Consider the following 54,675-nt stretch of genomic DNA (forward strand, 5'->3'; position numbering starts at 1 on the left):
AGCAGCACCGGACGGGACGGGCCGGCCTCGGCGAGGCTGTTGCCGTTCTCGTCCAGCATCGCGCGGACGCGGCCGTAGGGTCCGGCGTCGGCGCTGGGCGGGCTGGTGTCAGCCCGTCGCGCAGGAGACTGTCGGCCAGGTGGTGCTGCCGTTGGTCATGACGGTCATGCCCCAGTTGTTGCCCGCGCCGTTGGGGGTGGCGACCAGGGTCTGGGCGTCGGGGTAGCTGGCGTTGATGTTCCAGGTCGAGCTGATCTTCTCCGGGGAGGGGACCTTCACGGTCACCTTCCAGGAGTTCGAGCCGGTGACCGAGACGTTCAGGTTGTAGCGGTCGCTCCACGAACTGCCCGCGGAGAGCGTCGCCGTGCAGCCGCCACCGCCACCGCCTCCACCCCCGCCGGAGGAGGAGCCGATCGTCAGGTTGGAGCTGCCGCTGCTCTGGTAGCCCTCGGTGGCCAGGATCTCGTAGTTCATGGTGCCGAGGTTCATGCCGTGGCTCGCCCACGCGTCGAAGTGGTTCGCGACGGTGATGGTGCCGCCGGTCCGCTTGCTCTGCCGGACGCTCCAGTACTGGTTGAAGGTCTTGGTGCCCTCGATGGAGGGAGCGTTGACGCGCGTGGTCTGGTAGATGTCGTAGGTGCCGCCGTCGCTGGTGACGGTGCCCTTGTAGGTGCCGGTGGGCTTGTACGAGCCGTAGTTCTCGACGATGTAGTACTCGATCAGCGGGTTGGTGCTCCAGCCGTACAGCGCCAGGTACGCGTTGCCGCTGGTGCTCCAACTGCCGGAGTAGGTCACCGGGTTGCGCGAGCCGGTGCTCCAGCCCTTGCCGGCCACGAAGTTGCCGGCGTTGGTCCACGAGGTGCTGTAGTTGCCACCGCCGTTCAGGGACATCGAGGCCGCGCCGCTGCCCTCGGTCCAGAACGAGTAGAAGTATCCGCCGTCGTTGCCGGTCTGGTTGGTGGTGACGGTCGCCGCGTCGGCCGTGCCCGGGAGCAGCAGGACGGCGGCGAAGGCGAGAGCCAGCACGCGCATCCTGCCGAGCAGCCGCCGCGGGCGGCCGACCGAACAGTGCTTCGGGTGGGGAAAGTTCACGGAGGTGATCCGTCCTGCCGATGGGTCGGATGGGTGGGGTGCGGCGCTGCGGACGCCGAGGGCCGCGAAGGGGTGGGGGCGTCGCGCAGCACGGCACGTGACCGACGTTCTGTCGACGTCGCCGGCGCCGCTGCCCGTGCGGGGGCGCGATCTCGGAGCCGGTCGGACGTGTCGACGGCGACAGTGTTGAGCCGGGCCCGACGGCCCGTCAACGATTTCGTTCGCAGCACCGACACATTCGAGCATCGCGCAGGCCGGTCGGCGCGGCGAAGAGCGCAGGCCAGTGCCCAGAAGGCCGATCCGCCGGCCGCGACGGGGGCTGCCTCCACCGCTGTGAAAGGTTCGCGGGCGCGCGTCGACACAGCGGGACGCCGAAAGTTTCGAAGAGCCTCGGCCGGGTGCGGTCAGCCGCCGGAGGCCAGCCGGACCGCCGCCAGCGGGACGAAGCCGCCGCCGGTGCCGGCCGTGTCCGGTTCGCCGAGGCGGCGGAGCATGGCGACGGCGATGCGCTGGGCCTGGGCCTTGGCGCGTTCGGTGACGGGGCCGGCGTGGCGGCCGTCGAGGGTGGCACGCCAGAGCTGGACCCAGCGGCCGAAGTGCTCGGCGTCCAGCGGGCTGATCGCGTGCAGCGCGGCGTGCGGGGCGAGCGCGTTGCCCCGGTAGGAGGCGGTGCGCAGCAGGGCGCTCTCCCAGAAGTCGGTGATCCGCGGCAGGTGCGCTTCGAGGTCGAGGCGGGCGATGTCGGTGAAGACCGGGCCGATCAGCGGGTCGGCGAACGCGGCGCGGTAGAACCGGCGCAGGGCGGACTCCAGGTCGGCCCGACTGGTGATGTCCGGCAGTGCCACGGTCTCCTCCTGGTGCCTCGCGCGCCCGGTCGCCGCTGGGTCGCGCGCTCGGCCGGGCTGTGTCGCGCCCGGCAAGGGTATGTCGCACCGGGGCCCGGAGGGGAGGGCCGTTGGTCCCCTTCACGGCGCTCACCTGGCAGGATGCCGGTATGACCTACCTCGCCGCGGACGACCGCTACGCCTCGATGACCTTCCGCCGCGCCGGGCGCAGCGGCGTGCAGCTGCCCGCCGTCTCGCTCGGGCTGTGGCACAACTTCGGTGACTCCCAGCCGTTGGAGGTGCAGCGCGCGGTGCTGCGCCGGGCGTTCGACCGGGGGGTGACGCACTTCGACCTGGCGAACAACTACGGCCCGCCGTACGGCAGCGCGGAGCGCAACTTCGGCTACCTGTTCGCGCAGGACTTCCGCCCGTACCGGGACGAGCTGTTCATCGCGTCGAAGGCGGGCTGGGACATGTGGCCGGGCCCGTACGGCGACGGCGGCAGCCGGAAGTACCTGCTGGCGAGCCTGGACCAGTCGCTGGGCCGGATGGGCCTGGACTACGTGGACGTCTTCTACTCGCACCGGTGGGATCCGACGACCCCGCTGGAGGAGACCATGGGGGCGTTGGACACGGCGGTGCGTTCGGGTCGGGCGCTGTACGCGGCGATCTCCAACTACCCGGCGGAGCAGCACCGGCAGGCGGTGGCGATCCTGAAGGAGCTGGGCACGCCGTGCCTGCTGAACCAGGCGAGCTACTCGATCCTGAACCGGGAGCCGGAGCAGGGCCTGCTGGACGCGGTGGGTGAGACGCAGACCTCGCTGATCGCCTACTCGCCGCTCGCCCAGGGCCTGTTGACGGACCGCTACCTGAGCGGCGAGGTCCCGGCGGGTTCGCGGATGTCGGTGGGCCACTTCCTGAAGGAGGAGGCGCTGACGGGCGGGAAGCTGGCGCAGCTGCGGGCGCTGGCGAAGCTCGCGGAGGGCCGGGGGCAGAGCCTGGCGCAGCTGGCGCTGTCCTGGGTGCTGCGGGACGAGCGGGTGGTGTCGGTGATCATCGGCGCGTCCGGCGTCCGGCAGTTGGACCAGAACCTGGACGCGCTGGCGGCCGGCCCGCTGACCGCCCAGGAGCTGGCGGAGATCGACCGGCTGAGCGCGTGACCTCCCACCGCGCGAGCGCCTGACCGCCGACGGGCGGGCGGCCGGGGCGAGTTCGGCCCGCGCTTGACCCTCAACGGGCGGGCGGCCGAGGAGAGTTCGGCCGCCCGTGCGCGTCAGGCCAGCTGCGGGAGCACCGTCTCGGCGACCCGGTAGGCCTCCTCCAGCAGCGGGTTGCCGGACAGGATGAAGGTGTCCACGCCCAACTCCTGGTATTCCCGGAGCCGTTCGACGACCTGCTCGGTGGAGCCGACGACGGCGGTGCCGGGGCCGGGGCGGAACAGGCTCATGCCGGGCCACAGGTTGGGGTGGGTCTCCAGTTCGCGGGCGCGGGCGGGCACCCGCCCGCCGTGCTGGCGGAACTGCCGCTGCCAGCCGACGCCGTCCTCGCCCGCCTGGCCGCCGAGTTGGCGGGTGTAGGTGGCCTGGCTGGTGACGTCGAGCAGGCGGTCGGCGGCGGCCCAGGCCTGTTCCTCGGTGTCGCGGACGATCAGGTGCAGGCGCAGGCCGAGCCGCAGGGTGCGGCCGTGCGCGGCGGCGCGTTCGCGGACCTTCTCCAGCTTCTCCCGCAGCAGGTGCGGCGGTTCGCCCCAGGTGAGGTACACGTCGACGTGTTCGGCGGCGACCTCGATGCCGGCCGGGGAGGAGCCGCCGAACCAGAGCGGGATGTGTCCCTCGCGCAGCGGCGGCAGGTCGCGCAGCGAGGCGCCGGCGTTCTTCAGCTGGTAGAACTCGCCGTCGTGGTCGAAGACTTCGCCGCTGGTGAGGCGCTTGACCAGGCTCCAGTACTCGGCGGACAGCCGGTAGCGGTCGTCGTGGTCGACGTGCAGGCCGTACTCGCGCAGCTGGTTGGTGGAGCCGTTGACCACGTTGAAGCGGAGCCGGCCGGCGCCGTGCAGGTGCTCGAAGGACAGCGCCATCTTGGCGAGCAGGGTGGGCGAGATCAGCCCGGGGTGGACGGCGAGCAGCGGCTGGAAGCCGGGGCCGGTGGCGGCGGCGAGCGCGGAGCCGAGCGTCCACACGTCGTACTGGTCGGTGGCGAGCAGCGCGCCGGTGTAGCCGAGGCGTTCGACGGTGGCGGCGAGGTGCTGGAGGTAGCCGAGGTCGACGGGGCGGCGGCCTTCGGGCTCCCACGGGTAGTGGCCCTCGCGGGGGATCAGGTACCACAGGACTTCGGTGGCCATGGTGCTCAGTTTTCCTTCGTGGCGCGGGAGATGGCGTCGGCGACCGGCTGTTCCAGGGCCGGCAGGTGGATGTCGGCGACGGTGACGGGCCGGTCGATGAAGCCGACGCGGTGGAAGATGTCGGCGGCTTCCTGCTGTTCGGCGACGAACTCGGCGGTGGCGGGCTCCAGTTGCCAGGGCAGGGCGGTCAGCGCGGTGTGCCAGTCGGCGGCCTCGCCGCCCTGGTCGGCGGCGGCGAGCGCGGCGGCCTCGTCGGGGTGGGCGGCGGCCCAGTGGTCGGCGCGCTGCAGGGCGGTGACGATCGCGGCGACCACCTCGGGCCGCTGTTCGGCGAGTTCGCGGCGGGCGAAGAACACCGAGCGGTCGGTGATGACGTCGGTGGTGCGCAGCGGTTCGCGGAACTCGCCGGTGCGGCGGGCGGCGGCGAGTTCCGCGCCCTGGGTGATCCAGCCGGCGATGGCGCCGCTGCGCAGCCGCTCGGCCTCGTCGCCGGCGGGGCGTTCGGCGGTGATGTCGTCGCGGTAGGAAAGTCCGTGCTGGTGCAGGGACTTGGCGAGCAGGTGGGTCTGCCAGGAGCCGACGGCGAGGACCACGGTGGTGCCCTTGAGGTCGGCGACCGAGCGGATCGGCCCGTCGGCGGCGACCAGCAGCGAGCCGTGGTCGGGCCGGGGTGCGGAGACGGCGGTGTACACGATGTCGTGCCCGGCGGCCTGCGCGGTGATCGGCGGGGTGGAGCCCGTCCCGCCGAAGTCGATGGTGCCGGCGGCCAGCAGCTCGCCGGTCCTGGTGCCGTCGGCGTAGTGGTGGAACTCGACGGTCTCGCCGAGCGGGGCCAACTCCTGCTGGAGGTAGTCGAGTCGGGCCAGGTGGTAGAGGGACGGGTTGGAGCGGTGCACACCGACGGTGACGGTCATGGCGGTCTCTTTCGTTCGGGAGAGGTCGGGGGAGGTCAGGGAGGTCAGTTGGCGTGGGTCTTGGCGTCCTGGTGCACGCCGAGGTCGGCGAGCAGGTCGCGGCGCAGCGCCGCGAAGGCGGGGTCGGCGGGGTCGCGGGGGTGGTCGACGGTGACGGTCTGGTCCCGGACGAGTGCGCCGTCGCGCAGCACGGCGACCCGGTCGGCGAGGCGGATGGCCTCGTCCACGTCGTGGGTGACCAGCAGCACGGCGGGGCGGTGGCGGCGGCACAGGTCGCCGACCAAGTCCTGCATGCGCAGCCGGGTGAGGGCGTCGAGCGCGGCGAACGGCTCGTCCAGCAGGAGGAGTTGGGGTTCGCGGACCAGGGCGCGGGCGAGGGCGGCGCGCTGGGCCTCGCCGCCGGAGAGGGTGCTGGGCCAGGCGTCGGCGTGCTCGGCGAGGCCGACCTCGGCGAGGGCCCGCCGGCCGGTCTCCCGGGTGGCGGCGCCGCGCGGCAGGCCGATGGTGACGTTGGCGAGGACGCGCTTGGACGGGATCAGCCGGGGCTCCTGGAAGACCACCGTCCGGGCGGGGGGCACCAGCACGGTGCCGGCGTCGGCGCGGTCGAGGGCGCCGAGGATCCGCAGCAGGGTGGTCTTGCCGGTGCCGGACGCGCCGAGCAGGGCGAGGAATTCGCCCCGGGCGATGTCGAGGTCGATGCCGTCCAGGACGGCCCGCGTCCCGAACACCCGTCGCAGGCCCCGGACATGGACGGCGGGGGTGCTCATCGTCCCACCACCGCCCGGCCGTTGAGCGGGCGCCAGGGCATCAGCAGCCGCTCCAGCACGCGTACCGCGCCGTCGGCGGCCAGGCCCAGCAGGCCGTAGATCAGGATGCACACGGCGAGCACGTCGGTGCGCGAGAAGTTCTGCGCCTGGGCCATCAAGTAGCCGATCCCCTCGGTGGAGTTGATCTCTTCGGCGGCGATCAGCGCGATCACGCTGAGCGTCATCGACAGGCGCAGCCCGGACAGCAGCGCGGGCAGCGCCCCGGGCAGCACGACCTCGCGGACCACCGCCCAGCGGGACAGGCCGAAGCTGCGCATCGCCTCGACGAGTTTGCGGTCGGTGTTGCGCACGCCGCCGGAGGTGGAGACGTACATCGGGAAGGAGGTGGCGACGCCGATCAGGGCGATCTTCGCGGTCTCGGTGATGCCGAACCACACCATGAACAGCGGCACCAGCGCCAGGAACGGGACGGTGCGCAGCACTTGGACGGCGGAGTCGAGCAGTTCCTCGCCGAGCCGGAAGAATCCGGTGACCACGCCGAGCACCAGTCCGGTGCCGGCGCCGAACAGCAGGCCGAGCGCGGCCCGGGTCAGCGAGGTGGACAGGGCGGCGGTCAGCTGTCCGTTGCCCCACAGCTCGCCGATCGCCTGCACGACCTGGCCGGGCGAGGCGAGCACGTCGGGGGTCAACAGCCCGGTGGCGGAGGACAGTTGCCAGCCGGCCAGCAGGGCGAGCGGGCCCAGCGTGCGCAGGGCGGGCGAGAGGCCGCGCGGGCGGGCGGCGGCGGTCCGGGCGCGCGGGGCGACCAGCCCGGCGGCCCTGGCCTGTTCGGTGGTGACGGTCACTGTGCTTCTCCCCCGAGGGAGATGACGTACGGCTTGACGTCGATCTTCGTCTTGGTGACGCCCTGGTCGGCATAGAACGCGGCGACCACGGCGAACCGGGCCAGGTCGGCGTCGGTGATCGGCGAGTCGACGGCGCGCTGCTTGCCGAACTCGACGGCGACCTGCTGTTCGGCGGGGCTGACGGCGGTCGGGCCGGCGTCGGTGAAGACGTTGAGGTAGGCGGCGGGGTCGGCCTTCTCCTTGGCGCCGTTCTCGTGCAGGTAGCCGTAGAACGCCTTCAACACCTCGGGGTGCTGCTCGGCAAAGGCCGAACGCACCGCCCACACCGCGTAGTTGTCGCTGCCGACGGCCTTTCCGTCGACCAGGAAGTGCGCGCCGGTGTTGGCGATCGCGGGAATGGCGTACACCGACCAGGTCGCCCAGGCGTCCACCTGGCCGGAGTTGAACACCCCGGAGGTCTGGTCGGCCCGCAGGTAGACCCGCTGGACCTGGTCGGCGGGGATGCTGTTCTTCTCCAGCGCCTTCAGCAGCAGGTATTCGGCGGTGCCGCCCTGGGCGACCGCGACCTTCTTGCCGACCAGGTCCTTGACCTCCTTGATCGGCGAGCCGTTCTTCACCAGGATGCCTTCGCCGGCCTGGTCGGGCGCGATCTGCGCGAACAGCTTGAAGCCGGGCTTCTGGGCGAGCGCGGTGGTGGCGGAGGTGATCGAGCCCTGGGCGACGTCGAGCTGGTCGGCGTTCAGGGCCTGCGCGGCCGGGGCGAACGGGCCGGCGCTGCCCGTCCACACCACCTTGGCGTGCACGGCCGCCAGCGCGCGGTCCAGCGAGCCGTCCTTCTTGCCCTTGGCCAGGAATCCGGAGTTCCCGGGGTCGGGCACCCGGAGCACCACCTCGCCGCCCTTGCCGCCCGCCCCGTCGGCGCCGACGGCGCCCGGCCCGGACGAGCCGCAGGCGGTCAGGGCCAGGGCGGCGGCTGCGGCGAGAAAGGTCGTGGCGGTGCGCTTCACGGTGCTGCGCATGGGTCTTCTCCTCAGGGACGAGCGGGGGGAGTTCAGGGGCGGGCGGCGAGCAGGGCGCGGGCGGCGGCCAGCGGGGCGGGGTCGGCCCAGGCGTGCACGTCCACCCGGTCGGCGAGGAAGCCGTGGGCGTGCAGGAAGCGCTCCTGCTGGGCGAGCAGGTCGAGGCGGTCGGCGGACAGGTCCGGGTGCAGGGTCCGGTGGCCGCCCGCGGCGTACGCCCCGGCGACGCCCTCCGGCCCGGCGCCGGTCTCCGCGCCGAGGATCCGCGCCACCTCCTGCGGCTGCTCGGCCGCCCAGTCGGCGGCGCGCAGCAGCACGGCGACGAACCGGGCCACCAACTCGGGCCGCTCGTCGAGCAGTTGCTGGTGGACGGTGATCGGTCGCGGGGTGCCGTTGTTGACCCGGTGGCGGCGGTCGGCGAGCGCGTCCAGCTCCACGGCGGGCACCGCGCCGTACCTGCGGGCGGCCTCCACCGCCAGCGCGCCCTTCACGTACACCGCGTCCACCCGGCCGTCCCGCAGCGCCGCCAGTTCGGCCTCCCACTGCGGGCCGTCCGGCTCGGCCGCCACCTCGGTCAACTCGACGTCACCGAAGCCCAGTTGGGCCGAGGCGAGGGCGCCGTGGTGGCCGGACAGGGCCATCGCCCGCCAGAAGTCGATGCCGATCGGGTGCCGGGGCACCGCGAGCCTGGCGCCGCGCAGCTGCTCGGCGGAGCGGATGCCGCTGCCCTCCCGGACCAGGATGGTCTGCCGCTCCTCGATCCAGGTCAGGCCGATCAGCCGGGTCCGCTCACCACGCGAACGCGCCCACAGCGCGGGCACGTTGCCGCCCTCGCGGAACAGCGCGGTCAGCGCGTGCGTGAAGTGGTGGTCGGCCGCGACCTCCGGCGGCGCGTCCTGCAGGGAGCGCACCGTGATGCCGTCGGCCGCGAACTCCTCGGCCAGCCAGCCCCGGTCGGCGGCGATACCGGTGGCGGTGGGCACCGGGCAGCGGGTGAACCACAGGGTGTCGGGGGACGGGGACGTGCCGGGCACGGGACGGACGGGGCTCATGGTGGGGGCTCCGGAAATCTGGGAAAGCGCACAGGTGTCCCACTCAGTGGGAAATATGCGACGAGGAAGGGAAGTTCGGGAGGGCGCTCAACGACAACAGCAGGGGCGGAGCCGGTAGGTCGTCACGGCGCGCTCCCTCCTGTCGGACCGGCCGAGTTGGCCGATGGCTGCTGATGTCTGCCGATGGACCGAGCGTTCCACGAGACCGGGGCCCGGATCAAGCGTTGCCAGATGATGGGATCTTCCGTTCACACAGCGGCGCGTTGCTGCAACACCGCCGACATGCTCCGTTGGTGATCAGACCCATATCCTGGAAATCCCAACGCAGTTGACCCCATATGAGCCACTCCCGAAGAGGTGCGATGCCCGCCAGCCCCGGAACCCTGCAGTCACCGCCGGCCGGCGCCCAGGCAGTGCACCGCGCGCTCGGCCTGCTGCACTGCTTCCACGACAACGGCCCCGACCTCAGCGCCTCCGAACTCGCCCGCCGCATGGGCCTGTCCGTCTCCACCGCGCACCGCCTGGCCCGTACCCTGGTCGCCACCGGCTTCCTCGACCAGGACGACCGCACCGCCCGCTACCGGCTCGGCCCCGCCGTCGCCGAACTCGGCCAACTCACCTTCCACCAGCGCGGGTTGCACCTCGCCGGCCCCGAACTCGACCAGCTCGCCCGCCGCACCGGCACCACCGCCGACCTCGCCATCCGCTCCGGCCCGCACGCCGTCATCCTGGTCGGCGGCTCCGTCCTGCCCTCCACCGGCCTCGGCCTGCGCCGCCCCCTGCACTCCACCGCCCTCGGCAAGGTCCTGCTCGCCTGGCCCTCCCCCAGCGAGCCGCCGCTGCCCGGCCCGCTGCCCGCCTACACCGACCGCACCCTCACCGACCCCGCCGCGCTCGACGCCGAACTCGCCCTCACCCGCGAGCGCGGCTACGCGCTCAACGACGGCGAGTCCGCCCCCGGCGTCCGCACCCTCGCCGTCCCCGTCCTCGACGCCACCCCCACCGCCCGCTTCGCCCTCGCGCTGCGCTCCACCCCCGCGCACCTCACCCCCGACACCCTCCCCCACACCCTCGCCCAGGCCCGTACCTGCGCCCACGCCCTCGCCGTCCTGCTGCTGCCGCCGGACGAACGCTGACCGCCGCGCGACTGCGCTCGTGGCCTGTACGGGACGGTGGGGGGCTGCGGCCTCGTCCGGCTCCGAGCCGGCGACCTCGCCGGGCGGCACACCCGGGGTCCCACGAGCCGATGACACACCCATCATGACAGGTCAGCAGGCATTTTCGTAGGGCCGATCGCACACTCCGCAGGCCTTGTTCGGGCCTCGCCGGCACGCCCAGAATCCCCGCTATGCCTTCCTCATCACCGGTCGACCCCGACGACGTCCTGCGGGCCCGCACCAAGCTGCTCGCCAGCGGACGCCTCTCCTACCGCGACCAGGTCGACGCCCACCGGGTGCTCGCACGGGTCAGCCCGGCCGCCCACCTGCCCCGCCTGGTCAACGCCCTGATGCTGCTGGCCGGCAATTCCTACCCGCCGCAGAGCTCGGCCGCCGGCCTCGCGCTGTGCGAGGAGGCGGTCACCGCCGCGCGGGCCGTCGATCCGGCCGACCCCGCCCGTACGCGGCTGCTGTTCTGGGCGCTCCACTCCTGCCAGCGCCACCTGTACGAACTCGACCGCCGCACCGAGGCGCTCGCCATCCGCGCCGAGCTGGCCGACATCGAACGCGCCCGGACGACCTGCTCCCCTGACGGGATCGCCAACGGCCTGCACCTGTGGGCCTGCGGCCTCGCCGAGGACGGCCGCCACACCGAGGCCGCCGACGCGCTGGGCGAGTGGGCGGCCGGGTTCCCGGCCGACCACCCCTACACGGAGGGTGTCGCCACCTCGCTCGTCCAGCGGGCCGCCACCCTCGCCGCCGCCGGACGCTCCGACGAGGCGCTCGCCGTCTTCGGGACCTTCGTCGGCCTCGAAGCGGAGCAGGCCGCCGACGACCGGGGCGCGATGCCCTCCCACTTCCAGGCGCTGGCCCTGCACGCCGAACTGCTCGACCGCCACGGCCACCGCGAACGGGCCGCTGCGGAACGCCAGTCGGCGCTGGCCGTACTGGCGGGGGCGAGCCCGGAGTGGGAGCCCCCGAGGAGCAGTCGGACACCCCTCTGGCCGGTGCTGCTCTCCTGCTCCGCCGACCGCGAACGGCCGGCCGCCGACCTCCCGCACCCGCCGCCGGGGGCGCACTCCCGGCACTGGTCCCCCGCCGTCCGGCAGCGCTGCTTCGACGGCGTCGCCACCCTGCGACAGCAGGCCGACGCCCTCGCCGAACGGGCGGCCGAGGACCCGGGCCGCCACCTGCCCGAGCTGGTCCGGCTGCACCGCACCCTCACCGCCCGCTCCGCCGTGCGCGACGCACGCAGCAGCGACCCCGTCCCGGCGTCCGTACGCCCCCTGCTCGACGAGGGCGTGGAGCTGGCCCGCCGACTGCTGCGGCACGACCCCACCGCGGGACGCCGGGCACTCGCCGCGGCCCTGGTCGACCGGTCGACCTTCCGCGCCTTCACCCGCGAACGCCCCGCCGCCCTCGACGACTTCCGCGAGGCCCTCGACCACCTGGCGGCCCCCGACCGGCGCTACTGACCGACCGGCACCGTCGCGATCCCCTCGCGCAGCACCCGCTGCGTCCCCCACGCGCCGAGCGGGCGCAGCGCCTCGTTGAGCGTGCGCCCGGGTTCGGTCAGCGAGTACTCGACGCGGGGCGGCACCTCGGCGTAGACCTCGCGGTGGAGGAGTCCGTCCTGTTCCAGCTCGCGCAGGTGCTGCGTCAGCATCTTCTCGCTCACTCCCGGCAGGGCGCGCCGGAGTTCGGCGAAGCGGCGCACGCCGTGGGTGGCGAGCTCCCAGAGGATCAGGCCCTTCCACTTGCCGCTCACCACGTCGAGCGCGGCGTCGAGGCCGCAGATGTACGGCCCCTGTCGTGGTGCCTTGGCCATTGCCGATTCCCCTAACCAAAAGGTAAGTACCGCAGAAAATAGTGGGTACTTCCGAGACTACTGATGCCCTCCGAGGATGGAGGGGTGAACGAACAGCAGAAGCTCAACCCCGTCACCGTGATCGGCCTCGGCCCGATGGGTCAGGCCATGACCCGCGTCCTGCTCGCCGCCGGCCACCCCGTCACCGTCTGGAACCGCACGCCGTCCCGCGCGGCCGACCTCGTCGCCGCCGGGGCGACGCTCGCCGCGACGCCCGCCGAGGCGGTGCGGGCGAGCGGACTCGTCCTGCTCAGCCTGACCGACTACCGGGCGATGCACGACATCCTCGACCCGGCCACCGCCGCGCTGGCCGGCCGGACCCTGGTCAACCTCTCCTCCGACACCCCGGACCGCTCCCGCACGGCCGCGGCCTGGGCGGCCGGCCACGGCGCGGAGTTCCTCACCGGCGGCGTCATGGTGCCCGCCCCGATGGTCGGCACGCCCGCCTCGTACGTCTACTTCAGCGGCGACCCGCGCCTGATGGAGCGGCACACCGCCGTGCTGGCGCTGCTCGGCACGCCGAAGTACCTCGGGGCGGACACCGGCCTCGCGCAGCTCATGTATCAGGCCCAACTCGCCGTGTTCCTCGGCACGTTGTCCGCCCTGATGCAGGCCACCGCGATGCTCGGCACGGCCGGGGTGAAGGCCGCCGAGGCGATGCCCGAGCTGCTCGCCGCCGCCGACGGCATCGGCGCGATCCTGCGCGCGGCCGAGGGCCACCCCGGCGCCGCCCTCGACGCGGGCGAGCACCCCGGCGACCTCAGCACCGTCACCATGATGGGCGCGACGGCCGACCACATCGTCGAGACCTCCACCGCCCTCGGCCTCGACCTGGCCTTCCCGCTCGCCGTCCAGGCCCACTACCGGCACGCCATCGACAACGGCCACGGCGGTGACAACTGGACCCGCATCATCGACGGCATCCGGCGCGGCTGAGCCGGCCGCCCCGGCTTCACACATACTCAAGCAACCACTTGACTGTCCGCCGAATCGCGCCATAGTTAAGTACATGCCTAACCAAGAGGTGGACCTCGACCGGGTCTTCCAGGCGCTGGCAGACCCGACCCGCCGGGACATGATCCACCGGCTGGTCGGGTCTCCGGCGTCCGTCAGCGACCTGGCCCGGCCCTACGCCATGTCGCTGCCCGCCGTGATGCAGCACCTCCAGGTGCTGGAGGAGTGCGGACTCGTCCGCTCGGAGAAGGTCGGCCGGGTCCGCACCTGCCGGATCGAGCCGAACGCGCTGCGCGCGGCCGAGAGCTGGCTCGCCGCCCAACGCACTTCCTGGGAACGGCACTTGGACCGACTCGGCGACCACCTGGCCGCCGCCCCGACCACGGACGAGGGAGCCACCCGTGACTGACCGCCAGTCCGCCGCCCACGCCACCTTCACCCTCGAACGCCGCTACCCGGCCCCGCCCGCCCGGGTGTTCGCCGCCTGGGCCGACCCGACGGCCAAGGCCGGCTGGTTCTCCGACCCCGACGCCACCCACGAGCTCGACTTCCGCGTCGGCGGCCGGGAGCTCAACCGGGCCCGCCGCGCGGACGGCCCGGAGCTGGTCTTCGAATCCTGGTACCGCGACATCGTCCCGGGCCGGCGGCTCGTCTACACCTCCACCCTGCACGCCGGCGACCGCCTGGCGACGGTCTCGCTCACCACCGTGGAGTTCCACCCCGACGACACCGGCACCCGCCTGGTCCTCACCGAGCAGGGCGCCTACCTCGACGGCGAGGAGCAGCCCGCCTGGCGCGAACAGGGCACCGGCGCCTGGCTCGACGCGCTGGGCGCCTTCCTCCCCGACCGCTGACCCGGAAGGACGGGACATGGCCATCCACCGACTGCTCGCCCAACTCACCGTCCGCGACCCGGCCGCCGCCACCGCCTGGTACACCGCCCTGCTCGACCGGGCACCCGACACCCGCCCGATGCCCGGCCTGTTCGAGTGGCACCTCTCCGACAGCTACGGCCTCCAGGTCTGGGCCGAGCCCGCCCGCGCCGGACACTCCACCGTCGTCCTCGCCGAGACCGACCTCGACGCCCGCGCCGCCCGGCTCACCCGCGCGGGCATCGCCCACGACGGCGTCCGGGACGCCACGACCCTCCGGATCGTGCCCATCACCGACCCGGACGGCAACCGCATCGTCTTCACCGGCCCCCTCGCCGGCGACGACGGCCGATCATGAAGTCGTACAGTCTGCCCAGGCGCGCGGGTGCCCACGCCTCCCGGTGCGCAGGCGGCCACCTTCGTGTGAACGTGCGTGCCCGCAACGCCTGTTGGCGCGGCTCCGCTCCATAAGGTGCCGAACGGGTCGGCCACTCGACCGGCCCACACCCACCTTGACCATGTGCTGGAGCCAACTACCCATGCCTGCAACCGTCGTTGACACTTTCGGCTCGATCTCCCCCGCAGCCCGCACGACTCTTCCCTTCGCGCCGGAGCCGCACGAAGAATGGGCCCTCGACGGCGGAAAGGCCTGGGTCTTCCACAGCCCGCTGAACCGCCGCCAGCTGGTCCGTCCCGTCATCCTCTCCGACGGCTTCTCGCGCGGGCCGAGCAACCTCGACCAGCTGTGGAACGGGCTGGAGGAGAACGGCGAATTCCGCTTCATCTCCGAGCTCCACGCGATCGGCCGCGACGTGATCATCCTCGGCTACGACGACCGCACCGCGTCGATCACCGCCAACGCCGACACCGCCATCAACTGCGCCCGCCGGGCCCTCAGCGAGCGGGTGGGAATGGCGAAGCTGGTCGTGGGCGGATTCAGCATGGGCGGGCTGATCACCCGGTACGCGCTGGCCAAGATGGAGAACGACCCGTCGCTCCCCGACCACGAGACGGCCCTCCACCTCTCCTACGACACCCCGCACCAGGGCGCCTGGTTCCCCGTCTCCGTCCAGGCGTTCACGCACTTCGCCACCGAGAACTTCGGGGACGCGCCCGTCGTGGGCCCGGCGCTGCGCCAACTGTCCGAGCTGCTCAACAGCCCGGCCGCGAAGCAGATGTCGCGCTGGCACCTCGACAAGGTCGACGGCGCCCCCGGCCAGGCGCCCGAGCGGGTGGCCTTCCTCAAGGCGCTCGACGAGCTCGGCGGCTGGCCCCGCAACCTCCGCACGATCGGCGTCGCCAACGGCGAGAACACCGGCGCGGGCAACGGCACCAAGCCCGGCACCACCGCCGTCAGGGGCAACGGCGACACGCTGGCCGACACCTGGCTCAGGACCCAGGCCCGGGGAGAGCACGAGATCGCGCGCCTCCAGAAGACCGGCGGCCAGCCGGTGGCCGTCCGCACCAGCGGCCTCCCCGACATCGACGGCGCCCCCGGCGGCCTGTTCGTCATGCCGAACTCCGACAGCGACATCGGCAGCTTCGGCCTGGCCGGCCTCCTGATGACCCTGCTGGGCAACACCGTGGACCCGGACCTCACCACCACGTCCTGCTTCGTTCCGACGATCAGCGCCCTCGCCGCGGGCGACCTCGCCGACCAGACCGCCCTCTACCGGCCGGTCACCTCGGACGCCAGCGCGCTCGACGCCTTCCACTGCGCCGACCGCAACGAAGGGCACACCGCCGTGACCGAGGAACTCGGCTCCTGGATCGTGAACGAGATCGCGAACACCTGACGCCCCGGGGTGGGCGGGGGCTCCCTCCTTCGCCCACCCCTCCGCCTCACCCGCGCGGGTCGGCGCACAGCGCCCGCCCGCCCAGCAGCTCGTCGAACCGCCCCGCCTTCGCCGCATCGCACAGGTCCGCCCACTCGTCCGGCGGGATCATCAGCACCTGCGACTGGTCGGTCGCCAGCGCCAACGCCACGCCGTCCGCCGTCTCCGCCAGCAGCAGCCCGTCCGGATCCTCGCCGACCGCGTGCCACGGCAGCCCCGGACGGCCCTCCGGGTAGTACTCGACCGGCAGCAGATGCTCGTGCCACCCCTGCGGGAACGGCTCGTCGACCTCGGCCCAAACCCGCTCCCACCGCCCCGAGTTGACGTGCCCGAAGCGGTCCCCCCACCCCAGCACCCGCAACACCTCCGGCTCCCCCGCCGCCCCCTCGGCGTCCCTCACCCGCAACGTCACCCTGATCCCCCCACTGCGCGACTCCGTCGTGACAGCCGGCCGCCCGCCCAACTCCCCCAACGCGGCGGCGATCCGGCACGCCCGCAGCCAGCCGTCGCGCATCTCCTGCTCCGACGGCATCCGACCGGCGTCACCGATCCGGGAGTTGCGGTTCCGCTCCCGCACCCGCTCCGCGAGGTCGGCCTCCTTCGGGGCGGCGGTGTCCGCTCCCGTCGCCATCGATGCCTCTTCCTCGAGTCGAAGTTCAGTCATATTGCAGTCCTCGCGCGTAAGTTGCTGCCACCATGTGGTCACTGTCCGTACGACAAGGATCGACAGAACGGCATAGGCCCGCCAGCCCTTGACCGTTGACCATCCCGGCGAATCAAAGGTGGCCCACCAGTGGAGATCGACGAAGAAGTCAACGCCGTCGCCTCGCCCGCCCTCCGATTCGGCCGAGAACTCAGCAGGTCACGCGAGGCCCGCGGCTGGTCCCAGGTCAACCTGGCCCGCCGCATGGGGTACTCGAACGGCCTGATCTCGTACGTCGAACGAGGGAAGCGACCGATCACCTTTAACTTCGCCGTCAAGGCCGACAACGCCTTCCAGTCCGGGGCACGCTTTCAGGAACTGTGGCGGCAGTACAACAACGCCAGCCTGCTGGAGGGTTTCACGGAGTTCGCGGAGGCCGAGGCACGATGTCGAGCCCTCCGGATCTTCCATCTGGATATCGTCCCAGGTCAGATCCAGACACCTGAGTACGCGACCGCGTTGGCCACAGCGGCGGTCCGACGCGGCGACATCACTCAAGACCAGGCAGACGCCCGAGTTTCCTTCCTCATGGCCCGCCAACACCTCTTGCACGAAAGAGACTTCACGCCGCAGATCCACGCCGTGATGGACGAGGGCTGCCTTCGCCGGCCCGTAGGCGGCCGGGCGGTCATGGCCGCCCAACTTGCGCACCTGGAAGCACTGGCGCAACGCCCGAACATCATCCTTCAGATCGCACCGTTCGACCTTGCCGAGACTGTGCCTTTTCGTATGCCAGTTGTCCTCCTGACCCTCGCTGACCGGTCAAACATCGGGTATGCAGAGTCCGAGGCTCGGGGGCACGTCGAACGCGATCGGACAGTCGTCGCAAGGTGGTCCAGACGCTACGATCTGCTTCAGGTGGAGTGCCTGTCTTCAGCCGCTTCACTGGCCATGATCCGGGCTACTCGGGAGGAACTCGAATGACCGACAACGACCTGAACCGGCAGGCCCGCTGGGTCAAGAGCTCGCACAGCGACAACGGCGGAAACTGCGTCGAGCTCGACATGGCGAACTTTGGCGCGGTCCGCGACAGCAAGGATCCCCACGGCCCCCAACTCCACTTCACCCCCTCCGCGTTGACCGCTTTCATCACCGCAGCCGCCGAAGGTGCCTTCCAATCGGGAGACTTGGGATGACCGACACCAACCTGCCTCGCTGGGTGAAGAGTTCGTACAGCGATGACGGCGGCGAGTGCGTCGAACTCGACATGGCCAACTACGGCACGGTCCGCGACAGCAAGAACCCTGACGGCCCCCAACTCCACTTCACCCCCGCCGCATTGACCGCCTTCCTCACCGCAGCCGCCGAAGGCGCATTCCGAACGGGAGACCTGGGATGACCGACACCAACCAGCCTCGCTGGGTGAAGAGCTCGCACAGCAACAACGGCGGCGAGTGCGTCGAACTCGACATGGCCAACTACGGCACGGTCCGCGACAGCAAAGACCCCAACGGCCCCCAACTCCACCTCTCCCCCGAGGCCTTGACCGCCTTCCTCACCGCCGCCGCCGAAGGCGCATTCCGAACGGGAGACCTGGGATGACCGACACCAACCAGCCGCGCTGGGTGAAGAGCTCGCACAGCGACAACGGCGGCGACTGCGTCGAACTCGACATGGCCAACTACGGCACGGTCCGCGACAGCAAGAACCCCAACGGCCCCCAACTCCGCTTCACCCCCGAGGCCTTGACCGCCTTTGTCGCCGCTGCCGCCGAAGGCGCATTCGTCTCGCGGTGATCCCCGCGCCGACCGGAGCGCTGCCTGCCCGGTCGGCCAGGTACTTCGCCTGCGTCAACTCCCCTGGCTGCGACGACATCAGGCCCGATCCGGGGCTGCGGAACCGGGTCGGCTGGCGGGCGCTACAGAGTGCCGGCGTCGGGCCAGTGCGACCAGTGGGTGTTCGCGGGAAGCGTCGGCCGGTACCGGGTCGGGTCTCCGGAATCCAGCACGTCGGCGAGCATCCGGAAGGTCTCGTGCGCGCTGGGCAGGACCTCCCCGAGGTCGTCCGGCTGGTTCCACTCGTCGAGCCGCAACAGCTCCGGCAGATCGGCGGGAACGCAGGACCGCAGCTCCGTCTCGTCGGCCAGCAGGAGCTCCCTGTTCGTCGGCGCCAGCAGACGGAACACGTCCTGCAGTGGGGTGCCTTCGCGGGCGTCGACCGCAAGCGCGGTACCGCGGACGACGACCGGGACTCCGCCCGTCCAGACCTCCGCACCGTCGAGGTCGATCTCGTCCATGTTGTCCACCCGCGACAGGAAGTCGCCGAGTCCGGGCTCACCACGCGTGAGGCAGTTGCCGAAGCAGTGCAGGACGTCGATGAGATTGCCGCCGCGCGGGCTGTAGCCCAGCAGTTCGGCGACCAGCGCCCACCGCGTCGCGTCGCCGAACAGGTGCATCCGCACATCGACCGGGTAGTAGTAGCCATTGTCCTGATCGGGGAACGTTCCGGTCTCTGCACAGAGATCGAACTGCCCGAGGATCGACGAGGTTGTCATCATCGCCCCAGGCTAGGACGTCCACAGCACGCCGGCTCTCGACCCGGCAGGTGCCAGGAGTCCGAGGAGGAGCAGGCACTCAGCAGTACGTCCGGGCCTTCTTGATCGCGGGATCGGCCTGCTCGGGGTCGGAGGTCACGCTGAACAGCTGCTGCGCCTCCTTCAGCGCGTCGGCGAGCGGCTGGAACTTGCCGTCCGCCAGGGCAGCCGCCCGGGCCAGTTCCCCGGCGCCGGCGAGGCGCGCCAGCGCGATGTCGAAGTCCTGCCCGGCGTCGATGGCCGGCATCCGTTCCGGCAGTCGGCTCACGGCCGCGCAGGCCAACTCGGCGTCGGTGCCCCGGACCTTGCCGGACGCCGCCCCCGACTGGCAGGCCGCCAGGGCCAGCAACAGACCGGCCGCGGCCACAGCAGTTGTCGGACGCCTCATCAGTTCCCCCGCTCGAAGCCTTCCGGCCATCCTCGGGGGCTTCGCCCAGGGGGCATAAGTCCATTCCCGGCCAGCTTGCACGGCTGCCGACCCGCAGCGTCCGAACACCGTCTCGGTCGGGGAAGCCGAGCAGGTCGGGGGCCCATCAACCGATCTCACGCTGTCAGCGGGCCGTGCAAGCGTGTGGATCATGAACGCGAGCGACGACAACCTGCTGGCCGGGCTGGACGACATCGACTGGGCGGCCCTCGGCCACGCCTACGGAAGCGCGGAGGACGTGCCCGCCCTGCTGCGCGCCGCCTGCGGGGCGGACGAGAAGGCCCGGGACAGTGCCTTCCGCAGGCTGTTCGGCAACATCTTCCACCAGGGCACCCGCTACTCGGCCTCCCCGTTCGCCGTCCCCTTCCTCGTGCGGATCGCGGTCGCCGGCCCGCCCGACGCCCGGATCGACGCGCTGTGGCTGCTGACCCGCCTGGCGGTGGACTGGCACGACGAGTACCGGCTCCCGCTCGGCATCGACACCGTCGCCTGGCGTGCCGCGGCCCCCAGCCATGAGGAGACCCTGCGGTCGTTCGACGAAGCCATCGCCGCCGAGACCGACGAAGGCCGACTGCGGCACCTGCACCTCGGACGGGAGCACTGCGCGGCCGGACACCCGATCGACCGCCGCGAAGGCGCACTGCGCTCCTACGACGCCGTCAGCTCCCAACTCTCCTCCCTGATAAAACTGTTCGGAGACCGGGATCCGGCGATCCGCACCCGCACCGCCTACCTGTTCGGATGGTTCCCCGAGGAGGCAGACGTCCTCCTGCCCCCGCTCCTGGCGTGCCTCGACGCCGAAGCGGATCCCGTCACCGCCACCACCCTCCTCGTCGCGATCGGGCTGCTCGCCGACCACGACCCGGCCGACCGGCTGCGCCGCCACCTCGCCGCCGACCACCCGCTCCTCCGCTGGGCCGCCGCCACCGCCCTCGGCCGCCTGCTGATCCTGCGCCGGGGCGACGCGCCAGACCTGCCGCCCACCGAACGCGTCGTCGCCGAACTCGCCGCGTTCGGCGCCCGTCCCGCACCCGAGCCGAGCACCGAGCACAACAACGGCGACCTCCACAGCTACGCCCTCCGCACCCTGCTCGGCCTCCTGGAGAGCGCCGACGACCCGGACCGCGTCCTCGGCGGGATCACCCGCGCCCTGCCCCACCTCCGGGACAGCGACATCGTGCCCCGCCCGCTCCCGTCCGCCGCTGCGAAGATCCTGGCCGCCGCGTTCGAACCCGCCGACGCCATCGTGCCGTTCACCGACCACACCCCGGCCCGGCAGGAACTCCTGCGCACCCTCGCCGAGTTGCTGACCGCCGAGGACTTCCAGGAGTTCCCGTTCGGCTCGGACCTCCACCAGTCGTTCACCTCGCACGGCCTCCCGGGCACCCGCGCCGCCCTGCGCGCCTACGCCGGCCTGCCCACCGAGGGCGAGGACCCGGACGCACCGCTCCCCGACCCCTGGGCGAGGTTCCGGGACAGCTGACCCCCGGCATTGCGGCCGCGGCCCGTCCGCCAAAAACGGTGCGCGGTCGCGGCCCGCCCTCCGGCCGGGCTCCGTCGTGCTCGGAGGAACGGCGAGCGTCCGCACCGCGGAGCCGCTGCGCCGAGGTCCCCATTTATCGACTGTGTAGTGCGGTCCGCCACGCTCGCGCCCGGCAGCTCGACCTGAGGGGACAACCTTGTACTACCACTGCGACCGCTGCGGGTACATCCACCGCCACACCGGCGCCCAGGACCAGGACGGCCAGCTGTGCCGTGCCTGCGGCTCCGGTCACCTGCACCGGGGGCACCCGGACCACGGCTACCTCCTGACGGACACCTTCCACGCCGAGCCGTACAACCTGCCCGTCCCGGCCTACCAGCCGGTCCTCACCGGGCAGATGGACACGCCGGGCACCTTCAACTACTTCTCCGGCGTCGCGGGCGGGTCCTTCCTCCAGTTCGTCCGCCGGCACACCTGCTACGTCGGCCGGTTCACCAACCTCCTGGTGCCGCAGGCGAACCAGTTCGGCTGGCTGTCGCCGTACACGGGCAACAAGCACAACCGCTCGCACTTCACGCAGTTGGTGATCGCGCACGTCGCCCGCGCCAAGTTCGCCGACAACAAGGGCCGGCTGCCCCGGCTGATCGAGCCGTTCGTCGGGTCCGGGCAGATCTTCCTCAACTCCTCCTGCTGGGGCCCGGCGATCAACGACGGCATCCCGCTGTTCCGGTCCGTCCTGGCGGGCGACCTGAACCACTACGTGGTCGCCGCGTACCGCCTGATGCAGCAGTACGGCCAGTCCTTCGTCACCCGCTACGTGAAGCAGGCGGCGATCTGGGACCACGGCAACGACCAGAAGGTGATCTACCCTCAGCTGATCAGCGACCTCGACGACGGCCTGGTGACGCTCCGCGATCCCGAGGCGGACCCGGCGCATGTGCTGAAGACCGTCTTCAAGTACATCTGGCTGATCAACCGCTGCGTGCGCGGCACCAAGCTCACCGACGTCGGCGGCCTGGCCGGAACCCCCCGCGACCGCTCCGAGGACCAGCTCGACGAGCTGCGCGAGCGGGAGCGGGCCCGGCTCGCCGCGGTGGTCGCCCAGCTGCTGCTCCTGGAGTTCGAGGTCGAGTGGCAGGACTTCCGGCGGACCTGCGCGGAGGCGGAGCCGACCGACGTCGTCGTGATGGACTGCCCGTTCCCGGCGTTCACCACCCTGGTGCCGCCGCCCGGCCACGAATCGCCGGTGACCTACCGCGCGAAGGCCGCGCACACCTACGGGGTCGGGGACGACGGCGCCGGACTCCAGCAGGACATCCTGGAGGCCGCGGCGGCCCTGACCGCCAAGGGCACCACCGTCATCCTCTGCAACTTCGCCAACCCGGGCCTGGTGCAGGCGTACTCCGGGCTGGTCGAGAACGACGTGGCGGCCGAGGACCTCAAGTACTTCACCTACACCTACCGTTCGCCCAGCACGACCAGCGAGGCGTACCAGCTGACCATCCTCCCCGGCCTCGGGAACGCCAACGTCACGCGCGTGCCCACCACCCTGCTGCCCGCCTGGCTGGCATGCGGCGGCGACGACCTGGCGCAGCAGGAGTTCTTCGCCCCGAGGCAGCACGCCCTCACCGCCGCGGACCGGGCGTACCAGGACGAGCGCGACGCGTCCGAGGAGGAACGCCAGGACGACGACGCGGACTTCCAGATGACCCTGGAGGACTAGCACCCCGCTGCGCCCCGGGGCCGACATCCCGGGGCGCAGCGGCCTCAGGCCACCGGCGCGTACTTGTAGCCGACGCGCCGCACCGTGACGATCGTGTCGCGGTAGGCGGCGCCGAGCTTGCGGCGGAGGCGGGCGACGTGGACGTCGACGGTGCGGCCGTCGCCGACGTGGCCGTATCCCCAGACGGTGTGCACGAGTTGGTCGCGGGTGTGCACGCGGTGCGGGTGCTCGGTGAGGTGGGCGAGCAGCTCGAATTCGAGGTAGGTGAGGTCGAGCAGCGCGCCGTCGACGTACGCGTTGCGGCGGTCGAGGTCGACGGAGATGCCGTTCTCGGCGGGCCGGGTGAACGGCCGGGCCGCGACGGGGGCGGGCGCGGGGACCGGCACCGGCGCGGGGGCCGCCTTCTCGGCCGGCACCAGCACCAGGTAGCCGACCAGCGGGGCGCTGGTGTGCGCGCCGAGCTGCGTCAACAGGGCCTGGGGCAGCACCGATTGGGGCAGGGCGGCGACCACGGCCGCGCCGTCCTGGAGGCCGGCCAGCAGGCTCTCGGGGGCGATGGCGGGCGCGGGCCGGGTGGTCGGGACGGCGACCCGGCGGGGCTCGGCGTCGAGGGGGTGGTGGGGCAGGGTGCGGACCGCTCGCAGGTGCGGGGTCGCGGTGGCGGCGTAGGACATTCGAGGGCTCTTTCGCGCGTGACGGTCGGTGGGTGGTCGTCGTCTGCGCTTCCGGCGCGCCGGGTGCTGGCCTGTCGGGTCAGCGTGGCGGGCGGGAGACGCGGGACACGCGTCGACAGGTCTGGTCGAAGTGGTGGGCCTGGCGCGAGGGCCAGAAGGGTTCCAGGAGGGTGCGAGGACGCACGGACGGCTCTCCAAGGCGCGGCGGTGTAACGAGGCGGGGACGCGAAAACCGTCACCATGCCTCAGGTGCAAGGGTGGTGACGGTGCGTCAGCGACAGCAGGCGCTGAATATCGAGCCGTGGTCGATGTACCGCCGCACGGTCAGCGCCGGCAGCACGGGGAGGGCGACGACGCGCACGGCTGCGGCCATCTCGCGTCCCCTCCCCGGTCTGTGGAGCCCGCGACGGACGGCGGGCACGAGTACGAGACTTCCACGCCAAGTGCCCGGAAGGCAACCCACTGCACCCACCCGCTCGCAGGTCGAGACAGATTTGTCCCACCAGGTGGACGGCAAGGCCCTGACCTGCGAAGACGCCAAGCGGAACTACAGCAGCACACCGGCCCGGGAGGCAGCGTGCTCGACCAGCCGGATCAGCAGCTCCTTGCCGTCCTCGCGGCGCCGCGCGTCGCACAGCAGCACGGGCACGCTCGCGGGCAGGTCGAGAGCGGCGCGGACGTCCTCGGGCGCGTAGACCTCGGTGCCCTCGAAGCAGTTGACGGCGACCACGAACGGGATGTCGCGCTGCTCGAAGTAGTCGACCGACGGGAAGGAGTCGGCGAGCCGGCGGGTGTCGGCGAGCACCACGGCGCCCAGGGTGCCGCGCGCGAGCTCGTCCCAGACGAACCAGAAGCGGTCCTGTCCGGGGGTGCCGAACAGGTACAGGGCGAGGCCGGGCTTGAGGTCGATCCGGCCGAAGTCCATGGCGACCGTGGTGGTGCGCTTGGACTCGACGCCCGCGGTGTCGTCGATCGGGCGGCCGAGTTCGCTGAGCGACTCCTCGGTGCGCAGCGGCCGGATCTCGCTGACGGCCCCGACCAGGGTGGTCTTGCCCGCGCCGAAGCCGCCGGCGATCAGGATCTTGACCGCGTTGGAGACCCAGGGGGCCTTGCGGTTGGCGGGGTTCGACGGTACGTCAGAGTGCACGGAGGCCATTGATCACGTCTCGCAGCAGGCGCTCGTCCGGTTGCTGGGCGAGCTGGAAGGGTCGGGTGACGGCGATCAGGTCGGCGTCGTGGAGGTCGCCGAGCAGCACCCGCACCACACTGACCGGCAGGTCGGTGTAGGAGCCCAACTCGGCGACGCTGAGCGGTTCTTCGCAGCAGAGCTGGAGGATCGCGTGGTGCTCGGGGCCGAACGGCAGGTCGGCGGGGACGCCGCCGGGGCCGAGGGCCGGCCCGGCGGCGGTGACCAGGGAGATCAGGTCGAACAGGCCGTCGTCGACCGGGCGGGCGCGGCCTCTGGTCATCGCGAACAGCCGGACCATCGGCCCGGCCTCGTCGTCGAACCAGCGGTCGTCCACCGGCGTGCGGGGCGCGAACAGGTCGACCGACGGGTCGTCGGTCGACGTTTCGTCCGCGAACTCACCGCTGAGGCCGTCCGGGGCGGTGGCCTCGGTCGGCTCGGTCGGCTCGGGCTCGCTCATCGTTCGGTCATCTCCCGGGCGGAGTGGTCTCGGTCCTCGGCTCGGCGGCCAGGTGCTCGCCGACGCGCTTCACCAACAGTGCCATCTCGTAGGCGATTTGGCCCACATCGGATTCGGCGTCGCTGAGCACGGCCAGGCAGCTGCCGTCGCCGGCCGCGGTGATGAACAGGAAGGCGTCGTCGAGTTCGACCATGGTCTGCCGGACGCCGCCGACCTGGAAGTGCCGTCCGGCGCCCTTGGCGAGGCTGTGGAAGCCGGCGGCGACGGCGGCCAGGTGCTCGGCGTCCTCCCGGCCGAGGCCGCTGGAGACGCCGGTGGCCAGGCCGTCGCTGGACAGGATCACCGCGTGCCGAAGGGTCGCGACGCGGCCGACCAGGTCGTTGAGGAGCCAGTCGAGTTCCCCGGACGGCGGTGTTGTTGCGGTCATGATTCGGTTCCTTCTGCTGGTGCGGGCGGTGCGTCCGGCGGCTGGTGCGCCGGGGGGACGGAACGGGCGGGGGCGGCGGGCAGCGCGGGCGGCACCGGCGCGGAGGGCAGCGCGACCCGCAGCCGGGGCGGGCGGCCGGACGGCGGCGCGAGCGGCGCGCCGGGCCGGGCGGGCGCGGACGACGAGGAGCCGTCGGCGGCGTCGCCGTCGGGCTCGGAGCGGACGACGGTCAGCGAGGCGGGCTGCAGTCGGTCGCCGCGTCCCCGGGCGAAGCCGCGCTGGAACGAGGCGAACGCGGAGCGGGCCTCCTCGGGGCTTCGCTCGCGGGCCGGCTCGGTGTTCTCCGGGCTTGCCCCGGCCCGCAGTTGGGGCGCGAGGCTGGCCTGCCGGACCCGGCGCGGCAGCAGCCCGCCGGCCACCGGCGTCAGCGGCGTGACGGGCCCGTTCCCGGCCCCGTCCGCGCTCGGCGGCGCGGGCACGGCGGCGGCGACAGGCTTGCCCGCAGCGGGCTTCGCGAGGGCGGGCTTGGCGAGAGCGGGCCGCACCGGCGCGGGCCTCCCCGCCGCGGGCACGGCGGCGCCCGCCGCCCTCCCGTCGACCGTCCCGGCGTCCTCGGTGCGCCGGTGCCGCCCGGTGCCGGACGCACCGGCCGCCGCCTGCGCGGGAGTTCGCCGTCGCGGCAGCCCGCCGGGCCGCGCGGACGGGTCGGCGGCGGACGGTCGCGGCCCGCCGAGCACCTTGTCGGGCGCGGCGTGCGCCCGCCCGGGCTCGGCGCCCCCGGCGGCCCGCCGGTGGGTGGGGTCGTCGGCGGGCCGGGCGGAGGAGCCGCCCTCGGGCGCCATGTCGCCGGGCTCGGCGAGCAGTTCGCGCGGGATCAGCACGACGGCGGAGGTGCCGCCGTACGGCGAGGGCCGCAGGTGCACCCGGATGCCGTGTCGGCGGGCCAGCCGGGAGACCACGAACAGGCCCAGCCGGTCGGTGTCGGCGAGGTCGAACTCCTGCTCCACGTCGAGCCGTTGGTTGATCTCGGCGAGGTGCTGCTCGTTCAGGCCGAGGCCGCGGTCGTCGATCTCCAGGCAGAAGCCGTGCGCCACCACCTCGCCCTGGACGGTGACTTGGGTCTGCGGGGGCGAGAACACCGTGGCGTTCTCGACGAGTTCGGCGATCAGGTGGGTGACGTCGGCGACGGCGGCGCCGAGCAGTCCGGTGCCGGGGAAGGGCCGGACGATGACCCGGGCGTAGTCCTCGACCTCGCCGACGGCGGCGCGCACCACGTCGACCATCCGCACCGGCTTGCGCCAGGCGCGGCCGGGTGAGCCGCCGGAGAGGATGATCAGGCCCTCGGCGTGGCGGCGCATGCGGGTGGTGAGGTGGTCGAGGCGGAACAGGTCCTCGAGTTCGCGGGGGTTCTCGGTGCGGCGCTCCATGGTGTCCAGCAGGGTGAGCTGGCGGTGCAGCAGCACCTGGGAGCGGCGGGCGAGGTTGACGAAGACGGCGGAGACGCCGCGGCGCAGTTCGGCCTGCTCGACGGCGGCTTCGACGGCCACCCGCTGCACCTCGTTGAAGGCGCGGCCGACCTGGCCGATCTCGCCCGCGCCGAACTCCAGTTGGGGGACTTCGGCGGCCACGTCGACGGCTTCGCCGTGGCGCAGCCGGAGCATCACGGAGGGCAGGCGGGTGGCGGACAGGTCGGCGGCGGCGTTGCGCAGGCCGACGAGCTCGCGGACCAGTCGGCGGCCGATGCGGTAGGAGACGACGATGGACAGCACCACGGCGAGCAGGCCGATGAGGCCGGCGACGGCGCCGCGCATGACGGCGTTGATGGCGTAGGCGTGGGCCTGTTCGCCGAGCTTGTCGACCAGCCGGGTGTTGATGACGGCGATGTCGGCGAGCACCCGGTCGGCGTTGTCGCCCCAGGCGTCGGTCTGGCCGCCGTGGGCGAACAGGGAGCGGTCGGAGGAGTCGTCGAAGCCGGCTTCGGCGTTGGTGAGGGCGTTCCAGGCGGGGGTGCCGCGGACTTCGGTGTAGTCCTTCTCGTCCTGCGGGTCGAGTTCGGCGACGTAGACCCGGAACAGGGTCTGCTGGGCGTGCATGGCGTCCAGCGCGACCTGCTGCTTGTGGGCGTCGGCGGCGGCCGCGGTGGTGCCGGCCCGCAGGGCGCGCATGGCGGCGATCTCCTGGGCCAGGTAGTCGGTGGCCCGGGTGAGTTCGACCAGCACGGTGCCCTGGCGGGGCAGTGCGCCGCTCTCCTTGGAGACGAAGGAGGACCGGAAGGCGAAGACCGGGCTGATCAGCGCGCTGTAGTCCTCGATCGCGCCGTCCCAGGAGGTGCGCTGCTGGCCGATCTGGCTGCGGATGGCGGCGAGTTGGTCGCCGGCGGTGATGACGTCCTGGATGCGGGCGCGCTGGTCGTCGTCGAGCTGGCCGGCGTCGCGGCTGGTGCTCTGGTAGCGCAGCAGCTGGAGGTCGCGGTCGGTGACGGCCTGGGCCTTCAGGTAGGCGTCGGCGTGGGCCTTGTCGGCGGGGTCGGCGAGGCGCAGCGCGGCTGCTCCGCGTTCGACGCGGAGGTCTTCGGCGTACTGGTCGGCGGGGCCGCCGAAGGCCTTGTAGGTGGCGCTGAGGTCGAGTTGGTTCCAGACGTCGCCGGTGGTGATGAGGGTGGAGTAGCCCCACAGGCCGCTGAGTGCCGCGATGGGCACCAGGAGCAGCGCGATGATCCTCGCGCGGATCGAGTTGCGGCGCAGGCGCATGTGGTTCCTCTGGGGGTCCTCGGTCGGGCTGGTCGCCGGGCACGAGCAACCGGGGGCGGGGTGGGTACGGAGGGGTGTGCATGGGGACTCTGAGGAGTACGAGAGCCGCGAGCCTACTACCTTCTGACCACCCGTTCGTAGGGTGAATTTGCATTGTGATCGTGTGTTGTCCGGATCGTCCTTTAATTTCTGGCCGGGGGCGTGCACTGCCCCGACCTGCGGCACTGCCGCCGGTGCCGGGTGTCGTCGGCCGGTGACCCTGGGCAGCGCCGCCACGATCGGGTAGCTTCGCCGGTGCCGCCCTCCGCCGGCGCGAACCGTGCGAGCGGTGCGGGCCGGGCGAGCGGGGGCGGGAGCGGCGGAACGGGGGTCACCGTGCGAGAGTTCAGCAGCCCCGCGCTCGGCGGCGGCCCGGCGGTGACCGGCGGGCTGGCCGACTCGGTGTTCGACCGGGCCGAGCGCGAGCCGCGGCTGGTGCAGTTGTCCCGCTGGGCGGACGGCGCCTGGCAGCCGGTGACGGCCGCCCGGTTCCGCGACGAGGTGCTGGGCCTGGCCCGGGGCCTGCTCACCCGGGGGGTGCGCTACGGCGACCGGGTCGCGGTGATGTCCAACACCCGTTACGAGTGGACCCTGTTCGACTACGCGCTCTGGTCGATCGGCGCGATCCCGGTGCCGGTGTACCCGACGGCGGCGGCCGACCAGGTGCGCTGGATCCTGGCCGAGACCTCGGCGGTGGCCTGCGTGGTCGAGGACGAGGACCAGGCGATGACGGTCGGCGCGGTCTGCGACGCGCTGCCGGCGCTGACCGGCATCTGGCAGCTGGACCGGGGCTGCGTGGAGCAGCTGACGGCGGACGGCCTGGGCGTGCCGGACGCCCTGGTGCACCGTCAACGGGTCGGCGTCACACCGGATTCGCTCGCCAGCGTCATCTACACCTCCGGCACCACCGGCCGCCCGAAGGGCTGCCTGCTGACCCACGGCAACTTCGCGTCGGTGGCGGACGCGGTGCTGGAGGGCTGGGCGGAGGTGTTCGGCGACACCCGCGGCGACCAGCCCGCCACCTTGCTGTTCCTGCCGCTGGCGCACGTGTACGGGCGGCTCACCCAGGTCGCGGCGGTGCGCGGCGGCATCCGGATCGGCCACCACGCCAAGCTGTCGGCGGACAGCCTGCTGCCGGCCCTGGCCGCGTTCCGGCCGACCTTCCTGCACGCGGTGCCGTACATCTTCGAGAAGATCCACCGCCGGGCCCGGGAGGCCGCCGAGGCGTCCGGCCGGCTGGAGGCGTTCCTGCAGGCCGAGCAGGTGGCGATCGAGTGGGCGACTGCCTGGGAGCGCCGGGCGCACCGCACCGGCCCCGGCCCGTCCCCCGCGCTGCGGCTGCGGCACGCCGCGTACGAGCGGCTGGTGTACCAGCGGGTGCGGGCGGTGCTCGGCGGCCGGGTGCGGGCGGTGATGTCCGGCGGGTCCATGCTGGGACGGGAGTTGGCGCTGTTCTTCGCGGGCGCGGGCATGACGGTGTACGAGGGCTACGGGCTGACCGAGACCTCCGCCGCGATCACCGCCAATCCGCCGGACCGGCCCAAGTTCGGCACCGTCGGCCGCCCGGTGCCGGGCGCGTCGGTGGCGATCGCCGAGGACGGCGAGGTGTGGGTGCGCGGCCCCGGCGTGTTCTCCGGCTACCTCAACCACCCGCGCTGCTCCCAGGAGGTGCTGTACCGCGACTGGCTGGCCACCGGCGACCTCGGCTCGCTGGACGAGGACGGCTACCTGACGCTGACCGGCCGCAAGAAGGAGGTGATCGTCACCTCCAGCGGCAAGAACCTGGCCCCCGCGATCCTGGAGGAGCGCGTCCGGACGCATCCGCTGATCGCCCAGTGCCTGGTGGTGGGCGACAATCGGCCGTACCTGGCCGCGCTGATCACCCTGGACCCGGTGGCCCTCGCGCACTGGCTCAAGGCCCGCGGGCGGCCGCAGTCGGACGTCGGGCGCACGCTCGCCGACCCCGAACTGCACCAGGAGGTGCAGCGGGCCGTCGCCGCCGCCAACACCACCGTCTCGCGCGCCGAGTCGATCCGCGCGTTCCGCCTGCTGCCGCGCGAATTCACCCTGGACGACGGCCTGTTGACGCCCTCGCTGAAGATCCGGCGGGCCGCGGTGGCGGAGCGCTACGCGCAGGACATCGAGGAGCTGTACAGCGGCTGACCGATCTGCGACCACTCCCCCTTGACCGCCGGGATTGGTCCAGTCCATTGTGTGCAACCGGCCTGGTGCGGCAGAGCCGGACCGACCCCCGCCCCCTCCGGGAGTCACGCCTTCTCCTTCCCCCACCGTGGAGTTGACCCGTGCTCAGTTCCGTCCGTCGCCGTCTCGCGGCCGCTGCCGCCGCCACCGTGCTGGCCGCCCTCGGCACCGCCCCGGCCGCCCACGCCGACGCCCCCGCGCCCGCCGCCGCGGTCAACCTCGCGACCAACCCCGGCTTCGAGATCCCGACCCTGCCGCTCGCCGACTGGGGCTCGATCCCCGGCTGGCGCTGCGCCCCGGGCGAGGGCGCCGTCACCGCCGCGGCCCGCACCGGCGGCTCCGCGCTGGCCGTCACCCCGGCCTCCGCCGACTCCACCGGCCAGTGCGTGCAGACCCTCGCGGTGCGCCCCAATACCACTTACACGTACCGGGCCTGGGTGCACGGCTCGTACGCCTTCCTGGGCGCCACCGGCACCGGCCACGACGTCCCGCCGGCCTGGACGGCGTCCACCGGCGACGGCTGGCGGCAGCTGTCCACCACCTTCACCACCGGCGCCGCCACCAGCTCCGTCGAGCTGTACGTGCACGGCTGGTACGGCCAGGGCCCGATCGCGGTGGACGACGTCAGCGTCACCGGCGACGTCCCCGCGCCCGCGTACGCCACCTGGAACGCGCCGACCTCCGACAAGGCGGTCTTCCTGACCATCGACGACGGCTGGTTCCGCACCCCCGAGGCCGCGCAGCTGATCGCCGACCGCAAGCTCCCGGTCACCGCGTTCCCGCTGCCGATGCCGGAGGGCTTCGAACCGGACTACTTCCGCCGGATCACCGCCGCGCCCGGGTCCTCGATCCAGAACCACAGCGTCTCGCACCGCGACCTGACCACGCTGTCCCCGGCCGAGCAGCAGGCCGAGATCTGCGACGCCCGCGACGCGATCACCGCCCGCTACGGCAGCACGCCGACCGTCCTGCGGCCGCCGTACTTCACCTTCGACGCCAACACCCAGCAGGCCGCCGCGAACTGCGGCATCAAGTACCTGCTGACCGCGACCGCCGACTTCACCTCCGGCGCCGCGAACGTCTACCACGGCGGCCCGCTGCAGCCCGGCGACGTGATCATCCTGCACTTCACCGACACCCTGGCGAGCGACCTGCAGCGCGCCCTGGACGCGGCCCGCGAGGCCGGCCTGACGCCGGCGGCGCTCACCGACTACCTGCGGTGAGCGCCGCCGCCGAAATAAGCTGACGTATCGTCACTGCGTGGCGACTCACGAACCCCGGTGTCCGGGCCCCTCCCATGGGCCCGGACACCGGTCTCGTTCACCGGCCACGCAGGTGCCGCGACCGGGCGGATCAGACTCCCGCGGAGAACGACGGCAGGTAGCCGTAGGCCTGGCCCGAGGAGTTCGGGTGGTAGCTGTCGCTGATCGGCAGCGTGGTGCTGTTCAGCCACTGCGACGAGGAACCGCAGATCTCGTGGGTGGAGAAGATCGACCGGACGTCCTTGAAGGTGAAGCCGGCCGCCGCCGCCTGCTTGGAGATCACCGAGTCCAGGGTGTCCGCGGCGCTGTTGATCGCGGTCCGCTTGGTGTCCGAGATGCCGACGATGCAGTTGCCCGGCACCTGGTACAGGTGCGGGTAGCCGAGCACCACGAACTTGGCGTTCGGCGCCTTGGCCTTCATCTGCGCGTACAGGTTGGACAGCTTGCCCGGCAGCGTGTTGGTGGCGTAGCTCTTGGCCGTGTTCACCGCGCTCAGACAGGAGCTCTCGCTGTTCAGCACGCAGGTCTGCATGGTCGAGGCGAAGCCCGCGTCGTTGCCGCCGATGGTGATCGAGACCAGCGTGGTCGAGGAGCTGAGCGACGAGATCTGGTTGGCGAGCACGTCGTTGGTGGTGGCGCCGGAGCAGGCGACGAACTTGAACGAGGTCGGCGCGTGCGCGTTCTTCCACAGGTTCGGGTAGGCGTTGGTGCTGCGGCTGCAGCTGCCGCTCTCGCTGGTGTAGCTGCCGGAGCCGACGCCGGCCGAGTACGAGTCGCCGAGGGCCACGTAGTTGACGCCGGCCGCGCTCGCCTGAGTGGCGGCGGCGAGGGTGGTGATGGACAGGGCCGCCGCGGTGAGAGCGACGGAAATGGCACGGACGCGAGTCATCTTTCCTCCATTGGGTGACGCAGGCCACACAGAGATACCAGCCAGTAGCCTTCGGGGGAAGCGGTCATGCCAAAGAATTTGACGAACTCTCATCCAAACGTCACCCGCGTTCTCGCTACGCGCGGAGACCCGCCCCTGACCTGGGCTGCGAAGATCCCGGAAAACCTCGCCCGAACGTCCGGTGGCCCGATTTTTCACCTGACACTCCGTCAACTTTCGCCCCGTTTCCGAGCGCGACGGGGGCGTGACGCGCTGTGCTCACGCACCACTCCCGTCACACCCGCCCCACAGCGGCGGTCGTGGCGCCCGAACGGCGCGAAGCAGACGAAACGCCCTCCCGCCGGGCACGCCGCGCGCCCGGCGCGAGGGCGCCAAGTACCGTATTGCGGACGGCCGGTACCGCCCAGCGACCGCCCGGGGGGGGTCAGCCGGCCGACCAGTTCGGGTCGCGGCCGAGCAGCAGCAGGATCCGGTCGAGCACCTCGGCGCCCGCCGGAACGTCCAGCGCGGGCGCGAACGCGGCCCCCGCCCGCTCGCGGACGTCCCCCGTCGGCACCTGCTCGGCCACCGCCAGCGCGGCCGCCAGCACCTCCGGGTCGAACTCGACGCCGACCCCGATCGAGGCGGCCACGTCCCAGCCGTGCACCACGTAGTCCACCAGGTGGAAGCCGACCGCCACCGCCCCCGCGAACCACTGCCCGCCGCGCACCTCCGGCAGCCACAACTCCCGCTCCAGCAGGCCCGGTTTGGCGAACGCGGCGACCACCTCGGCCGCCGACCGCGCGAACGCCCCCGCCGGATCGCCGCCCACCGGGCGGTCCCGCCAGACCTCCACCCCGTGCAGCTCGCCGCCCGCCGCGACGGCGAAACCGTGGTTCTGCCCGGTCATGTGCGCCAGCAGCTCGCCAAGTGTCCACTTCCCGCAGGGTGTTGGCAGATCGAGACGGTCCGGGTCGACCCGGCCGACGACGGCCTCGGTGACCTTCAGTGCGCGGGCGTCGAGTTCCTGAATGCTCGTCATATCGCGGATGGTATCGACCAATTCGCCAACTCGGTCGGTACAGAAATCAGTTGACACAGTAAGCCCACCAAGCACCCCCCGCGCCGAATCGGATCACCGTGCCGATCGTTCCCGAAGACCGGTCCGCCACCGCCGAGTTGATCGCTTCGCGCGGAGCCGGGAGCGCCCCTATCCTGCCGGGATGATCTCCAAGTCTTCGCCGTCCGGTGTGCCGTCGGTGGTCCTGCGCGGCGGTGGCACGGTCGCGCGGTTCGTCGACGGCCTGGTGGTGGTGGAGGAGCGGGAGGCGCACCACCGCATACCGCTCACCGCCATCGAGGGTGTCGAGGCCGACGCCGACGGGACGGGCACGGTGCGGATTCGGCTCGTGGCGGGCAGCGGGCCGGTGGGGGGCTTCGTGATCCGCCGGCGCAAGGTCGGGGCCGCCCAGGCCTTCGCGCGTGCCGTCTCAGCGAGCTTGCCGGGGGTGGACCGGCCAGGACGCGTGGAATCGGTCCCGGTGGAGCCGTCCCGCTGGGCGCGGAGGCAGCTGTCGCGGGCGGCGGACGCCTGGACCGGCGCCGGATCCTTCCTTCGTGCGGCCGTGGTGGCGTTCGGCATCTGGGCCGTGGGGATGCTGATCGTGATCCTTCTCGGCATCGGCCGCGGTCACGGCAACGCCCTGCCCTGGCTCCCCGCACTCCCGCTCCTGATCGTCGTCGCCGCTGCCTGCGACGGTTCGGGTCTGCCCTACCTGCGGCTGCGCTGGGTGCTGTGGCGGCGTGGGATCCCGGTGATGGCCACCGTCCAGCACGTGCGGACCACCTACGGGGGCCGGGGCCGCCGTATGCGCCACGCCGTGTACGGGTTCGTCGACGCCGAGGGCCGGCAGCAGACCGGAACCGACCGGCACACCGACGTGCAGTTCGACAGCGGGACGTTCGAGATCGCCTACGACCCCCGCAAGCCGTCCCGCGTGCTCATTCACGGACACCAGGCGGGGAACGTCTACGTCTCCTGCCTCCTGGCGCTCCTGGCGGCGGCCGCCGGCTCGGCGGCCACGTTCCTCGCCCTGGTGGCCGTCGGAGCCATCGACGGCTGAAGCCGCTGTCGCACCGATCATGAGACCGTCCGGTCGGACGGGCGTCCCGATGGGATTATCGCCGGCCGGTGCCCCACCACCGACACCGTCCGGCCGCGGACCTCACGGGCCCAGCACGGCGCAGCTCGGCTCGACTCAGCACGGCACAGCACAGCTCGGCGCAGCTCAGCTCGGCACGACCCAACGCGGCGCAGCACGGCGCAGCTCAGCTCGGCACGACCCAGCACAGCACAGCACAGCGCAGCTCGGCCCAGCACGGCTCGGCTCGGCGCAGCTCAGCTCGGCGCAGCTCAGCTCGGCACGACCCAACACAGCGCAGCACGGCGCAGCTCGGCTCGGCACGACCCAACACAGCGCAGCTCGGCCCAGCACGGCTCGACTCAGCGCAGTGCAGCTCGGCACAGCACGGCACGACCCAACACGGCTCAGCGCAGCACGGCGCAGCTCGGCACGGCGCAGCTCGGCACGACCCAACACGGCTCAGCGCAGCTCGGCACGGCGCAGTACGGCTCGGCGTAGCACGGCACAACACGGCTCGGCTCGGCTCAGCACAGCGCAGCGCAGCACGGCGCAGCTCGGCACGGCGCAGTACGGCTCGACTCAGCACAGCTCAGCACGGCTCGGCGCAGCACGGCACAACACGGCTCGACTCAGTACAGCGCAGCGCAGCTCGGCTCAGCTCAACCGGCAGCCGGCGGGCGGGAGTTCCTCGATCGTCTCGTTGGCGGCGGCCGGCACCCCGAGCAGGGCGACCGCCGCCGACACCGCCGCGCGGGCCTGGTGCAGGCCGGCGGTGCCCCAGCCGAGGAGTTCGACGGCCAGGCCGGGGGCGACCAGCAGTCGCCGGTAGTGGCGGCCGGAGGCAGGGTCGGGCGCGGACGGGCCGACGCCGCGCAGCGCCGCGGCCATCCGGACCCGGGCGCACTCGTGGCCGCCGTTCGCCGAGCCGACCCGGTCGTACAGGTAGCCGAGGTAGACCGGCGGGCCGATCAGCGCCTGCGCCTCCTCGCCCGCCTCGCGGGCCAGCGCGGCACCGGGGTCGCCCGCGTCCTCCGCCTCCAGCGAGCCGCCGGGCAGGCTCACCACGCCGTCGCGCGGGTTGACCAGCGTGAGCACCCGGCCGTCGGGGGCGAACAGCCAGCCCCAGGACTGCTTCACCGGCAGCCCCGGCGGCACCGCGACCCCCGGGTGCCACGGCCAGCCCGCGTTCGGCCGCCGCCGCACCCGCCCGAGCAGGTCGGAGATCTCCGGGCTGTACTCGATGCCCATGCCACTCCTTCCGTACTCCGGGCGGCCGCCGTCGCCACTGATGATCTTCCCCGAACACCCGACCGATGAACAGTCCCGACCGCCACCCGGCTCAGCGTTTCGCCTGCCCCGGGCCTGCCCCGGCCGCCCCTCCCGTCTCTCCCGCCCCCGCCTGTCACCCGTACCTGTGATACTCGGTACCGGTCGGACCACCATGAGAGCGACGGGGAGTGACGGACATGCTGCGGGGAGCTTCGGCGTGAGGCTGCTGCACACCTCGGACTGGCACCTGGGCCGTTCGTTCCACCGCGAGAACCTGCACGAGGCGCAGCGCGCGTTCCTCGACCACCTGGTGGCGACGGCCGTCGCCGAGCGGGTGCAGGCCGTGCTGGTCGCGGGCGACGTGTACGACCGCGCGCTGCCCGGTCTGGAGGCCGTCGCGCTGTTCGACGACGTGCTGTGGCGGCTGGCCGAGGCGGGCATCGACACCGTCTTCATCAGCGGCAACCACGATTCGGCGCGCCGGCTCGGCGTCGCCTCCCGCCTGATCGAGCGGGCCGGCATCCATCTGCGCACCGACCCGGGCGCGCTCGCCGTTCCGGTGCTGCTGGACGACCCGGACGGCCCGGTCGCGGTGTACGGGCTGCCGTACCTGGAGCCCGCGTTGGTGCGGGAGCGGCTGGGGCTGGCGAAGGGCGGGCACGAGCAGGTGCTGGCGGCGGCGATGGACGCCGTCCGGGCCGACCTCGCCGAGCGGCCGGCGGGCACCCGGGCCGTGGTGCTGGCGCATGCGTTCGTGACGGGCGGCGAGCCGAGCGACAGCGAGCGGGACATCGCGGTGGGCGGCGTGCAGTCGGTGCCGGCCGGGGTGTTCGACGGCGTGCACTACGTGGCGCTCGGGCACCTGCACGGCTGCCAGACCCTCGCCCCGCACCTGCGCTACTCGGGCTCGCCGCTCGCCTACTCGTTCTCCGAGACGAACCACCGCAAGTCGATGTGGCTGGTCGACCTGGACGCGGCGGGCGCCGTCGAGGCCACCCGGGTGCACTGTCCGCAGCCCCGGCCGCTGGCCCAGCTGCGCGGCCGCCTGGACGAGTTGCTCGCCGCCGAGGAACACGAGTGGGCCGAGGGCGCCTGGGTGCAGGCCACCTTGACCGACCCGGTCCGGCCGGTCGATCCGATGGAGCGGCTGCGGGTGCGCTTCCCGCACACCCTGCAGCTGCTGTTCGACCCGGAGGGCGGCGAGCAGGCCGCCGCGCAGTCGTACGCGCAGCGGGTCAGCGGGCGCAGCGACCAGGAGGTCGTGGAGGGCTTCGTCGCCCATGTCCGCCCGGGGCGGGAGTTGGACGGCACCGAGCGGTCCTGGCTGCTGGAGGGCCTGGAGTCGGTGCGCCGCACGGCCGCCGACCGGGCCGAGGAGAACGGCCGATGAACCTCGTGGAGGGGGTTTCCCGATGAGGCTGCACCAGCTCACCGTCACCGCGTTCGGCCCGTTCGCCTCGACGGAGCGGATCGACTTCGACCGGCTCACCGCGTCCGGCCTGTTCCTGCTGCGCGGGGCGACCGGCGCGGGCAAGAGCAGCGTGCTGGACGCGGTCTGCTACGCGCTGTACGGCGAACTGCCGGGCTCGCGCAGGAGCAACGGCGTGCGCAGCGACCACGCCGACCAGGCGCGGCGCACCGAGGTGGTGCTGGAGGCGACGCTCGGCGGGCGGCGCCTGGAGATCACCCGCAGCCCGGAGCAGCTGCGGCCCAAGAAGACCGGGACGGGCCTGACCAAGGACAAGGCGCAGACGCTGCTGCGCGAGTGGGTCGCGGACGCCGGGGAGGGCGCGCCGGGCTGGGTTCCGGTCAGCCGCTCGCACCAGGAGGCCGGCGAGGAGCTGACCCGGCTGCTCGGCATGAGCCGCGACCAGTTCTGCCAGGTCGTGCTGCTGCCGCAGGGCGACTTCGCGCGGTTCCTGCGCGCGGACTCCAAGCAGCGCGCCGACCTGCTGGGCAAGCTGTTCGACACCAGCCGGTTCGAGCAGTTGGAGCGCTGGACGGCGGAGCGCCGGCTGCGCCAGGAGCACGAGGTGCAGGCCGGCCGGCAGCGGCTGCGCGACCTGGCCGCCCGCGCCGAGGAGGCCGCCGGGCCGCTCGCCGCCGACGCCGACGCGCACCGCCCCGGCGAGCACGCCTCCGTCGACGACGTGCTGGCCTGGACGGCGATGCTGCGCGGCACGGCCGCCGAGCGCGTCACCGCGACGGCCCTCGCGCTGGACGTCGCCGAGGCCGCCGGCACCCGGGCCCGCGCCCGGCTGGACGCGCAGACCGCCCTGGCGGACCGCCAGCAGCGGCACCGCTCCGCGCTGCGCGAGCACACCGAACTCGCCGCCCGCGAACGGGAGTCGGCCGCCGACCGGTCGCGGCTGCGGCTCGCGCTGGCCGCCGAGGCGCTGGCGCCGCTGCGCGACCTGCACCGCGGCGCACTGGCCGCGCACACCGCCGCGACCGCCGCCGAGTCCGCCCACCGCGCGACGTTTGCCGCCCGGACCGCCGAACCGTGGGCCGCCCGGCTGCTCGGCGACCTCCCGCCCGCCGACGCCGAGCGCGCGCTGCGCGCCGAGGCGACCCGGCTGGCGGAGGCCCGCGCGGACGAGCAGCGGCACGTTCAACTGACGATCGAGCGCGACCAGTTGGCCGCCGAGCAGAAGAGCATCGACGAGCTGGCCGAGGATTCGCGCGAGTGGCTGGCCGGCCACGACGACCAGGTGAAGCGACTGCAGGTCGAGCTCGACGCGGCCCGCGAGGCGCACTCGCTGCTAGCCCAACTCGATGTGCGCCTGCGTGAATTGATGGAGCGTCAGGCCTCGGCGCAGCGCCACCGGGGCCTGCTGGCCGAGGTGTCCGCCGCCGAGGCGGAGGTCCGCGCCCTGACGGATGCGGCGCTGTCCGCCCGGGCCCGCACCCTCGACCTCCAGGAGCGTCGACTCGCGGGCATGGCAGCCGAGTTGGCCGCCCAGCTGGCCGACGGCGAGCCCTGCCGGGTGTGCGGCTCGGCCGAGCACCCGGCCCCGGCCCGCCCGTCGGCCGACCAGGTCACGGCCGCCGACGAGCAGCGCGCCCGCGCCGCCCAGCACACGGCCGAGGCCGAACTCGACGCCGCCAAGCGCCGGTTGGGTGCCCTCCAGGTGGACGCGGCGGCCGCCGGGACCGCCGCCGCCGGCCGCTCGGTCGCCGAACTCTCCTCCGCCATCGACGAGTTGACCGCCGAACGGCGCGCCGCCCTGCACACCGCCGATCGGCTGGTTCCGCTCGGCCAGGAGGCGGAACGGCTGGAGCAGGAACGCAAGGCCCGCGACGAGCGGCTGCGGCAGGCGGGCGAGCGCGGCGCCGTCCTCGCCGACCGGCTGGGCGCGCTCGCCACCGAACTCGACGCGCTGGCCGACCGGATCACCGCCGCGCGCGGCGACGCCCCGTCCGTCGCGGCCCGGGCGAACGCGGTCGACGCCCTCGCCGCCGCCCACGCCGCCGTCCAGGACGCGGCCCGCACCACCGCCGAGACCGCCCACCGCCTCGCCGAGGCCACCGCAGCGCTGGAACGCGCCGCCGCCGACGCGGGCTTCGCCGACCTGTCGGCGCTCGCCGCCGCCGCGCTGCCCTCGCCCCAACGGACCGCCCTGCAACGGCACTTCGAGCAGCTCGACGCCGCGCTGGAGCGGACCGCCGCCCGCCTCGCCGACCCCGAGCTGCGCGCGGCGGCCGAACTCCCGCCGGCGGACGCCGCGTCCGCGCACGCCGCCGAGGAGCACGCCACGGCCCTGCTGCGCGCCGCCGACACCGCGCACCGCACCGCCGCGGACCGGGTCGCCGCGCTGGCCCGGATCACCGGCGACCTGACCACCCTCGCCGACGCCTTCGCACCCGTCCTGGACTCCTACGCCCGGATCAGCCGCCTCGCCGCGCTGCTCGCGGGCGCGCCCGCCGAGAACGCCCTGCGGATGCGCCTGGAGTCCTACGTGCTGGCCGCCCGCCTCGAACAGGTCGCGGCCGCCGCGAGCCACCGCCTGCTGAAGATGTCCGGCGGCCGCTACACCCTGGTCCACAGCGACGGCCTGGTCTCCGGCAACAAGCGCTCCGGCCTGTCCCTCCACGTCGTCGACGCCTGGACCGGCCGCGAACGCGACACCGCCACCCTCTCCGGCGGCGAGTCCTTCTTCGCCTCCCTCGCCCTCGCCCTCGGCCTCGCCGACGTCGTCACCGACGAGGCCGGCGGCATGCCCCTGGACACCCTCTTCATCGACGAGGGCTTCGGCACCCTCGACGAGAACACCCTCGAAGAAGTCATGGACGTCCTCGACTCCCTCCGCGAACGCGACCGCGCCGTAGGCATCGTCAGCCACGTCGCCGACCTCCGCACCCGCATCCCCGCCCAACTCCTCATCCGCAAACACCGCCACGGCTCCACCGCCCACCACACCACCCCCACCGACGCCTGACCCCACCACCGGGCACCACCGGCACCGCCACCGCCGATCCCGTCGCGCTCAAGGAGGGCGAGTAGCCAATGGCCAGATCCTGGAAGGAAGTCCGGGCCCAGGTCGTCACCGACGAGGAGCGGGTGGCGGCGCATCGCGCCAAGCTCGATGCCGAGGTCCGCGCCTATCGCCTCGCGGAGATCCGCCGGGAGCAGGACCTGACCCAGACCGAGGTCGCGGAGCTGATCGGCGTCACCCAGCCGAACGTCTCCCGCCTGGAACGCGGCGACCTCGAAGGCGCCTCCCTCGGCACGCTCCGCGAGTACGTCGAGGCGCTCGGCGGGCAGCTCCGGCTGGTGGCCGACTTCGGGGATCGGCAGTTGCGGATCCGGTAGTCACCGGGGTGCCGCGAACTCCGCTGCTGTTCGGCCCCAACTTCTGATGGCGGTGAGGGTGGTGGCGATGTGGAGGGTGGCGTGGGGGAGGTGGGTGGCGAGGGTGTGGGCGGTGGTGGTGGGGTGGACGGGGTCGGTGGGCCAGGTGAGGACGAGGGTGGGGTGGGGGAGCTCGCGGAGGCGGTCGGGGGTGGGGAGGTCGGCTTCGGCGGCGGCCCGCAGGACGGCCGGGACGAGGTGGTCGGCGGCGTCGAACTCGGTGGCGTACTGGGGCACTTCGGCGAGCACGGCGGGCGGCCCGGAGACCTTCGCGGCGACCCGGAGGGCACCCGTCCCGCGCCGTTCAACCAGCGTCGCGGCGGCCCGCAGCCCGGTCCGTCGCGGCTCGCGGGCCGCCCAGGCCACCGCGGGGATCGCCAGCACCAGGCGGTCGAACCGCTCGGGTCGGGCGAGCGCCGCCCACAGGACGGTCGCGGCGCCCATGGACGCGCCGATCCCGGTCACGGGGGCGTCCGGCGAGAGGTGGTCGCACAGGGCGAGCAGGTCGGCGGCGAGCGCGGGGTAGCCGTAGTCCGCGGCGACGGGCCGCCCCGTGGAGCGGCCGTGGCCGCGCGCGTCGTAGCGGGCCAGGCGGTGGGTCGCGGTGAGCGGCGTCCAGTCGAACAGCCCGGCCCGGTCCTCGTGCGCCCGGCTGGACAGCGAGCCGTGCGCGTGAACGGCCAGCGGCCCGTCCGCACCGCCGGCGACGTCGAACGCGAGCGTGGCGTGCGGGCGTTCCAGCAGGCCGGTGGCGGGCCCGGTGCTCCTCGGCACGGAAACGGTCATGACCCGGTCGTCCGACGGATCGTCAGCCGGAGCATGCCGCGCGCTGCGCCTGCTGCCAGGTGCAGACCGGGCACAGCGTGGCGCCGCTCGCCCCGGCCGGGTACTCGGTCTCCTCGCCGCACAGCACGCACGCGGCGCGCTCCCCCGGCCCGCCGGGCAGCAGCCCGCGCCGGGCCTGCTCGGGATCGGCCGACGCCTCACAGCTCTGCTCCGCCATGCGTCCAGGGTACGGCCCGCCGCCCGGGCCCCGGCGTGCCACCTTCGTGGGATTGCGCAAGCGGGGGCGCGGATCGACGCTGGAGACCGTACCCGACCCGTCACGATCGCCTCCGGGGCCCGGACGGACGCCCCCGGCACCGCCCCGGGCGGCGACGCGAACCGGAGGAGGCAGCGCACGATGACGCAGACCCCGACCGCCGACGACCCGACCGTCTCCTTCGACCCGATGCGCACCGGCTGGAACGCGAACCAGCCGAGGCTGGCGCCCGCCCAGGTGAGTTCCGCCGACTTCGGCCAGTTGTTCTCGACGGCGGTGGACGGTCAGGTCTACGCCCAGCCGCTGGTCATCGGCACGACCGTGCTGGTCGCCACCGAGAACAACCAGGTCTGCGGCATCCACGCCGTCACCGGCGCGGTCCTGTGGTCGAAGTCGCTCGGCCCCGCCTGGCCGGCCTCCGCGATCGGCTGCGGCGACCTGGTCCCCGACCTCGGCGTCACCGCCACCCCGGTCTACGACCCCTCCTCGGGGCGGGCCTACCTCACCGCGAAGGTCAACGACGGCCCGGACGCCAACCACCCGCACTGGTACCTGCACAGCCTCGACGTGGCGACCGGCGACGAGACCCCGGGCTGGCCGGTGACGATCCAGGGCTCCCCGGCGAACAACCCCGGCAACACGTTCAACCCGTTCACCGCGATGCAGCGGCCGGGCCTGCTGCTGCTCGACGGCGAGGTGTTCGCCGGGTTCGGCTCGCACTGCGACAAGGGGCCGTACGTCGGCTACGTGGTCGGGGTGCGCACCGACACCGGGGCGCTGCGGATGTGGGCCACGCAGAACGCGTCCAGCAACGAGATGACCGGGATCTGGATGGGCGGCGGCGGCCTGGTCTCGGACGGCCCCGGCCGGATCTTCTTCTCCACCGGCAACGGCGTCTCCCCCGCGCCCGGCCCGGGCAGCCGCCCGCCCGGCCACCTCGCCGAGTCGGTGGTCCGCCTGTCCGGCACCGGGCAGCTCGCGGCGGTGGACTTCTTCAGCCCCACCAACGCCGACCAACTCGACCAGAACGACCAGGACTTGGGGTCCGGCGGCCCGGTCGCCCTGCCCTCGCCGCCGTTCGGCACGGCCGCCCACCCGAAGCTGCTGGTGCAGATCGGCAAGGACGGCCGGGTCTTCCTCCTCGACCGGGACGACCTGGGCGGGCGCGGCCAGGGGCCCGGCGGCGCGGACAAGGCGCTGTCCGTGGCCGGCCCGTTCCGCGGCATCTGGGGCCACCCGGCCGTCTGGGGCGGCGACGGCGGCTTCCTGTACGTCCCGGAGAACGACGGCCACCTGCGCGCGCTCAAGTTCGGCGTCGACGGCGCCGGCGTGCCCGTCCTGGTCAACTCGGGCTCCAGCGGCGCCGGGATCGGCCACTACCCGGGTTCGCCGGTCGTCACCTCCGACGGCACGACCTCCGGCTCGGCGCTGGTGTGGGTGGTCTGCCCGGGCGGCGCCGACGGCGTCGACGCGCAGCTGCGGGCGTACGACGCGGTGCCGGCCAGTGGCGTGCTGACGCTGCGCTGGTCGGCGCCGATCGGGACGGCCGTGAAGTTCTCCAAGGTCGCGGTCGGCGCGGGCCGGGTCTACGTCGGCACCCGCGACGGCCACCTGCTCGCCTTCGGCAGCCCGTCCCAGGCCGCGCTGACGGGCACTCCGGTCGACTTCGGGCAGGTCGCGGTGGGCGCCACGGGCAGCGCCACGGCGACGGTCACCGCGACCCGCGCCGTCACCGTCACCGCGATCACCGCGGGCGCGCCGTTCAGCGCCACGCCCCCGGCCCTCCCGGCCGCCCTGAACACCGCGGACACCCTGGCCGTCCCGGTGGGCTTCGCGCCGACCGGTCCCGGCGGGGCGACGGGGACGCTCACCTTCGCCGTGACGACCGACGGCACCGGCGGCACCGTCGGCCTCGACCTGCACGGCACCGGCACCCGGCCCGGCTTCGCCGCGTCGCCGCCGTCGCTGGACTTCGGCGAACTGCCCACCGGGTCCGCGATGACGGTCGGCGTGACCGTCACCAACACCGGCACCGCCGTCGAGACGATCTCCGGCAGCACCGCGCCCGCGCCCCCGTTCACGGCCGCAGGCCTGCCCGCGGACGGCTCCACGCTCGACCCGGGCGCCTCGCTCGCGGTGTCCGTCACCTACGCGCCGACCGCCCCGAGCCCGGCGGGCGGCGACAGCTCGCAGTTCGTCGTCACCGGCGCGGACGGCCACTCGGTCACCGTCCCGCTCACCGGGACCGCCGTGGTCGGCGCCCCGCACCTGACGATCGATCCGACCGCGCTCGACTTCGGGCAGGTCCCGGTCGGCGGCTCGCTCGGCAGGACCTTCGACATCGCCAACACCGGCAACGTGGTGCTGACCATCACCAAGGCCGCGCCGCCCACCGCGCCGTTCGCCGCACCGAGCCCGATCGCCGAGGGGCAGCAGCTCGGCGCCGGGCAGGTGATCCACCAGGCGGTGGTCTTCGCCCCCACCGCCGCCGGCGACGCCGCCGGCCACTTCCTGATCACCGGCGACGACGGCCAGGGCATGCAGACCGTCTCCTTCACCGGCACCGGCGTCACCGGCGGCAGCGTCCCCGCGCCGAGCACCGACGACTGGACGTTCAACGGCACCGCCGTGCTCTCCGGCAGCGACATCCAGCTCACCGAGGCCATCAACGGCCAGACCGGCTCCGCCCTGGCCGACCTGGTGGTGCCCTCGGCGAACCTGCACGTGCGGTTCACGGCCGTGATCGGCGGCGGCTCCGGGGCGGACGGCCTGGCCCTCGTCCTGCTCGACGCGGCCCACGAGACAGCGCACTCGCTCGGCGGCGCGGGCGGCGGGCTCGGCTACTCCGGCCTGCGCGGCCTCGCCGTCACCCTGGACACGTCCAAGAACGTCAACGACCCGTCGGCCAACTTCGTCGGCCTGGCCACCGGCGGCCGGGGCGACGCGCTCGACTACGCCGCCACCGCGACCGACGTGCCCGACCTGCGCACCGGCAGCCACGCCGTGGACGTCCGGGTCACCGGCGGCCGCGTCCAGGTCGCCGTGGACGGCCGGCCGGCGATCGACGCCGCCGTGACCGTTCCGGACGCCGTCGTGGTCGGCTTCACGGGCGCCACCGGCGGGCTCAACGACAACCACCGCGTCCAGGGGGTGGCGATCGACTTCTGACCGCGACCCGCCGGACCCGCCGGGCGGCGCGACGTCGGGCGCCGCGACGCCGGACCCGTGCCGCCGGACCCGCACCGCCGCCCGCCGGGCCCGTCAGCCGAGGAACGACAGGCGCAGCGTGCGCTCCGGGTTGTCGCCGTTGGTGTCGATCAGGACCACCGACTGCCAGATGCCGAGGGCGAGCCGGCCGCCCACCACCGGCAGGGTGGCGTGCGGGGCGACCAGCCCGGGCAGCACGTGGTCGCGGCCGTGGCCGGGGCTGCCGTGGCGGTGGCGCCAGCGGTCGTCGGCGGGCAGCAGCTCGCGCAGCGTACTGAGCAGGTCGTCGTCGCTGCCGGAGCCGGTCTCGATGACGGCGATGCCGGCGGTGGCGTGCGGGACGAAGACGTTGAGCAGTCCGTCGCGGCCGTCGGCGACGTCGCGGAGGAAGTCGTGGCAGCGGTCGGTGATGTCGAGCGCGACTTCTCTGCGGCCGGTGGTGACGTCGAGCGTGGTGGTGTGGAAGGTGTCGGACATGGGGCCATCCTGACCGATCTTGTCGACCCGCCCGAAGACCCGTCCGCCGAACGCCACCCGACCGCAAGGCCGCCCGCCAGGGTGCGCCAGCGCGGCGCAACCGTGCGCCAGGGCCGGGCGGTTCGCCGCCGGGAACGCCGAAGGCCCGACGGACTCCCGGTCCGTCGGGTCCGTGCTGACGGGCGGTGGGCCGCCCGTCCTCACGTCGGTGTCGTCAGCCGCGGCTGCCGAACATGCTCCGCTTGAGCCGGCGTAGCGGGGCCATCAGCGAGACCCGCACGGAGCGCCGGGGCACGGCGACCGGGACGCTGGGGCCGCGCGGCGTCAGTTCCCTTATCAGGCCGAGGGCTTCCGCCGTGTCCACCGTCGAGAGCGCGGGGGCGCCGAGCACCGCGAGGTGCCGGTCGATCCGGCGGCCGGTCGCGCCGACACCGCACTGGATCGCGGGCACCCGGGGCCGCGTCCGCACTTGAATCTGTTCCATCTGTTTCCCACCCCTACGAGGCGCCAGGGCCGTGAGGCGAAGACTATCCGGCTATGACGGCCTACACACAACCGTCCTGGTGTTCTGCCACCGTATCGTGCGAACGGAGGGGAAGCTCCACTCGAGTACGGTGGTATCGGTCACGACTGCGCATCGGTTGATGGTGCACCATCCAAGCATGACCGGGCGTCAGACGCCGCAGCGGTCCGGGGCGTTCGCGGGCGCATCACCGCCGCCGGGTGCGCCGGGCGCACGGCCTCCGGGGGCGTCCACCCCCGCACCGAGAGTTCAGAAATTGAACACATACGAGGGATTGACGCCGCCCGTCCCTCCAAGCAGTATCTGTACGGGCAGGGGATCAGGGGTCGCACCCCTCCTCGCCCGGTCGGATGAGTTCGAGTATGAACGAATCATCCGATTCATCACCTGACAGGCTTCCGGCACCACAGTGAGTCATTCGCGGCCGTCTCGACGCTGCGGCGGCCCGACTCCGGCGTGGTGCACGGACCGGCGGTCGACCGTTGAGGGTCGGTCGGACCGCCAACCGGACTGCCGGTGTCGTCGCTCAAGGGCGCGGCACCGGCGGTCGCGTTCTTGTCGGTGAGCGCTTCGCGCCGCCCGCGGCACCCCTGGCACCCCGACCACCTGCGCCCGGGGTGCCGCGGCTGTGGCCGCGCCGGAGGCATGCCCGTAGGCGCTCGGTAAAGTGGGCGAGGACCGGGCGGATCCGCCGCAACCACCCCATCCCTTCGCGGAGTGAACGCACGTGCCACCCCTGCTCAGCATCGTCCTGCCCGTCCACGGCGTGGAACGCTTCCTGCCGCAGTGCCTGGAGTCACTCCGGTCCGAGAGCGCCGCCCCCGGCGAGGTCGAACTGATCGCGGTGGACGACCGCTCCCCCGACCGCAGCGGCGCCATCCTGGACGCGCACGCCGCCGGCGACCCCCGGATGCGGGTCCTGCACCTCGCGGAGAACCAGGGCCTGGGCGGCGCCCGCACCGCCGGCCTCGCCGAGGCCACCGGCACCTACGTCTGGTTCGTCGACAGCGACGACTGGCTGCCCGAGGGCACCATCGACGCGATCCTCGCCGAACTGCGCGCCGAGACCACCCGCGACCTGCCCGCCGACGTCCTCCTCACCGACTTCACGCACGTCTACCACGACGGCGGCGAGGAGCCGAACCCGTGGCGGCACGTGCTGGCCGGCTCCCCGCTGGTCTCCGGCTGCACCGCCGCCGACCACCCGGCGCTGTTCAACTCGGTGCTCGCGGTGTGGAACAAGGTGATGCGCCGGCAGTACCTGCTCGACCTCGACGTGCACTTCGGGCGCGGGTACTACGAGGACATCTCCGTCACCTACCCGCTGCTGCTGGCCGCCGACCGGCTGGTCTACCTCGACCGCCCCTGCTACCGCTACCGGCGCGGCCGCCCCGGCGCGATCACCGCCACCGCCTCGGCCAAGCACGCCGACGCCTTCGCCCAGTACGACGCGATCTTCGCCTTCCTCGACCGCGACGAGCGGGCGAACAGGCTCCGCACCCTGGTCTTCGACCGCACCGTCAAGCAGGCCCTGACCATCTACGACAGCCCGGGCCTGGTCCCGGTCGAGCTGCGCCCCGAGTTCTTCGCCCGGATCACCGCCCACTTCGCGAAGCACCGCCCGGCCGGGTACCGCTTCCCGTCCGGCGTGCGCGGCATCCAGTACCGGCTGGCCGCCCGCGGCGCCCGCCGCGCCTACGCCGAGCTGCGCCGCGGCGGCAAGCTGCCGAGCGCCGTCAAGCGCGGCACGAAGGCGGTCGCGCCCGGGGTGAAGAAGGCGGTGCGCAGCAGCGCCCGGTTCACCGCGTACAACGCGTTCCGGCGGCTTCCGATAGACGAGCACCTGGCGGTGTACGCCGCGTACTGGCACCGCGGGTACGCGTGCAACCCGGCGGCGATCTACGAGAAGGCCCGGGAGCTGGCCCCGCAGGTGCGCGGCGTGTGGGTGGTGGAGAACGCGGCGCGGGCGGCGACGCTGCCCGAGGGGGTGCCGTACGTGATCGTCAACACCCCGGCGTACCTGAAGGCGATGGCCACCGCCAAGTACTTCGTCAACAACGTCAACTTCCCGCACACGATGGCGAAGCGGACCGGCACGGTGCACGTGCAGACCCAGCACGGCACGCCGCTGAAGGCGATGGGGATGGACCTGCGGGACCACCCGGTGGCGGCGGACGGGATGGACTTCGAGCGGCTGAAGGAGGCGGTGGCGCGCTGGGACTACCTGGTCTCGCCGAACCCGCACACCAGCGAGCACTTCGCCCGGGCGTTCCCCGGCACCTACCAGATCCTGGACACCGGCTACCCGCGCAACGACCGCCTGGTGCACGCCACCACCGAGGAGTGCGCGCGGGTGCGCCGCGACCTGGGCATCGCCCCCGGTCAGCGCACCGTGCTGTACGCGCCGACCCACCGCGAGTCGCGGGGCGGCTACCTGCCGCTGCTGGACCTGCCGGCGCTGGCCGAACGGCTGGGCTCCGGGTGGACGGTGATGGTGCGCACCCACTACTTCCACGACGGCGGCGCGGGCGACCTGGCGGCCGCCCCGGGCTCGGCGCGGCTGCTGGACGTCTCCGATCACCCCTCGGTGGAGGACCTGTACCTGGCGGCGGACACCCTGGTCACCGACTACTCCTCGATGATGTTCGACTACGCGGTGCTGGACCGGCCGATCGCCGTGTACGCCCCCGACTGGGAGGAGTACCAGCAGGTCCGGGGCGTCTACTTCGACCTGATGAAGGAGCCCCCGGGGGCCGTCGCCACCGACCAGGACGCGCTGACCGAGGCGCTGCTCGCGGGCGACCCGGAGCCGACCGCCCGACAGCGCTTCCGCGAGCGGTTCTGCCCGTGGGACGACGGCCGGGCCGCCGAGCGCGTGGTCAGTCGGATCTTCCCGCTCGGCCGCTGACCGTTCCTGATCGGCCGTGGACACGGTCTGTCTCACCTGGTGGGAAAACGCTTTCCCACCAGGTGGGCGTGACGAGGATCGCAGTGACCTGATCGTGACGGGTGGTGGACGGGCGGCCGGGGCGATGTCGTAGTCTGCGAGGCGAACCCAGTGGTCCGACCCCCGTCCGAGCCGCGTGCCTCGCCCCCTCGGCAGGTGCGCCCTTGGGCTGCCCGGGCGGTCCGACATCCGGCCAGGGAGGGCCAAGTGCCAGCGATCGACCTCGTCACCAAGCTCGTACTCAAGCCCCTCGCGCGGGTGCTCTACCGGCCGACCATCGAGGGCCTGGAGAACGTGCCGCGCAAGGGCGGGGTGATTCTGGCGAGCAACCACCTGTCGTTCGTGGACAGCGTGGTGATCCCGCTGGCCGCGCCGCGTCAGGTGTTCTTCCTGGCGAAGGCCGAGTACTTCACCGGCACGGGCTTCAAGGGCGCCGTCTCCCGGTACTTCTTCACGCACGTGATCAACGCCGTCCCGGTGGAGCGCGGCAGCGTCCGGGCCGCCACCGCCTCGCTGGAGGAGGGGCTGGAGATCCTCAACTCCGGCCGGGCGTTCGGCATCTACCCCGAGGGCACCCGTTCGCTGGACGGCCGCCTGTACCGGGGCAAGACCGGCGTCGCATGGCTGGCGCTGACCGCCGGCGTCCCGGTGGTCCCGGTCGCGCTGGAGGGCCCGCAGCACATCCTGCCGGTCGGGAAGCGCATTCCGCGGCTGCGCAAGATCACCGTCCGGTTCGGCGAGCCGCTGCGCTTCGACGAGCTGCACGGCCAGGCCCGCTCCGCGAAGGCCCGCCGCCAGGTCACCGACGAGGTGATGGCCGCCATCCACGCGCTGTCCGGGCAGGAGCTCGCCGAGCAGTACAACGAGTCCCCGAAGGCCGCCTGACCCGCTGCCCGGCGGCCGCCACCGCGCCCAGCCCGGTGCGGCCCGCCGGGCCCGTCAGTGCGCGCCGGCCGGCAGCGCCTCCCGGTCGAGCAGCGCCGCGTAGCGGCCGCCGGCGGCCAACAGCTGCTCGTGGGTACCGAGTTCGGCGATCGTGCCGTGGTCGAGGACGGCGATCTGGTCGGCGTCCCTGATGGTCGACAACCGGTGCGCGATGGTGATCGTGGTGCGGCCCTCGGCGAGGGCGTCCAGGGCCTGCTGGACGGCCAGTTCGGTCTGGTTGTCCAGCGCGCTGGTGGCCTCGTCGAGGATCAGCACCGGCGGGTTGCGCAGCACGGTGCGGGCGATGGCCAGGCGCTGCTTCTCGCCGCCGGAGAACCGGTAGCCGCGCTCGCCGACCACGGTGTCGTAGCCGTCCGGGAGTTCGGCGATCATGTCGTGGATCTGGGCGGCCTTCGCGGCGGCGACGAGTTCCTCGTCGGTGGCCTCGGGCTTGGCGAAGCGCAGGTTGTCGGCCACCGAGGCGTGGAACAGGTAGGTCTCCTGGGAGACCACGCCGACCGCCCTGGCCAGCGTCTCGAAGGACAGCTCCCGCACGTCCACTCCGTCGATCGTCACCCGCCCGCCGGTGACGTCGTACAGCCGCGGGGCCAGGTAGGACAGCGTGGACTTGCCGGAGCCGGTCTCGCCGACCACGGCGAGCGAGCCGCCGGCCGGCACGGTCAGGTCGATGCCGGCCAGCGTGGGGCGGTCCTGGTCGGCCCGGTAGTGGAACTCGACGTCCTCGAAGCGCACCTCGCCGCGGATCCGCTCCAGGTGGACGGGGTGCTCGGGTTCGTCGATCTCCACCGGCAGGTCCAGGTACTCGAAGATCCGCTGGAACAGCGCGAGCGAGGTCTGCACGTCCACTCCGGTGGACAGCAGGCTCACGGTGGGCCGGAACAGGCCCTGTTGCAGCGACACGAACGCGACCAGGGTGCCGAGCGAGACGATCGGCGCGCCGGCGGCGGTGGCCAGGCCGGCCGCCCAGTAGATCAGCGCGGGCATCGCGGCCATCACGATCCCGATGGTCGACATCCGCCACCGGCCGGCCATGCTGGAGCGCACCTCAAGGGCCGCCAACTCGTCCGACTGGGCGGCGAATTCACTGGTCAGCGAGGCGGAGCGGCCCATCGTGCGGCCGAGCAGGATGCCGCTGACGGACAGCGACTCCTGCACCGCCGAGGACAGCTTGGCCAGCTGCCGCTGCCGCTGCCCGGTGATCTTCTTCCGCTCGCGGCCGACACGTCGACTTATCCACACGAACACGGGGAGCAGCAGCAGCGAGACGATCGTCAGCCGCCAGTCCAGCGCGACCATCGCCACCACGCTGGCGATCACCGCCGTCAAGTTCGACACCAGCGAGGTGGCGGTGCCGGTGACGGTGGACTGCATGCCGCCGATGTCGTTGGCTATCCGGGACTGCACCTCGCCGGTGCGGGTCCGGGTGAAGAACGCCAGCGACATCCGCTGCAGGTGCCGGTAGACGGAGGTCCGCAGGTCGTGCATGACGCGCTGGCCGACGGTGGTGGAGATCAGCGTCTGCACCACGTTGAGCACGCTGGTGATCACGGCCGCGGCGATCATGCCGCCGGCGAGCAGCGTCAGCAGGCCGGTCCGGCGCTCGGGGATCGCCACGTCCAGCACCGCCCGCAGCAGGAACGGCGTCACCACGGACACCACCGCCGACGCCGCCACCAGCAGTCCGACCACGGCCAGCCGTCCGGCGTACGGCTTGAACAGCCGCAGGATCCGCCGCACCTGGGCCGGCTGCTTCTCCGCCCCCTCGGGCGGCTCCCAGTCGATCCGGTTCAGTCGCACGGAAACCTCCAGAGGGTCGGTGGACGGGGCACGGCGAGCTTAACGAGCTTCACTCACCATTAGCAAACCTAACATTCTCGCCGGGCGCGGTATTTCCCGACCGCCGGTCCGGTCCGGCGCGTGCCGCCCTCCGCCTGCGGGCGTATGCCCGTGGGCGGACGCCCGGCGGCGGCGCGGCTGGCTACCATTCGCCGCATGGATCGGGACGTGCCGCGCGCGCCGTGGCTGAGGCGACTGCCGCCGGGGGTCTGGACGGCGCTGAACTGGTGCGCCGCCGGGCAGTTCGCCCTGCTGCTCTTCATGTCGACGACGTTCGACCTGAACCCGCCGTTCGGGTTCCGGCACCAGGAGATCGCGGTGCCGCTCGGCCTGCGGGTGGGCCTCGCCGTGCTGCTGGCGCTGCCGGTGTGCGAGGCCCGGCGGTGGCCGGTCCAGGTGTTCTGGATCCTGCTGGCGGAGTCGCAGCTGGTCCTGTTTCTCGGCGAGCGGACCTGGCCGCTGTTCCTCGCGATGGACGTCCTGATCGGCCACCTCGCCATGGTCCGCCCCGCCCGGGTCTCGGTGCCCGCCGGGGCGGCCGTGTTCGTCGCCTGGCTCGGCAGGACGCTGGCGATGCGGACCGACCAGGCGGAGCTCAGCGACCTCGTCAGCACCTCCGCGGCGGTGCTGGCCGGCATCGCCGTCCCATGGGCGATCGGCAACGCGATCCGCCAGCAGCGCCGCTACAGCGCGGACCTGCGCGCGTACGCCGCCCGCCAGGCGATCACCGACGAACGGCTGCGGATCGCCCGGGAGTTGCACGACGTGGTGGCGCACAGCATCGGGGTGATCGCGATCCAGGCGGGCGCGGCGAGCATGGTGCTGGACGTGGAGCCGGCCGGCGCGCGCCGGGCCCTGGACGCCATCGACGCCACCAGCCGGGAGACCCTGGCCGGGCTGCGGCGGATGCTCGTGTCGCTGCGGCACGCCGAGACCGGCGAGGACCCGGCGGGCGCCGCGCCGCCCGCGGGCCTGGAGGCCGTCGAGCGGCTGGCGGCGACGATGGCGCAGGCCGGCGTCGAGGTGCGGGTGCGGTGGCAGGGGCAGCCGCGTCCGCTGCCGCCGGAGACCGATCTGGCCGCCTTCCGGATCGTCCAGGAGTCGGTCACCAACGTGCTGCGGCACGCGGGCGCCGACCGCTGCGAGGTCCACATCGCCTACCAGGAGCAGGAGTTGGCCATCGAGGTGCTGGACGACGGCGGCCGGGCGCCCGGCCGCCGCACCGGAGCCGCCGGGTACGGGATCTCCGGGATGCGCGAGCGGGTCGCCCTGCTGAACGGCCGTTTCAGCGCCGGGTCGCGCCCCGGCGGCGGCTTCCGGGTCGCCGCGAGGCTGCCCGCGTGAGCGCCGACCAGCGGGGCGCCGACGGCGCCGGGCCCGCGATCCGGGTGCTGCTCGCCGACGACCAGGAACTGGTGCGCGCCGGGCTGGGCATGGCCATCGCCCACTCCCCGGGCCTGGAGCTCGCCGGTGAGGCCGCCACCGGCGCCGAGGCCGTCCGGCAGGCCGAGCGGCTCCGCCCGGACGTCGTGGTGATGGACATCCGGATGCCCGGCATGGACGGGATCGAGGCCACCGGGCTGCTCACCTCCGGCGCGGCCGACCCGGTGCCGCAGGTGCTGATCCTGACCACCTTCGACGACGACGAGAACGTCTACGCCGCGCTGCGGGCCGGCGCGAGCGGCTTCCTGGTCAAGGACATGGCCCTGGTGGACATCCTCGCGGCGATCCGGGTGGTCGCGGCCGGCGACGCCCTGATCGCCCCGAGCGTCACCCGGCGCCTGATCGCCGACCTCACCGCCCGGCCCGCCCCCGCCGCGCCGGCGCGCCCGCTGCCGGGGGTCACCGAGCGCGAGCACGAGGTGCTGGCCCTGGTCGGCCGCGGCCTGTCCAACGCCGAGATCGCCGAGCGGCTGTACATCGCGCCCGCCACCGCCAAGACCCACGTCGCCCGGCTGCTCGCCAAGCTGGACGCCCGGGACCGGGTCCACCTGGTCATCGCCGCCTACGACGCGGGCCTGGTGTCCCCGTCCGGCTGAACCTGCCGGACGGGGACACCGGCCGCCGGCGCTACGGGAGTCGGACGGCGACCTCCGGCAGCTCCGGGGACGGCCCGTCGAACAGCGGCGCGGGCTTCCCCTTCAGCTGGAGGTCGAAGAACGCGGCGAGGCAGGTGCGGGTGATCGCGATTCCGCGCACCGGGTCGATCGCGCCGGGGGTGGCGGGCATGCCCGCGGCCTGCGCGAGCAGCGGCAGGTCGCTGAACGTGCCGTGCTCGGCCCCGGCGACGGTGAGCCACCGCTTCCAGCCGTCCAGCCGGGACCACGCCTGGTCCCAGCTGGGGTCCGTGCCCGGGCCGTCGTGCAGGCCGGCGTCGAGCAGCAGGAACGGCCGCCCGCCGAGGCCGCCCGCCGGGACGGGCGCGAAGAACGTGCCGTCCATGTTCACGCCCGCCCGCACCCGGCCGTCGGCGGCCATCGTGACGGCGGCGGCGTCACCGCCGATCGAGTGCCCGGCCATGCCGATCCGGTGCCGGTCGACCAGCCGGGCGTGCGCCCACGGCGACCGGTTCGACGTCAGCTCGTCGATGACGAACGAGGCGTCCTTCGCCCGGCTCTCGGCGATCGCCGCGACGCCGCCCGCCGGCGGGTGGTCGCAGATGGCGCAGCCGAGGGTGCGGCCGTCCGGCAGGGTGACGCCGGTCGACTCGTAGGTGTGGTCGATCAGCGCGACCACGTAGCCGCGGCTGGCGAGATCCTCGGCGATGCCGGAGAACGCCGCCCGGGGGAAGGTGAAGCCCGGCGAGAGCAGCACCAGCGGGAACCGGCCGCCGACCGGGCGGGCGCCGTCCCGCGCCCAGGTGCCCGTCGCGGCCAGCGCCTCCGGCGGCAGGCCCGCCCCCGGGGCCTTCGCGGACAGCAGCAGCCGGGCCTCCTCGGTGGTCATGTAGGGCGCGGACGTCCCGCTCCCGGCCCGGGCCGGGTAGTACATCGACACCATCAGCTCCCGCGCCCCCGCCCCCGGCACCCACGGGTCCGGCCGCCCCCGGTCGACGAGGTGCACCACGTCCCGCCCGACCGCGAACGGCCCGGTCGGACGGGGCAACGAGACCGACAACCCGACCCCGACGGACGCGACGGCGCCCGGCGGCGGGGCG

Annotated in this window: 52 protein-coding genes (1 of these 52 only partly in view); 26 read left to right on the forward strand and 26 right to left on the reverse strand. The window is 73.2% G+C overall.

The window, feature by feature from the left end:
• Nucleotides 1–108 precede the first annotated feature (108 nt).
• Complete coding sequence (locus tag ACWEMJ_RS15025; RefSeq protein ID WP_452137518.1) at nt 109–1,032, reverse strand: glycoside hydrolase family 11 protein; 924 nt, start codon at nt 1,030–1,032, stop codon at nt 109–111.
• A gap of 464 nt (nt 1,033–1,496) precedes the next feature.
• Nucleotides 1,497–1,937 (reverse strand): group III truncated hemoglobin, encoded by a 441-nt coding sequence (locus ACWEMJ_RS15030; protein WP_452137457.1) that lies wholly within the window; start codon nt 1,935–1,937, stop codon nt 1,497–1,499.
• A 149-nt stretch (nt 1,938–2,086) separates the two neighbouring features.
• On the opposite strand from ACWEMJ_RS15030, the gene ACWEMJ_RS15035 reads away from it, so the two are divergent.
• Nucleotides 2,087–3,076 (forward strand): aldo/keto reductase, encoded by a 990-nt coding sequence (locus ACWEMJ_RS15035; RefSeq protein ID WP_452137458.1) that lies wholly within the window; start codon nt 2,087–2,089, stop codon nt 3,074–3,076.
• 113 nt (nt 3,077–3,189) lie between these two features.
• Here the strand turns inward: ACWEMJ_RS15035 and ACWEMJ_RS15040 are convergent, their stop codons facing one another.
• Genes ACWEMJ_RS15040 through ACWEMJ_RS15065 form a run of 6 tightly spaced genes read right to left on the reverse strand, consistent with a single transcriptional unit; the run spans nt 3,190 to nt 8,854 of the window.
• Nucleotides 3,190–4,257 (reverse strand): LLM class flavin-dependent oxidoreductase, encoded by a 1,068-nt coding sequence (locus ACWEMJ_RS15040; RefSeq protein WP_452137459.1) that lies wholly within the window; start codon nt 4,255–4,257, stop codon nt 3,190–3,192.
• Nucleotides 4,258–4,262: 5 nt separating this feature from the next.
• The gene (locus ACWEMJ_RS15045; RefSeq protein WP_452137460.1) at nt 4,263–5,171 is read right to left on the reverse strand and encodes an ABC transporter substrate-binding protein; all 909 of its coding nucleotides are present in this window, start codon (nt 5,169–5,171) and stop codon (nt 4,263–4,265) included.
• A gap of 44 nt (nt 5,172–5,215) precedes the next feature.
• Nucleotides 5,216–5,938, reverse strand: coding sequence for an ABC transporter ATP-binding protein (locus tag ACWEMJ_RS15050; RefSeq protein ID WP_452137461.1), 723 nt, complete (start codon nt 5,936–5,938; stop codon nt 5,216–5,218).
• Nucleotides 5,935–6,783 carry an ABC transporter permease gene (locus ACWEMJ_RS15055; protein WP_452137462.1) on the reverse strand — a complete coding sequence of 283 codons (849 nt, stop codon included), beginning with the start codon at nt 6,781–6,783 and terminating at the stop codon, nt 5,935–5,937. The genes ACWEMJ_RS15050 and ACWEMJ_RS15055 overlap by 4 nt, the downstream gene beginning before the upstream one ends.
• Nucleotides 6,780–7,802, reverse strand: a complete 1,023-nt coding sequence (locus tag ACWEMJ_RS15060; RefSeq protein ID WP_452137463.1) for an NrtA/SsuA/CpmA family ABC transporter substrate-binding protein — start codon at nt 7,800–7,802, stop codon at nt 6,780–6,782. Before ACWEMJ_RS15060 ends, ACWEMJ_RS15055 begins: the two co-directional genes overlap by 4 nt.
• 32 nt (nt 7,803–7,834) lie before the next feature.
• Nucleotides 7,835–8,854, reverse strand: coding sequence for an ABC transporter substrate-binding protein (locus tag ACWEMJ_RS15065; RefSeq protein ID WP_452137464.1), 1,020 nt, complete (start codon nt 8,852–8,854; stop codon nt 7,835–7,837).
• Between the two features lie 362 nt (nt 8,855–9,216).
• Here ACWEMJ_RS15065 and ACWEMJ_RS15070 point away from each other — a divergent pair, with 362 nt between their 5' ends.
• Nucleotides 9,217–9,990, forward strand: coding sequence for an IclR family transcriptional regulator (locus ACWEMJ_RS15070; protein WP_452137465.1), 774 nt, complete (start codon nt 9,217–9,219; stop codon nt 9,988–9,990).
• A 212-nt stretch (nt 9,991–10,202) separates the two neighbouring features.
• Nucleotides 10,203–11,486 carry a hypothetical protein gene (locus ACWEMJ_RS15075; RefSeq protein WP_452137466.1) on the forward strand — a complete coding sequence of 428 codons (1,284 nt, stop codon included), beginning with the start codon at nt 10,203–10,205 and terminating at the stop codon, nt 11,484–11,486.
• On the opposite strand, the gene ACWEMJ_RS15080 is transcribed toward ACWEMJ_RS15075, so the two are convergent.
• Complete coding sequence (locus ACWEMJ_RS15080) at nt 11,480–11,839, reverse strand: winged helix-turn-helix transcriptional regulator (protein WP_452137467.1); 360 nt, start codon at nt 11,837–11,839, stop codon at nt 11,480–11,482. The two genes, ACWEMJ_RS15075 and ACWEMJ_RS15080, sit on opposite strands and share 7 nt — an antisense overlap.
• 84 nt (nt 11,840–11,923) lie before the next feature.
• On the opposite strand from ACWEMJ_RS15080, the gene ACWEMJ_RS15085 reads away from it, so the two are divergent.
• The 5 genes from ACWEMJ_RS15085 (at nt 11,924) to ACWEMJ_RS15105 (ending at nt 15,500) form a co-directional block, all read left to right on the forward strand.
• Nucleotides 11,924–12,814: an NAD(P)-dependent oxidoreductase gene (locus ACWEMJ_RS15085; RefSeq protein ID WP_452137468.1), complete on the forward strand. Its 891-nt coding sequence runs from the start codon at nt 11,924–11,926 to the stop codon at nt 12,812–12,814.
• A gap of 73 nt (nt 12,815–12,887) precedes the next feature.
• Nucleotides 12,888–13,241 carry an ArsR/SmtB family transcription factor gene (locus tag ACWEMJ_RS15090; RefSeq protein WP_452137469.1) on the forward strand — a complete coding sequence of 118 codons (354 nt, stop codon included), beginning with the start codon at nt 12,888–12,890 and terminating at the stop codon, nt 13,239–13,241.
• On the forward strand, nt 13,234–13,686 hold the full coding sequence (locus ACWEMJ_RS15095) for an SRPBCC family protein (protein ID WP_452137470.1): 453 nt from the start codon (nt 13,234–13,236) through the stop codon (nt 13,684–13,686). Before ACWEMJ_RS15090 ends, ACWEMJ_RS15095 begins: the two co-directional genes overlap by 8 nt.
• Nucleotides 13,687–13,702: 16 nt before the next feature.
• Entirely contained in the window at nt 13,703–14,062 is a 360-nt protein-coding gene (locus ACWEMJ_RS15100) for a VOC family protein (RefSeq protein WP_452137471.1), read from the forward strand.
• A 181-nt stretch (nt 14,063–14,243) separates the two neighbouring features.
• Nucleotides 14,244–15,500 (forward strand): esterase/lipase family protein, encoded by a 1,257-nt coding sequence (locus ACWEMJ_RS15105; RefSeq protein WP_452137472.1) that lies wholly within the window; start codon nt 14,244–14,246, stop codon nt 15,498–15,500.
• A 46-nt stretch (nt 15,501–15,546) separates the two neighbouring features.
• Here ACWEMJ_RS15105 and ACWEMJ_RS15110 read toward each other — a convergent pair whose 3' ends face one another.
• The gene (locus tag ACWEMJ_RS15110) at nt 15,547–16,170 is read right to left on the reverse strand and encodes a hypothetical protein (protein ID WP_452137473.1); all 624 of its coding nucleotides are present in this window, start codon (nt 16,168–16,170) and stop codon (nt 15,547–15,549) included.
• Between the two features lie 162 nt (nt 16,171–16,332).
• On the opposite strand from ACWEMJ_RS15110, the gene ACWEMJ_RS15115 reads away from it, so the two are divergent.
• The 5 genes from ACWEMJ_RS15115 to ACWEMJ_RS15135 are packed head-to-tail and all read left to right on the forward strand — an operon-like array spanning nt 16,333 to nt 17,978.
• A complete protein-coding gene (locus ACWEMJ_RS15115; protein WP_452137474.1) occupies nt 16,333–17,166 on the forward strand; it encodes a helix-turn-helix domain-containing protein in 834 nt (277 codons plus the stop codon).
• Nucleotides 17,163–17,378, forward strand: a complete 216-nt coding sequence (locus tag ACWEMJ_RS15120; protein ID WP_452137475.1) for a DUF397 domain-containing protein — start codon at nt 17,163–17,165, stop codon at nt 17,376–17,378. The genes ACWEMJ_RS15115 and ACWEMJ_RS15120 overlap by 4 nt, the downstream gene beginning before the upstream one ends.
• Nucleotides 17,375–17,581: a DUF397 domain-containing protein gene (locus ACWEMJ_RS15125; RefSeq protein ID WP_452137476.1), complete on the forward strand. Its 207-nt coding sequence runs from the start codon at nt 17,375–17,377 to the stop codon at nt 17,579–17,581. Before ACWEMJ_RS15120 ends, ACWEMJ_RS15125 begins: the two co-directional genes overlap by 4 nt.
• Entirely contained in the window at nt 17,578–17,784 is a 207-nt protein-coding gene (locus ACWEMJ_RS15130; protein WP_452137477.1) for a DUF397 domain-containing protein, read from the forward strand. Before ACWEMJ_RS15125 ends, ACWEMJ_RS15130 begins: the two co-directional genes overlap by 4 nt.
• A complete protein-coding gene (locus ACWEMJ_RS15135) occupies nt 17,781–17,978 on the forward strand; it encodes a DUF397 domain-containing protein (RefSeq protein ID WP_452137478.1) in 198 nt (65 codons plus the stop codon). The genes ACWEMJ_RS15130 and ACWEMJ_RS15135 overlap by 4 nt, the downstream gene beginning before the upstream one ends.
• A gap of 122 nt (nt 17,979–18,100) precedes the next feature.
• On the opposite strand, the gene ACWEMJ_RS15140 is transcribed toward ACWEMJ_RS15135, so the two are convergent.
• Both ACWEMJ_RS15140 and ACWEMJ_RS15145 read right to left on the reverse strand, forming a co-directional pair.
• Entirely contained in the window at nt 18,101–18,739 is a 639-nt protein-coding gene (locus ACWEMJ_RS15140; protein ID WP_452137479.1) for a DUF7003 family protein, read from the reverse strand.
• 76 nt (nt 18,740–18,815) lie between these two features.
• Nucleotides 18,816–19,163 carry a hypothetical protein gene (locus ACWEMJ_RS15145; protein ID WP_452137480.1) on the reverse strand — a complete coding sequence of 116 codons (348 nt, stop codon included), beginning with the start codon at nt 19,161–19,163 and terminating at the stop codon, nt 18,816–18,818.
• Between the two features lie 190 nt (nt 19,164–19,353).
• On the opposite strand from ACWEMJ_RS15145, the gene ACWEMJ_RS15150 reads away from it, so the two are divergent.
• Together ACWEMJ_RS15150 and ACWEMJ_RS15155 are read left to right on the forward strand one after the other, a co-directional pair.
• The gene (locus ACWEMJ_RS15150) at nt 19,354–20,685 is read left to right on the forward strand and encodes a HEAT repeat domain-containing protein (RefSeq protein ID WP_452137481.1); all 1,332 of its coding nucleotides are present in this window, start codon (nt 19,354–19,356) and stop codon (nt 20,683–20,685) included.
• 196 nt (nt 20,686–20,881) lie between these two features.
• The gene (locus ACWEMJ_RS15155) at nt 20,882–22,408 is read left to right on the forward strand and encodes a hypothetical protein (protein WP_452137482.1); all 1,527 of its coding nucleotides are present in this window, start codon (nt 20,882–20,884) and stop codon (nt 22,406–22,408) included.
• A 44-nt stretch (nt 22,409–22,452) separates the two neighbouring features.
• On the opposite strand, the gene ACWEMJ_RS15160 is transcribed toward ACWEMJ_RS15155, so the two are convergent.
• From ACWEMJ_RS15160 to ACWEMJ_RS15180, 5 genes are all read right to left on the reverse strand, one after another.
• Nucleotides 22,453–23,082 carry a winged helix-turn-helix domain-containing protein gene (locus ACWEMJ_RS15160; RefSeq protein ID WP_452137483.1) on the reverse strand — a complete coding sequence of 210 codons (630 nt, stop codon included), beginning with the start codon at nt 23,080–23,082 and terminating at the stop codon, nt 22,453–22,455.
• A gap of 547 nt (nt 23,083–23,629) precedes the next feature.
• Nucleotides 23,630–24,238, reverse strand: a complete 609-nt coding sequence (locus tag ACWEMJ_RS15165) for a GTP-binding protein (RefSeq protein WP_452137484.1) — start codon at nt 24,236–24,238, stop codon at nt 23,630–23,632.
• On the reverse strand, nt 24,219–24,728 hold the full coding sequence (locus ACWEMJ_RS15170; RefSeq protein WP_452137485.1) for a DUF742 domain-containing protein: 510 nt from the start codon (nt 24,726–24,728) through the stop codon (nt 24,219–24,221). The genes ACWEMJ_RS15165 and ACWEMJ_RS15170 overlap by 20 nt, the downstream gene beginning before the upstream one ends.
• A gap of 7 nt (nt 24,729–24,735) precedes the next feature.
• On the reverse strand, nt 24,736–25,155 hold the full coding sequence (locus ACWEMJ_RS15175) for a roadblock/LC7 domain-containing protein (RefSeq protein WP_035868175.1): 420 nt from the start codon (nt 25,153–25,155) through the stop codon (nt 24,736–24,738).
• A complete protein-coding gene (locus ACWEMJ_RS15180; protein ID WP_452137486.1) occupies nt 25,152–27,905 on the reverse strand; it encodes a nitrate- and nitrite sensing domain-containing protein in 2,754 nt (917 codons plus the stop codon). The genes ACWEMJ_RS15175 and ACWEMJ_RS15180 overlap by 4 nt, the downstream gene beginning before the upstream one ends.
• Before the next feature lie 375 nt (nt 27,906–28,280).
• Between ACWEMJ_RS15180 and ACWEMJ_RS15185 the strand changes: the two genes are divergently transcribed.
• Together ACWEMJ_RS15185 and ACWEMJ_RS15190 are read left to right on the forward strand one after the other, a co-directional pair.
• The gene (locus ACWEMJ_RS15185) at nt 28,281–30,107 is read left to right on the forward strand and encodes an AMP-dependent synthetase/ligase (RefSeq protein ID WP_452137487.1); all 1,827 of its coding nucleotides are present in this window, start codon (nt 28,281–28,283) and stop codon (nt 30,105–30,107) included.
• Between the two features lie 140 nt (nt 30,108–30,247).
• On the forward strand, nt 30,248–31,369 hold the full coding sequence (locus tag ACWEMJ_RS15190) for a polysaccharide deacetylase family protein (RefSeq protein ID WP_452137488.1): 1,122 nt from the start codon (nt 30,248–30,250) through the stop codon (nt 31,367–31,369).
• 130 nt (nt 31,370–31,499) lie between these two features.
• On the opposite strand, the gene ACWEMJ_RS15195 is transcribed toward ACWEMJ_RS15190, so the two are convergent.
• Both ACWEMJ_RS15195 and ACWEMJ_RS15200 read right to left on the reverse strand, forming a co-directional pair.
• Nucleotides 31,500–32,297, reverse strand: a complete 798-nt coding sequence (locus tag ACWEMJ_RS15195) for an SGNH/GDSL hydrolase family protein (protein ID WP_452137489.1) — start codon at nt 32,295–32,297, stop codon at nt 31,500–31,502.
• Between the two features lie 424 nt (nt 32,298–32,721).
• A complete protein-coding gene (locus ACWEMJ_RS15200) occupies nt 32,722–33,318 on the reverse strand; it encodes a TIGR03086 family metal-binding protein (protein ID WP_452137490.1) in 597 nt (198 codons plus the stop codon).
• A 181-nt stretch (nt 33,319–33,499) separates the two neighbouring features.
• Here ACWEMJ_RS15200 and ACWEMJ_RS15205 point away from each other — a divergent pair, with 181 nt between their 5' ends.
• The gene (locus ACWEMJ_RS15205; RefSeq protein ID WP_452137491.1) at nt 33,500–34,399 is read left to right on the forward strand and encodes a hypothetical protein; all 900 of its coding nucleotides are present in this window, start codon (nt 33,500–33,502) and stop codon (nt 34,397–34,399) included.
• 675 nt (nt 34,400–35,074) lie between these two features.
• Here the strand turns inward: ACWEMJ_RS15205 and ACWEMJ_RS15210 are convergent.
• On the reverse strand, nt 35,075–35,668 hold the full coding sequence (locus ACWEMJ_RS15210) for a hypothetical protein (RefSeq protein WP_452137492.1): 594 nt from the start codon (nt 35,666–35,668) through the stop codon (nt 35,075–35,077).
• Between the two features lie 238 nt (nt 35,669–35,906).
• Between ACWEMJ_RS15210 and ACWEMJ_RS15215 the strand changes: the two genes are divergently transcribed.
• The 3 genes from ACWEMJ_RS15215 to ACWEMJ_RS15225 all read left to right on the forward strand — a co-directional run bounded on the left by ACWEMJ_RS15215 (nt 35,907) and on the right by ACWEMJ_RS15225 (nt 40,502).
• Nucleotides 35,907–37,079 (forward strand): exonuclease SbcCD subunit D, encoded by a 1,173-nt coding sequence (locus ACWEMJ_RS15215; protein ID WP_452137493.1) that lies wholly within the window; start codon nt 35,907–35,909, stop codon nt 37,077–37,079.
• A 22-nt stretch (nt 37,080–37,101) separates the two neighbouring features.
• Nucleotides 37,102–40,128: an AAA family ATPase gene (locus ACWEMJ_RS15220; RefSeq protein WP_452137494.1), complete on the forward strand. Its 3,027-nt coding sequence runs from the start codon at nt 37,102–37,104 to the stop codon at nt 40,126–40,128.
• A gap of 68 nt (nt 40,129–40,196) precedes the next feature.
• Complete coding sequence (locus tag ACWEMJ_RS15225) at nt 40,197–40,502, forward strand: XRE family transcriptional regulator (protein WP_452137495.1); 306 nt, start codon at nt 40,197–40,199, stop codon at nt 40,500–40,502.
• Here the strand turns inward: ACWEMJ_RS15225 and ACWEMJ_RS15230 are convergent, their stop codons facing one another.
• A complete protein-coding gene (locus ACWEMJ_RS15230) occupies nt 40,503–41,327 on the reverse strand; it encodes an alpha/beta fold hydrolase (protein ID WP_452137496.1) in 825 nt (274 codons plus the stop codon). It lies immediately after the preceding gene.
• Between the two features lie 22 nt (nt 41,328–41,349).
• Nucleotides 41,350–41,544 (reverse strand): hypothetical protein, encoded by a 195-nt coding sequence (locus ACWEMJ_RS15235; protein WP_452137497.1) that lies wholly within the window; start codon nt 41,542–41,544, stop codon nt 41,350–41,352.
• A 276-nt stretch (nt 41,545–41,820) separates the two neighbouring features.
• Here ACWEMJ_RS15235 and ACWEMJ_RS15240 point away from each other — a divergent pair, with 276 nt between their 5' ends.
• Nucleotides 41,821–44,751, forward strand: coding sequence for a choice-of-anchor D domain-containing protein (locus ACWEMJ_RS15240; RefSeq protein WP_452137519.1), 2,931 nt, complete (start codon nt 41,821–41,823; stop codon nt 44,749–44,751).
• Nucleotides 44,752–44,844: 93 nt separating this feature from the next.
• On the opposite strand, the gene ACWEMJ_RS15245 is transcribed toward ACWEMJ_RS15240, so the two are convergent.
• Together ACWEMJ_RS15245 and ACWEMJ_RS15250 are read right to left on the reverse strand one after the other, a co-directional pair.
• Nucleotides 44,845–45,267 carry a YjbQ family protein gene (locus tag ACWEMJ_RS15245; RefSeq protein WP_452137498.1) on the reverse strand — a complete coding sequence of 141 codons (423 nt, stop codon included), beginning with the start codon at nt 45,265–45,267 and terminating at the stop codon, nt 44,845–44,847.
• A 214-nt stretch (nt 45,268–45,481) separates the two neighbouring features.
• Entirely contained in the window at nt 45,482–45,751 is a 270-nt protein-coding gene (locus ACWEMJ_RS15250) for a hypothetical protein (RefSeq protein WP_073809022.1), read from the reverse strand.
• A gap of 766 nt (nt 45,752–46,517) precedes the next feature.
• On the opposite strand from ACWEMJ_RS15250, the gene ACWEMJ_RS15255 reads away from it, so the two are divergent.
• Both ACWEMJ_RS15255 and ACWEMJ_RS15260 read left to right on the forward strand, forming a co-directional pair.
• Entirely contained in the window at nt 46,518–48,698 is a 2,181-nt protein-coding gene (locus ACWEMJ_RS15255; RefSeq protein WP_452137499.1) for a bifunctional glycosyltransferase/CDP-glycerol:glycerophosphate glycerophosphotransferase, read from the forward strand.
• A gap of 255 nt (nt 48,699–48,953) precedes the next feature.
• Nucleotides 48,954–49,622 carry a lysophospholipid acyltransferase family protein gene (locus tag ACWEMJ_RS15260; protein ID WP_452137520.1) on the forward strand — a complete coding sequence of 223 codons (669 nt, stop codon included), beginning with the start codon at nt 48,954–48,956 and terminating at the stop codon, nt 49,620–49,622.
• A gap of 54 nt (nt 49,623–49,676) precedes the next feature.
• Here ACWEMJ_RS15260 and ACWEMJ_RS15265 read toward each other — a convergent pair whose 3' ends face one another.
• Nucleotides 49,677–51,479, reverse strand: a complete 1,803-nt coding sequence (locus ACWEMJ_RS15265) for an ABC transporter ATP-binding protein (protein WP_452137500.1) — start codon at nt 51,477–51,479, stop codon at nt 49,677–49,679.
• Nucleotides 51,480–51,674: 195 nt separating this feature from the next.
• On the opposite strand from ACWEMJ_RS15265, the gene ACWEMJ_RS15270 reads away from it, so the two are divergent.
• Complete coding sequence (locus ACWEMJ_RS15270; RefSeq protein ID WP_452137501.1) at nt 51,675–52,862, forward strand: sensor histidine kinase; 1,188 nt, start codon at nt 51,675–51,677, stop codon at nt 52,860–52,862.
• A complete protein-coding gene (locus ACWEMJ_RS15275) occupies nt 52,859–53,557 on the forward strand; it encodes a response regulator (RefSeq protein ID WP_452137502.1) in 699 nt (232 codons plus the stop codon). The genes ACWEMJ_RS15270 and ACWEMJ_RS15275 overlap by 4 nt, the downstream gene beginning before the upstream one ends.
• Before the next feature lie 31 nt (nt 53,558–53,588).
• Here the strand turns inward: ACWEMJ_RS15275 and ACWEMJ_RS15280 are convergent, their stop codons facing one another.
• Nucleotides 53,589–54,675 carry the 3' portion of an alpha/beta hydrolase family protein gene (locus ACWEMJ_RS15280; RefSeq protein WP_452137503.1) on the reverse strand. Its footprint extends 86 nt past the window's final position, so only the last 1,087 of its 1,173 coding nucleotides appear in the window; its start codon lies off the right edge, out of view; it ends in the stop codon at nt 53,589–53,591.

The organism is Kitasatospora sp. NPDC004531 (assembly GCF_053602195.1).

What these genes read in the sequence shown, in the direction of transcription:
- ACWEMJ_RS15025 (WP_452137518.1), bottom strand. Translation starts at nt 1,032, where the DNA reads ATGCGCGTGCTGGCTCTCGCCTTCGCCGCCGTCCTGCTGCTCCCGGGC.
- ACWEMJ_RS15035 (WP_452137458.1), top strand. Translation starts at nt 2,087, where the DNA reads ATGACCTACCTCGCCGCGGACGACCGCTACGCCTCGATGACCTTCCGC.
- ACWEMJ_RS15040 (WP_452137459.1), bottom strand. Translation starts at nt 4,257, where the DNA reads ATGGCCACCGAAGTCCTGTGGTACCTGATCCCCCGCGAGGGCCACTAC.
- ACWEMJ_RS15045 (WP_452137460.1), bottom strand. Translation starts at nt 5,171, where the DNA reads ATGACCGTCACCGTCGGTGTGCACCGCTCCAACCCGTCCCTCTACCAC.
- ACWEMJ_RS15050 (WP_452137461.1), bottom strand. Translation starts at nt 5,938, where the DNA reads ATGAGCACCCCCGCCGTCCATGTCCGGGGCCTGCGACGGGTGTTCGGG.
- ACWEMJ_RS15060 (WP_452137463.1), bottom strand. Translation starts at nt 7,802, where the DNA reads ATGCGCAGCACCGTGAAGCGCACCGCCACGACCTTTCTCGCCGCAGCC.
- ACWEMJ_RS15065 (WP_452137464.1), bottom strand. Translation starts at nt 8,854, where the DNA reads ATGAGCCCCGTCCGTCCCGTGCCCGGCACGTCCCCGTCCCCCGACACC.
- ACWEMJ_RS15070 (WP_452137465.1), top strand. Translation starts at nt 9,217, where the DNA reads ATGCCCGCCAGCCCCGGAACCCTGCAGTCACCGCCGGCCGGCGCCCAG.
- ACWEMJ_RS15075 (WP_452137466.1), top strand. Translation starts at nt 10,203, where the DNA reads ATGCCTTCCTCATCACCGGTCGACCCCGACGACGTCCTGCGGGCCCGC.
- ACWEMJ_RS15080 (WP_452137467.1), bottom strand. Translation starts at nt 11,839, where the DNA reads ATGGCCAAGGCACCACGACAGGGGCCGTACATCTGCGGCCTCGACGCC.
- ACWEMJ_RS15090 (WP_452137469.1), top strand. Translation starts at nt 12,888, where the DNA reads ATGCCTAACCAAGAGGTGGACCTCGACCGGGTCTTCCAGGCGCTGGCA.
- ACWEMJ_RS15100 (WP_452137471.1), top strand. Translation starts at nt 13,703, where the DNA reads ATGGCCATCCACCGACTGCTCGCCCAACTCACCGTCCGCGACCCGGCC.
- ACWEMJ_RS15105 (WP_452137472.1), top strand. Translation starts at nt 14,244, where the DNA reads ATGCCTGCAACCGTCGTTGACACTTTCGGCTCGATCTCCCCCGCAGCC.
- ACWEMJ_RS15110 (WP_452137473.1), bottom strand. Translation starts at nt 16,170, where the DNA reads ATGGCGACGGGAGCGGACACCGCCGCCCCGAAGGAGGCCGACCTCGCG.
- ACWEMJ_RS15120 (WP_452137475.1), top strand. Translation starts at nt 17,163, where the DNA reads ATGACCGACAACGACCTGAACCGGCAGGCCCGCTGGGTCAAGAGCTCG.
- ACWEMJ_RS15125 (WP_452137476.1), top strand. Translation starts at nt 17,375, where the DNA reads ATGACCGACACCAACCTGCCTCGCTGGGTGAAGAGTTCGTACAGCGAT.
- ACWEMJ_RS15130 (WP_452137477.1), top strand. Translation starts at nt 17,578, where the DNA reads ATGACCGACACCAACCAGCCTCGCTGGGTGAAGAGCTCGCACAGCAAC.
- ACWEMJ_RS15135 (WP_452137478.1), top strand. Translation starts at nt 17,781, where the DNA reads ATGACCGACACCAACCAGCCGCGCTGGGTGAAGAGCTCGCACAGCGAC.
- ACWEMJ_RS15140 (WP_452137479.1), bottom strand. Translation starts at nt 18,739, where the DNA reads ATGATGACAACCTCGTCGATCCTCGGGCAGTTCGATCTCTGTGCAGAG.
- ACWEMJ_RS15145 (WP_452137480.1), bottom strand. Translation starts at nt 19,163, where the DNA reads ATGAGGCGTCCGACAACTGCTGTGGCCGCGGCCGGTCTGTTGCTGGCC.
- ACWEMJ_RS15150 (WP_452137481.1), top strand. Translation starts at nt 19,354, where the DNA reads ATGAACGCGAGCGACGACAACCTGCTGGCCGGGCTGGACGACATCGAC.
- ACWEMJ_RS15160 (WP_452137483.1), bottom strand. Translation starts at nt 23,082, where the DNA reads ATGTCCTACGCCGCCACCGCGACCCCGCACCTGCGAGCGGTCCGCACC.
- ACWEMJ_RS15165 (WP_452137484.1), bottom strand. Translation starts at nt 24,238, where the DNA reads ATGGCCTCCGTGCACTCTGACGTACCGTCGAACCCCGCCAACCGCAAG.
- ACWEMJ_RS15170 (WP_452137485.1), bottom strand. Translation starts at nt 24,728, where the DNA reads ATGAGCGAGCCCGAGCCGACCGAGCCGACCGAGGCCACCGCCCCGGAC.
- ACWEMJ_RS15175 (WP_035868175.1), bottom strand. Translation starts at nt 25,155, where the DNA reads ATGACCGCAACAACACCGCCGTCCGGGGAACTCGACTGGCTCCTCAAC.
- ACWEMJ_RS15180 (WP_452137486.1), bottom strand. Translation starts at nt 27,905, where the DNA reads ATGCGCCTGCGCCGCAACTCGATCCGCGCGAGGATCATCGCGCTGCTC.
- ACWEMJ_RS15195 (WP_452137489.1), bottom strand. Translation starts at nt 32,297, where the DNA reads ATGACTCGCGTCCGTGCCATTTCCGTCGCTCTCACCGCGGCGGCCCTG.
- ACWEMJ_RS15200 (WP_452137490.1), bottom strand. Translation starts at nt 33,318, where the DNA reads ATGACGAGCATTCAGGAACTCGACGCCCGCGCACTGAAGGTCACCGAG.
- ACWEMJ_RS15205 (WP_452137491.1), top strand. Translation starts at nt 33,500, where the DNA reads ATGATCTCCAAGTCTTCGCCGTCCGGTGTGCCGTCGGTGGTCCTGCGC.
- ACWEMJ_RS15210 (WP_452137492.1), bottom strand. Translation starts at nt 35,668, where the DNA reads ATGGGCATCGAGTACAGCCCGGAGATCTCCGACCTGCTCGGGCGGGTG.
- ACWEMJ_RS15220 (WP_452137494.1), top strand. Translation starts at nt 37,102, where the DNA reads ATGAGGCTGCACCAGCTCACCGTCACCGCGTTCGGCCCGTTCGCCTCG.
- ACWEMJ_RS15225 (WP_452137495.1), top strand. Translation starts at nt 40,197, where the DNA reads ATGGCCAGATCCTGGAAGGAAGTCCGGGCCCAGGTCGTCACCGACGAG.
- ACWEMJ_RS15230 (WP_452137496.1), bottom strand. Translation starts at nt 41,327, where the DNA reads ATGACCGTTTCCGTGCCGAGGAGCACCGGGCCCGCCACCGGCCTGCTG.
- ACWEMJ_RS15235 (WP_452137497.1), bottom strand. Translation starts at nt 41,544, where the DNA reads ATGGCGGAGCAGAGCTGTGAGGCGTCGGCCGATCCCGAGCAGGCCCGG.
- ACWEMJ_RS15245 (WP_452137498.1), bottom strand. Translation starts at nt 45,267, where the DNA reads ATGTCCGACACCTTCCACACCACCACGCTCGACGTCACCACCGGCCGC.
- ACWEMJ_RS15250 (WP_073809022.1), bottom strand. Translation starts at nt 45,751, where the DNA reads ATGGAACAGATTCAAGTGCGGACGCGGCCCCGGGTGCCCGCGATCCAG.
- ACWEMJ_RS15270 (WP_452137501.1), top strand. Translation starts at nt 51,675, where the DNA reads ATGGATCGGGACGTGCCGCGCGCGCCGTGGCTGAGGCGACTGCCGCCG.